Raw genomic sequence first — 55228 nt, forward strand, 5'->3', positions numbered from 1 at the left:
GCGAGGCCGTCGATCCGGTCGAAGCGCGCGTGCAGCGTCATTCCGGTGCTGGTGGTGGACCGGCCGGAATTCGTGGCGGCATAGGCGAGAAACACCACGGCGACGACCAGCACGATAGCGCCGGCCGCGAGCTCGGCGAGGCTGCGTCCCTTCAAATCACGATCCTTATCCGACGGGGCGGAACGGGTGCCCGGAAATCCCGGAAGGCCAGGGCCCGGCCATCCGGCATGCCATCACGCGCCGGGCGTCCAGGCCTCGTAGTCGCCCGCGGTGTTCGGACGCTCCCCGCCCTTGTAGTCATGGCCGGGCGGCCGATAGGCGAGCGCGGTGCCGGTCATGTTCGGCTGGTGGTCGAGCTGCCAGGGATAGCGGCGGCTCTCGTCCAGCCGCGGCGTGGCATGGTGCAGCCAGCCGTGCCATTCCGGCGGCACGTTGGTGGCCTCCGCCTTGCCCGCATACACCACCCAGCGGCGGGTGTGGTTGAAGCCGGGCACGACGTTGCGGCTCTCGAAATACAGGTTCCCGTGGCGGTCGGTGCCGACCTTCCGGCCCTTGAAGCCGGAGCACAGGCGCATGAGCATGGACATGGGCTTTGGGGCCTCCTGGCACCGCCATATGGCATGCGGGCGCCGCGCGTGAAAGGCCGCGCTTTTCCTACCGTATCTGGTGGCGGTTGACTCCGGGCGTCACCACATGTTGCTTCACCGGCGGGAATTTCCTTTCGGGGGCAGGACAGTCATGCAGAGGCTCGCAGGCACCGTGTGGTCCGACGTGACGCTGCGCCGCACCCGCGGCCGGGCGGATCCGGATGCGCCGTCCCGCGCCGTGGCCCTGCCCGCGGCCTGGGAGGACGGCGCCGCTGACGCCCTGGCCGCCCTGGTGCCGGAGGCGGGTTCCGGCGCCCGCTCCCTTTCCCTGGTCTCCCTGGCGGAGGCCTGGATCCGCCGCGCCGCCGCAGGCGCCGCCGCGCTCGGCCTCCCGGAGGCCGGGTCGCTGGCCGAGGCGTTGCGGGCGCTGTTGCTGGCCCGGCGTGGCGCCCCCGGTGCCTCCATCTGGCGCGACTCGACCGAGGAGGAGCCGCGTTTCGTGCTGAACCTCCCCGCTTTCCTGGAAGCCCCGGCGGGCTTCGACTCGGCCGGCTATGCGCAGGCGGTCCGTCTCGCGGTGCTGGCGCTGGAGGGACTGTCCGCCGGACGTGCGCGCCGGCTGCGGATCGGCTTCGCCGATCTCGCGGGGCTGCTGGCCGGGCTGGGACTCGACTATGAGAGCCGCGAGGCGCGCGAGGTGGCCCAGGCCATCTCTGCCCTGACCCGGGGCGCCGCCGAGGCGGCCAGCGGTGAATGCGCCGCCATGCTGGGAGAGCGTGCGCCGGTGACGCTCTTCGCGCCGCCGCCGCCCGCCGCCTGCGTGGTGCCCGGGCTGGCGGAAGCCGCGCGCGAGGCGCTGGACGCCGCCGCCGGCGCGCCTGGGCTGCGGCATGAATCGCTCTTCGCCCTTTGCCCTGCCGATGCGGTGGAGGCTCTGCTCGGCGCCGAGTCGGCCGGCCTCGCCCCCGCCGCTGGGCCCAGCCGACTGACCGATGCGGGCGGGGAGGAGCCCACCGCCGCTGCGCGCCGCGCCGGATCGCGGGCCGAGGCGCTGCTGGCGCCGCGTGGCCCGGAGGCCCGGGCGGCGATGCAGGCTGCGGTGGAGCCTTTCCTCCATGCCGGGGCTCCGGCGCCGGTCGCCGCCTCGGAACGGCCCCGCCCGGCCCCGATGCCCGCCCCGACCCGCGCTGCGGCGCGCGGGCAGGTCTGGAAGGTGTCCATCGCCGGGCACAAGGTCACGCTGCGGACCGCCGAGCATCCGGACGGCACGCTGTCCGAGGTCTCGCTGACGCTGGCCAAGGACAGCGCGGCCTTCCGGGGCGTGCTGGACGCGCTGTGCCAGTCCGTCTCGCTGGGCCTCGCCCGGGGCGTGCCGCTGGCGGAATTCGTGCAGGCCCATGCCTATACGCGCTTCGGCCCGGCTGGGGTGGTGGAGGGCGACCCGCGGATTGCCCGGGCCACCTCGATCCTGGACTGGGGGTTCCGGCGCCTGGCGCTGGAATACCTGGAAGGGCCGGCCCTGGCGGACCCGACCGAGGAGGAATGCGGCGCCGAGCTGGGCGCGGCGGCGGGCGAGCAGCCGCTGCTGCCGCTGGAGGCTCCCGCCGGGCCCAAGGCGCGGCGGCGCAGCCTGCGGTTGGTGGGCTGAGGAAACCCGGGTTGGGGGTTTCCCAGGCTGGCGGTTTCCCGGGCCGCGTGGCCCGGTCTATGACGGCCCCCGGTTCTCTTCCGAGGAGCATGTCCATGTCCGGCCCGATCGACGCCCGCCTGCGGGAACTCGGCATCACCCTGCCCGAGCCTGCCACGCCCATCGCCAACTATGTGCCCGCGGTGATCACCGGGTCGCTGCTGGTGGTGTCCGGCCAGATCCCGATGCAGGAGGGGAAGATCGCCGTCACCGGCAAGCTGGGCCAGGGCGTCAGCCCCGAGGCCGGGCGCGAGGCGGCGCGGACCTGTTTCCTCAACGTGCTGGCCCAGGCCCGGGCGGCGCTGGGCGGCGATCTCGGCCGGGTGAAGCGCGTGGTGCGGCTGGGCGGCTTCATCGCCTGCACGCCGGATTTCACCCAGCATGCGGTGGTGATGAACGGCGCCTCCGACCTGGCGGTGGAGGTCTTCGGCGAGGCCGGCCGCCATGCGCGCTCGACCATCGGCGTGCCCTCGCTGCCCGGCGACGCGGCGGTCGAGGTCGAGGCGATGATCGAGATCGCCTGATCCGGAAGCCCCGGCTCCGCCCTCTGCCGCATCGCAGCGGCGGGAACTTGCGCTGGCCGGGGGAGGGCGCACATTGGGCCCATGCCTGATGGCGCGCCCGAACTGACGCTGACCCTGCATCCGCGCATCGCAGAGATTCCCGCCGCCGAGTGGGATGCCTGCGCGGGGGACGAGAATCCCTTCGTCTCCCATGCCTTCCTCTCGGCGCTGGAGGATAGCGGCTCGGCCGGCGGCAGGACGGGCTGGCTGCCGCAGCACGCGGCGCTGCGCGATGCGGGCGGCACGCTGCTCGCGGTGGCGCCCGCCTATGCCAAGAGCCATTCCTATGGCGAGTACGTCTTCGACTGGGGCTGGGCGCGCGGCTTCGAGCAGGCGGGCGGGCGCTACTATCCCAAGCTCCAGGTGGCGGTGCCCTTCTCCCCCGTGCCGGGCCCGCGCCTGCTGACCCGCCCCGGTGGCGGCGTGCCGGTGGCGGCGCTGGCCCAGGGGTTGCGGCAGGCGGTGGCCGATCTGGGGCTTTCCTCCTGCCACGTCACCTTCTGCACCGGCGCGGAGTGGGAGGCGCTGGGCGAGGCGGGCTGGCTGCGGCGTCTGGGCACGCAGTTCCACTGGGCCAACCCGGGTTATGCCAGCTTCGACGACTTCCTGGGTGCCCTGTCCTCGCGTAAGCGCAAGACGCTGCGGCGGGAAAGGCGGGACGCGCAGGCGGCCGGGCTGCGCTTCCGCGCGCTGCGGGGCGCCGAGATCACGCCGGAGCACTGGCGCGTCTTCCACCGGTGCTATCGCCACACCGTGGACCGCAAGTGGGGCGATGCCTACCTGAAGCCGCGCTTCTGGCCGCTGCTCTCCGAGCGGCTCGGCGACCGCGTGGTGCTGATGGTGGCGGAGCGCGATGGCGAGCCGGTGGCGGGGGCGCTGAACCTGATCGGGCGGGACGCCCTCTACGGGCGCAACTGGGGCTCGCTGGTCGAGGCGCCCTTCCTGCACTTCGAGCTCTGCTACTACCAGGCCATGGACTTCGCCATCGCGCATGGCATCCCGCGCGTGGAGGCCGGGGCGCAGGGCGAGCATAAGATCCAGCGCGGCTACCTGCCGGTGCCGACCTATTCCGCGCACTGGATCGAGCATGCCGGGCTGCGTCGTGCCGTGGCGGGCTTCCTGAATCAGGAGCGTCCGGCCATGCTGGCGGAGATGGAGGCGCTGGCCCTGGCCTCGCCCTTCCGCCGGGATGGACAAGAGGACTGACGCCACCACCGATGCCGGCTTCACCAGTGCCGCGGGGCGAGCGCCCGGCGCCGCGATGCTGACCGCCTATGCCCAGCTCGCCGGGTCGATGATCCTCACCGGGGTCAATGTCGGCGTCGCTAAGACCCTGGCCGGCGCGCTGCCCATCGCCATGATCCTCGGCCTGCGCTGCCTGCTGGCCGTCGCGGTGCTGCTGCCGCTGTCGCTCTGGCGGGACGGGCTGCGCCCGCCGCCGCGCGGCGCCCTGCTGAACCTGTTCTGGCAGGCGCTGCTGGGCACGGTGCTCTACAACGCCGCGCTGCTGCTCGGCCTGCGCCTGACCACGGCGCTGGAGGGCGGGCTGATGCTGGCGGCCATCCCTGCGGTGGTGGCGCTGGGCGCGGCGCTGCTGCTGCGGGAACGGCTGACGCCGCGCGGCTGGGCGGCGGCCCTGCTGGCGGCGGGCGGGATCGGTGCCGTCACCCTGGCCCGGAGCGGGGGCGGCGGTTCCGGGGGCGGCAGCCTCGCGGGCAATGCGCTGGTGCTGCTGGCCGTCTGTGGCGAGGCCGCCTATGCGCTGCTGTCCAAGCGCCTCGCCGGGCGCATGCCGGTGCTGACCGCGAGCCTGTGGATGCAGATCTTCTCCGCCATGCTGCTCCTGCCCGCCTGGCTGCCCCTGGCCATCCCCTGGCCGGGCGCGGCCGGCGTGCTGGCCGATCCGCTCCTGGCCGGCCTGCTGGTCTTCCACGGGCTGACGGCGAGCGTGTTCAGCCTGCTGCTCTGGTATTCCGGCCTGCGCCGCGCCCCGGCGGGCCTGGCGGGCGTCTTCATGGCCTTCCTGCCTGCCTCGGCGGCGGTGACGGCGGTGCTGTTCCTGGGGGAACCGATGACCACGGCGCATCTCGCCGGCTTCGCCCTGATGCTGGCCAGCCTGCTGCTGGCGACCTGGCCGGCGCGGCGGCGCGCATGAGGGCCTGGTTCGCCTGCACCGGCGCGGAACTGTTGCGGACCGAAGCCGCCGATGTCGCCGGACGCCTCGCGGCGGCACAGACCCGGCGCGGCTTCGACGCCACCTATGCCCAGCTCGCCGCCTGGGAAGCCTCGGCGGCCCTGCTGCGCGAGGCGGTGGCACAGGCGGGTGGCGAGGACTGGACCCTGGCCTTCGAATACGAGCTGCTGCGCCTGGAGAAGCGCATCGACGCCGTGGTGCTGACCGACCGCGCGATCCTGGTGCTGGAGTTCAAGGGGGAGGGCTTCTCCCCCGCCGACCTGCGGCAGGTGGAGGACTACGCGCTGGACTTGCGCGACTTCCATGCCGGCAGCCGGGCGCATCCGATCGTGCCCGTGCTGGTGCCGCTGCTGGCGCTGGACCAGGGGGCGCAGCAGCTCAGCCTGCTCTGGCACGCGGTGGTGCCGCCGCTGCGTGCCAATGCGCGCGGCCTGCCCGCCTTGCTGTCCGCCGTGCAGGCTTCCGTCCCGGCCCCGGCCATGCCGCTGGATGGGGCATCCTGGCTCGCCGCCCCCTATCGCCCGGTGCCGACGATCGTGGAGGCCGCCACCATGCTCTATGCCCGGCACGGGGTGGCGGAGATCGCGGCGGCCCGTTCGGACGCCGCCAACCTGACCCGCACCACGGAGGCCATCGCGCGGGCGCTGGACGAGGCCCGGCGCGATGCGGCGCGGGTGGTGATCTTCGTCACCGGCATCCCCGGCGCGGGCAAGACGCTGTGCGGGCTGAACGCGGTCTTCGGCGCGGCACGGCTGGACGGCGCGGCCTTCCTGACCGGCAACGTGCCGCTGGTCGGCGTGCTGCGCGCCGCGCTGGCCCAGGATGCGGTGGCGCGCGGTGCCTGTGGCCGGGAGGAGGCGGAGCGGCGGGTGAAGTCGGCGCTGCAGAACGTCCATGCCTTCCTGGCCGAACATGCGGGTGACCCGCGGCATGGACCGCCGCCGGAACGGCTGATCGTCTTCGACGAGGCGCAGCGTGCCTGGGACGCGAGGCAGGCGAGCCGCGACACGCAGCGGCGCAAGGCCGTGCTGACCATGAGCGAACCCGCCCATACGCTGGAGATCATGGCGCGGGCCGAGGGCTGGTCGGCCATCGTCGCGCTGATCGGCCAGGGGCAGGAGATCAACACGGGCGAGGCCGGGCTGGCGGAATGGGGCCGTTGCATCGCCGCCGACGGGCGCTGGCGTGCGGTGGCCGCGCCGCATGTGCTGGGGGCCGCCGATCCGGTGCAGCGCCTCGCCCCCGGGCCGGTGCCCTGGCTGCGGCTCGATCCGGCGCTCGACCTGACCGTGCCGATCCGCGGCATCCGCAGCGCCGCCGTCGCGCCCTGGGTGGAGGCCGTGCTGGACGGGCGCGGCGCCGAGGCCGCGCACATCGCGGCGGAGGCCGAGGGCGGGCTGCCGGTCTTCCTCACCCGCGACCTGGGTGCCCTGCGGTGGGCCCTGCGCGACTTCGCGCGGGGCGAGAGGCGGGCCGGTATCCTGCGCAGTTCCGGCGCGCGCCGCCTGCGTGGCGACGGCTTCGGCGAGGAGGTGCCGGCGCCGGCGGTGGCGGACTGGTTCCTGCGCCGCTGGCCGGATGTGCGCGCCTCCGACGCGCTGGAGACCGGCGCGACGGAATATGCCTGTCAGGGGCTGGAGCTGGATGTGGCGGGGCTGGCCTGGGGTGGCGACTTCCTGCCCGCCGGTGCATCGGGGTGGCAGGCACGCCGCTTCCTCGGCAGCGCCTGGCAACTGGTGCGCCAGGCGCAGGAGCGCGACTTCATCCGCAACACCTATCGCGTGCTGCTGACGCGGGCGCGCTACGAGACGGTGATCTGGGTGCCCCGCGGCGACGCGGCGGACCGGACGCGCGACCCGGCGGCGCTGGACCTGCTGGCGGCCCGGCTGTTCCGCTGCGGCGCGCGGAGCCTGGACGAGACCCTGGTGGAGCCGCCGGAACCGGAGATGGAAGATGCGCCGTCTCTTCTCTAGCCTCGCCGTTCTCCTCCTCCTCGCGGCGCCGGCCCGGGCCGGGGAGATCAAGCTGGCGACATGGAACCTGAACTGGCTCACCACGCGCGGGCCGGGCGATCCGCTGCTGCCGCCCGAACTGCCCGGCCGCGGCGCGGAGGATTTCGCGCGCCTGCGCCTTTATGCCCAGCGGCTGGCGGCGGATGTGCTGGCGCTGGAGGAAGTGGATGGGCCGGAAGCGGCGGCGCGGCTGCTGGACCCGGCGGAATGGCGCTTCTTCTTCGCCGACGAGCATGATGTGCAGCGTGTCGGCATCGCCGTGCGCCGCCGCCTGCGGGCGCGGCAGAATCCCGATCTCGCCGCGCTGGACCGGGCGCCGGAGGCGCGGTTCAGCCTGCGGCGGGGCGTGGATGTGACGGTCGAGGGGCCGGGTGGCGCCCCGCTGCGGCTGCTGGCGGTGCATCTCAAGGCCGGCTGTCGCCAGGGGGCCTTCCTGGAAGGCGACCGGGAATGCACGATCCTGGGCGAGCAGGCGGGCATCCTCGCGGACTGGATCGCGGCGCGGCAGGCGGAGGGCGGCGGCTTCGCCGTGCTGGGCGACTTCAACCGGCGCTTCCAGGGGCCGCGCGATGCCTTCCTGCGCCGGATCGCGAAGCGCGGCACGCTGCTCCGCACCACGGAGGGGCGTTCCGATCCCTGCTGGGGCGGGCGGGACTTCATCGACCACATCCTGCTCGGCGGCGCGGCGCGGGACTGGCTGGTGCCGGACAGCCTGCGCGTGCTGGTCTATGCGGAGCGCGAGCCGGGCTGGAAGGAACGCCTGTCGGATCACTGCCCCGTCTCGGTCCGCCTGGACCTGCCGTGAACGAGGAAGCGCCCGCCCGGACGCGGCGGTCAACGGTGCCGTCGCTGGCGCGTTGCTTGCTGCACCGGACGGAACGGAGGCCAACCCATGTCGAATCCTATTCGCCAGCTCGTGGAACGACGGCGCATCACCTCGGGTGAGGGATTCGCGCTGAAGGACTATGCCACCGACGACAAGGGCAGCATCCCGCTGACCAAGGTCGAAAGCGAGGCGGCGCTGCAGGAGCGGATCGAGGCCATCGCCGAGTTGCAGGGCCGGCTCTATGCCAGCCGCCGCTGGTCCGTGCTCTGCATCTTCCAGGCGCAGGACGCCGCGGGCAAGGACAGTGCCATCAAGCATGTCTTCTCCGGCATCAACCCGCAGGGCTGCCAGGTCGTCTCCTTCTCCGCGCCGGTCGGGCTGGAGCGCGAGCACGACTTCCTCTGGCGCCATGTGGTGGCGCTGCCGGCCCGTGGCCGGATCGGCATCCACAATCGCTCCTGGTACGAGGAGGTCCTGGTGGCCCGCGTGCATCCGGAGATCCTGGCCGGCGAGGCGCTTCCGAAGGTCCTGGTGGATGACACGATCTGGGACGAACGGCTGGAGGACATCGCCTGCTTCGAGCGCTACCTCTCCCGGCAGGGGACGGTGCTGCTGAAGTTCTTCCTGCATCTCGGCGAGGAGGAGCAGCGCAAGCGCTTCCTGGCCCGGATCGACGAGCCGGACAAGAACTGGAAGCTGCAGCCTTCCGACATCGTGGACCGGCGCCGCTGGCACGATTACGAGACCGCCTACGAGACGGCGATCCGCGCCACGGCCGCGCCCTATGCGCCCTGGTACGTCCTGCCGGCGGACCGGAAGTGGCTGACCCGGTTGCTGGTGGCGGAGATCCTGCTCGGAACGATGCGGAAGCTGGACCTGCATTATCCCGAGGTCAGCGAAACCCAGCGGGACAGCTTGCAGAAGGCGCGCAAGGCCCTGAGCTGACAGGTTTGCCGCCAGGGCTGGCCCGGTCTGCCGGACCGGTGAACTTCCGTTCATGAAGTTCAAGACAAGACGATAAGCGCCCCGGGACTCGCGCGCCTCGCTTTCCTCCTGCGCCAGCCTGCCTAGCATCGCCCGCAAAGCCGGGGCCGCAGGGCTGCGGGAAGAAAGTGGAGTTTCCGATGCGGGGTGGTTTGACGCGGCGGCGGGCCTTGCTGTCGGCCAGTGCTCTCGTGGCGCTGGGCGCAACCGGACAGGCGCGCGAGATCCGCGGCCTGCTGCCGTGGCAGCCGGGCGAGGTCTGGCCGCCGGAGACCATGGCCCAGCCGGGATCCTGGCTCTTCCTGACGGCGGATGAGGCCGCGGTGATCGAGGTGATCGCCGAGCGGATGATCCCGACCGATTCCCTGGGACCCGGCGGGCGCGACGCGGGCTGCGCCATCTTCATCGACCGCCAGCTCGCCGGCCCCTATGGCCGCCGCGACGGCTGGTACATGCAGGGGCCCTTTCCCGCCGACCCCTTGCCGACCCAGGGCTACCAGTTGCCCTTCACCCCGCGGCAGATCTACCGCCAGGGCCTTGCGGCCCTCGCGCGGCATGTCGCCGCCAGTTTCAGCAACCGCCGCTTCCAGGACCTCGGCGGCGAGGACCAGGACAAGTTGCTGACCGGGCTGGAGAAGGGCGAGGTCAAGCTCGACGGCTTCGACGGCAAGGTGCTGTTCGAGCAGATCTACGGCAATGTCATGGAAGGCTACTTCGCCGATCCGATCTATGGCGGCAACAAGGGCATGGTCGGCTGGCGCATGATCGGCTTCCCCGGGGCGCGCTACGACTTCCGTGACGTGATCGCGCATCCGAACCAGCGCTACACCATCCCGCCCGTGGGTCTCATGGGGCGCCCGGAATGGGGCGGCCCCGGCGGCCCGCCGATCACCGCCGGATCGGGAGGGCGCATCTGATGCAGCGCCTGCCACGCAAGGATGCGGTGATCGTCGGCCTCGGCTGGACCGGGGCCATCATGGGCTACGAGCTCTGCCAGGCGGGGCTGGAGGTGGTAGCGCTGGAGCGCGGCCCCTGGCGCGACACCTCCACCGACTTCAACATCGGCACGGCGCCGGACGAGCTGCGCTATGCCATCCGCAACGAGCTCTTCTCGCAGCCGGCGCAGGACACGGTGACGGCGCGCAACAACCCGTCGCAGCGGGCGCTGCCGATCCGCAACTGGGGCAGCTTCCTGCCGGGCAACGGCGTCGGCGGCGCGGGTATCCACTGGAACGGGCACACCTGGCGCTTCATGCCGAGCGACTTCCGCCTGCGCTCGCACCTGACGGAACGCTACGGTGCGTCGATGATCCCGGAGGGCATGACCATCGCCGACTGGGGCCTGACCTATGAGGAGCTGGAGCCGCACTACGACAGGTTCGAGTATCTCTGCGGCATCGCGGGGCAGGCGGGGAACCTGAAGGGGCAGATCCAGCCGGGCGGCAATCCCTTCGAGGGCGAGCGCTCGCGCCCCTATCCGACGCCGCCGATGAAGATGTCGCACGCGCAGAACCTCTTCACCCGTGCGGCGACGGAAGTCGGGATGCATCCCTTCCCGCTGCCCTCGGCGAACATGTCGCAGCCCTATACCAACCCGCTCGGCATCACGATGGGGCCCTGCACCTATTGCGGCTTCTGCGAGCGCTTCGGCTGCGCCAACTATTCCAAGGCCAGCGCCCAGACCACGATCCTGCCGCTGCTGATGCGCCATCCCGGCTTCGAGGCCCGTACGCAGTGCGAGGTCTCGCATATCCTGATGTCGGCGGACGGCAAGACGGCGACCGGCGTCGTCTATGTCGATCCGCAGGGGCAGGAATGGGAGCAGCCCGCCGACATGGTGCTCCTCTGCGCCTACCAGCTCTGGAACGTGCGGCTGCTGCTGCATTCGAGGATCGGCCGCCCCTATGACCCGAACACGGGGGAGGGGGTGATCGGCAAGAACTACGCCTACCAGTGCAATTCCTCGGTGAACGGCTTCTTCGACGACCAGCTCTTCAATGCCTGGGCGGGGGCGGGCGCGCTGGGCATGACCTGTGACGACTACCAGGGCGATGTCTTCGACCACACCGGCCTGGGCTTCGTCGGCGGTGCCAACATCAATTGCACCACCACCAATGCGCGGCCGATCTCCGCCCGCCCCACCCCGCCCGGCACGCCGCGCTGGGGCAGCGCCTGGAAGAAGGCGACGGCCGAGAACTACCTGAAGGTCGCCAATGTCGGCAGCCAGGGGAGCGTCATGTCCTATCGCGACGCCTACCTGGACCTGGACCCGACCTACAAGGACCGGCTCGGGCGGCCGCTGCTGCGCATGACCTTCGACTACCACGACAACGAAGTGAAGATGTCCGCCTATGTGACGCAGAAGATGGAGCCGATCATGCGGGCCATGGGCGCGAAGCAGATCCGCTCCACGCCCAAGAAGGCGGGCTGGGACGTCGTTCCCTACCAGACCACGCACAACACCGGCGGCGCGATCATGGGGGCCGATCCGCGCAGCAGCGCGATCAACAAGTATTCCCAGATGTGGGACGTGCCGAACCTGTTCGTCTTCGGGGCCTCCGCCTTCCCGCAGAACCCGGGCTACAACCCCACCGGCACGGTCGGGGCGCTGGCCTACATGGCCGCGGACGCCATCACCACGCAGTACCTGAAGAACCCCGGCCAGCCGCTGGTGCAGGCCTGATGCGCCCGCTGTTCCTCGCCCTGGCGGGCTTCGCCGCGACCGCCATGGCCGCCGGTTCGCCCGCCCGCGCCGAACCCGACCGCTACGACCAGATCGAGCGCGGCCGCTACCTCGCCACACTGGGCGACTGCACCGCCTGCCATGCCGGTTCCGGCATCGCGCCCGGCATGCCCGGCTACAGCTCCCGAGGCTTCGCGGGCGGCCGGCCGATCGAGACGCCCTTCGGCCAGATCCGCGCGGCCAACATCACGCCGGACCGCGAAACCGGCATCGGCACCTGGACGGCGGATCATTTCTACCGTGCCCTGCACGAAGGCCGTGCGGCGGATGGAACGCATCTCTACCCGGCCTTTCCCTACACCTATTACACCCGGGTGACGCGCGAGGATTCCGACGCGATCTTCGCCTTCCTGCAATCGCTGGAGCCGGTGCAGAACCCGGTGGACCGGAACACGCTGCCCTTTCCCTTCAACATCCGCCTGCTGATGAAGGGCTGGAACCTGCTCTTCTTCCGCCCCGGCGAGTTCGAGCCGGTGATCGGCCGTTCGGCCGAATGGAATCGTGGCGCCTATATCGTGGAAGGACTGGGCCATTGCGGCGCCTGCCACACCCCCAAGAACATGCTGGGCGGCGACAGGACCTCCCAGACCCTGGGCGGCGGCGAACTGCAGGGCTGGTTCGCGCCTGCCCTGACCACGGACAACCGCGCCGGCATTGGCGGCTGGTCGATCGAGGAGATCGTGGAATACCTGCGCACCGGCCATAACGCGCACAGCGCCGCCTCCGGCCCCATGGCGGAGGTCGTGGAATACTCCACCAAGCTGATGACCGAGGCCGATCTCCGTGCCATCGCCACCTATCTGAAGCAGCCGCGCGAGGAGCCCGCCGTCGCTTCCGCCCCCGCGCCCCTGCCGGCCGGCAATGTCCAGATGCAGGCGGGCGCCGCGATCTACATGGATGGGTGCCAGGCCTGCCATGGCGCGGATGGCAAGGGCGTGGCCGGCCTCTTCCCCAGGCTGGCGGGCAGTCCCACGCTGCAGCAGTCCGGGCCGGAGACACTGCTGCGGGTGGTGATGCAGGGTTCCAAGCCGGCCACCACCGATGCGGTGCCCACCGCCGCATCGATGCCGGCCTTCGGCTGGCGCCTGACCGACGACCAGGCGGCGGCGGTGACCACCTATATCCGCAACAGCTGGGGCAATGCCGCTCCGGCGGTCACGGCCTCCCAGGCGCAGTCCATGCGAAGCCGGCTGGCGCAGAACCCGAACTAGGCCCCGTCCGCGGCCATCCTCCACCGGCATGCCGCTTGCAGGCGGAAGGGCAGCATGTCGGGATGGAGTGCTGTCATGATGCTGAAGCGACGCGCCGTACTGGGCGCGGCCGGCGCCCTGCTCGCCGCGCCACGGGTCGGTCGGGCACAGGATGCCCGCGTCCTGAAATTCATCCCCTATGCCGATGCGGCGGTGCTGGACCCGGTCTGGACCACCTCCTACGCCACGCGGAACCATGCGCTGCTGGTCTTCGACACGCTCTACGGCCTGAACGACCGCTTCGAGCCACAGCCGCAGATGGTCGCCGGCCATGTCACCGAGGATGACGGAAAGCTCTGGCGCCTGACACTGCGCCCCGGGCTGACGTTCCATGATGGGCAGCCGGTGCTGGCACGCGACTGCGTCGCCTCGATCCGGCGCTGGGCCCGGCGCGATGCCTTCGGGCAGGCGCTGATGGCCGCCACGGACGAGCTCTCGGCGCCCGATGACAGGACCATCCGGTTCCGCCTCAAGCGGCCTTTCCCGCTGCTGCCGGCGGCCCTGGGCAAGCCGGGTTCCAATGTTCCGGTCATCATGCCGGAGCGGCTGGCGAGCACCGATGCCTATACGCAGGTGAAGGAGATGGTGGGCAGCGGGCCCTTCCGCTTCCTGGCCGGGGAGCATGTGCCGGGCGCCCGCCTCTCCTATGCCCGTTTCGAGGGCTATGTGCCGCGCGAAGGCGGCGAGGCCAGCTTCACCGCCGGGCCCAGGGTGGCGCATTTCGACCGAGTGGAATGGCATGTGGTGCCGGACCCCGCGACCGCGGCGGCGGCGGTGCAGTCGGGCTCGGTGGACTGGCTCGACCATGCGCTGATCGACCTCGTGCCCGTGCTGAAGCGCGATGCGGGGCTGGAGGTCCGGGTGAACGACCCGACCGGGCTGATCGGCAACCTGCGCTTCAACCATCTGCTGCCGCCCTTCGACAATCCGGCGGTCCGCCGCGTGGTGCTGGCGGCGGTGAGCCAAGCGGACTGCATGTCCGCGGCGGCGGGTGCCGATCCCGCGTTGAGCCAGACCGGGGTGGGCTTCTTCGACCCGGCCTCCCCCATGGCTTCCGAGGTCGGGATGGAGGCGCTCGGCTCGCTCAGCGATCCGGCGAAGGCGAAGAAGGCCCTGGCCGAGGCGGGCTACAAGGGCGAGCGGGTGGTGATCCTGGCCGGGACGGATGTGCCGCGCATCAACGCCGTGTCCGAGGTCGTGGCCGAGACGATGCGGCAGATGGGCGTGAATCTGGACTATGTCGCCGCCGACTGGGGCAGCGTCGTTTCGCGCGCCACGGTCCGCAAGCCGATCGAGGAAGGTGGCTACAACTGCTACTGCACCTACTGGGCCGGGATCGATCAGTGGTCGCCCGCCGTGCACAACTTCCTGCGCGGCAATGGGGAGAAGGCGCCGAATGGCTGGCCGACCAGCCCGGAACTGGAGCATCTGCGCGACGCCTGGTTCACGGCGCCGGATGAGGCGAGCCAGAAGGATCTGGCGGCGCGGTTGCAGAAGCAGGCCTTCCTCGACGTACCCTATGTGCCGCTGGGCAAGATCCGGCAGCCGACCGCCTATCGGAAGGGGCTGGTGGGGATGCTGAGCGGCCCGCCGCAGTTCACCAACATCCGGCGCGCATGAAAAAGGGCGCGGCGGGTTTTCCCGCCGCGCCCTGATGTTTCCCGGTGGCCGGACGGATCAGTCCGCCGTCTCGGGCTCGCGCTCCGCCTCGCCATCGCCCGGGCCTTCCTCGGGCTTGGGCAGGGCAGGGGGCGGGGCCTCGGTGATGTCGAAGGTCAGGATGCCGTCCTTCATGCCGACCTTCACCGAGCCGCCCTTCACCAGCTTGCCGAAGAGCAGTTCCTCGGCCAGAGGCTTCTTGACGTATTCCTGGATGACACGGGCCAGCGGGCGCGCGCCGTAGAGGGGGTCGTAGCCCCGCTCCGCCAGCCACTCCTTGGCCGCCGAGGACAGCTCGATCGTGACGTTGCGGTCCGCGAGCTGGGCCTCCAGCTGCATCACGAACTTCTCGACGATGTTGCCCACGATCTCCGGCGACAGCCCGCTGAAGGGCACCACCGCATCCAGGCGGTTGCGGAACTCGGGGGTGAAGAGGCGCTTGATCGCCTCCTCGTCCTCGCCCGTCCGGACCTCACGCCCGAAGCCGATGCCGGCCTTGGCCATGTCGGAGGCCCCCGCATTGGTCGTCATGATCAGGATGACGTTGCGGAAGTCCACGATCTTGCCGTTGTGGTCGGTCAGCTTCCCGTGGTCCATCACCTGCAACAGGATGTTGTAGAGATCCTGGTGCGCCTTCTCGATCTCGTCGAGCAGGAGCACGCAATGCGGGTGCTGGTCCACGGCATCCGTCAGCAGGCCACCCTGGTCGAAGCCGACATAGCCCGGCGGCGCGCCGATCAGGCGGGAGACCGAGTGCCGCTCCATGTACTCGGACATGTCGAAGCGGGTCAGCTCGATGCCCAGCGTCTTGGCGAGCTGCTTGGCCACCTCGGTCTTGCCGACGCCGGTCGGGCCGCTGAACAGGTAGTTGCCGATCGGCTTCTCCGGGTCGCGCAGCCCGGCGCGGGACAGCTTGATCGCAGCGGACAGTGCCTCGATCGCCTTGTCCTGGCCGAAGACCATGGACTTCAGGTCGCGCTCCAGGTTCTTGAGCGTCTCCTTGTCGTCCGTGCTGACGGATTTCGGCGGGATGCGCGCGATCTTCGCGACGATGTCCTCGACATCCTTCAGCGTCACGGTCTTCCGGCGCTTGTTCTCCGGCAGCAGCATGCGGGAGGCGCCGACCTCGTCGATCACGTCGATCGCCTTGTCCGGCAGCTTCCGGTCATTGATGTACTTGGCCGAAAGCTCCACCGCCGCCCGGATGGCCTCCGGCGTGTAGCGGACCTTGTGGTGCTTCTCGTAGTTGGTCTTCAGCCCCTGGAGGATCTTCACCGCATCCTCGACCGACGGCTCGTTCACGTCGATCTTCTGGAAGCGGCGGACCAGCGCCCGGTCCTTCTCGAAGTGCTGGCGGTATTCCTTGTAGGTCGTGGAGCCCACGCAGCGCAGCGTGCCCTGGGCCAGGGCCGGCTTGAGCAGGTTGGAGGCGTCCATCGCCCCGCCGGAGGTGGCGCCGGCGCCGATCACCGTATGGATCTCGTCGATGAAGAGGATGGAGCCCGGATGCTGCTCCAGCTCCGTCACCACGGCCTTCAGCCGCTCCTCGAAATCGCCGCGGTAGCGGGTGCCGGCCAGAAGCGCGCCCATGTCGAGCGCGAAGATGGTGGACTTCAGCAGCACCTCGGGCACGTCGCCCTCGATGATCCGCTTGGCCAGGCCCTCCGCGATCGCAGTCTTGCCCACGCCCGGGTCGCCCACATAGAGCGGGTTGTTCTTGGTGCGGCGGCAGAGGATCTGGATGGTCCGCTCGATCTCGCTGTCGCGGCCGATAAGCGGGTCGATCTTGCCCTGCTGCGCCTTCTTGTTGAGGTTGACGCAGTAGTTGGAAAGGGCGTCCTGGCCCCGCTTGGCGCCGGTCTCGCCGCGGCGCTCCTCCTCCTTGCCCCGGGGCTCGCCACCTTCCTCGGCATTGCCCTGGACCGGGCGGTTCTGTGACCGGCCGGGGGCCTTGGCGATGCCATGGGAGATGAAGTTCACGGCGTCGAGCCGCGTCATGTCCTGCAGCTGCAGGAAGTAGACGGCATGGCTTTCGCGCTCGCTGAACAGGGCGACCAGGACATTGGCGCCCGTCACCTCGTCGCGGCCGGAGGACTGGACGTGGATCGCGGCGCGCTGGACGACCCGCTGGAAGCCGGCCGTGGGCTTGGGATCGCCGCCGCGGTCGCTGATCAGGCCGGCGAGGTCCTTGTCCAGGAACTCGGCGAGGTCCCGCTTGAGCTTCTCCAGCTCGACACCACAGGCGCGAAGCACCGTGGTGGCGTCCGTATCGTCACAGAGGGAAAGAAGAAGGTGCTCCAGCGTCGCATACTCGTGCCGGCGGTCATTCGCGAGCGCCAGGGCGCGATGGAGCGTCTGTTCGAGGTTGCGGGACAGCATACTGAGGCGACGCTCCCCTGATGGTCTGCCCCGGAGCGGGATGCGCCGGGGACAGGGTGGTTAGAAGGCTAATGTGGGGCCTTTCCTTACAGGACGGGAGAGGCGTTACACGATTGTTTCACGTCTAGTCTTTCTCAATCGTGCATTGAAGTGGGTGCTGGTTCTGCCGGGCCAGGTCCATGACCTGGGTCACCTTGGTCTCCGCCACCTCATAGGTGAAGACACCGCAGACCCCGACCCCGCGCCGGTGCACGTGGAGCATGATGCGAGTCGCCTCCTCCCGGTTCTTCTGGAAGAAGCGCTCAAGGACATGCACGACGAACTCCATCGGCGTGTAGTCGTCGTTGAGCATCAGGACCTTGTACATGGCGGGCTTGCGCGTCTTCGGACGCGCCTTGACGACCACGCCGCTCGCCGGTCCCTGATCCCCTTGTCCGCCGCCGGGGGTGTTCCCGTCGGGCCTCTTATCCTGTTCGCTCATCGGTCGCCCGCTCAACCGGGCCGTCCCGCCGGAAGGGGCGGGGCGGCGGAATGCTCTCTGGAATGGAAGGCGATTGGCGCGGGAATATCAAGATGAAGCCGCACCGTCCGCCGGGGCGACGCGCCGGAAATGGCGCGCGCCGGACCGCTGCCGAGATGGCGCTCGCTGTCCGGGAATGCAAGGCACCGGTCCCGCGGCCCACGCGGCCCGGATCGCGGCTGCGGGAATGCGTGCCGCCCCGCCGGGCCAGGGCCAAAGCCGGAAACGGCAAAAGCCCGGCCACTCTCGCGGCCAGGCTGTGCCTGGGGGCCGGATATCCTCCGGCCCCGCCATGGATCCGTGACGGGGATCAGACGTTCAGCGGCTTGGTGGCGCGCTCCATCACCAGCGTCATGCGCTGGGCGAGCGGGGCGCCGGCCTGCTCGGCGAGGCGGAAGCCGGCCTCCTGCAGCTTGGCGGTCTCGCCCATCACCCGCTCCAGCGTCTGGCGAGCGAAGTTGGCCTGCAGCTCCGCCGCGTCCTTCACGCTGCGCACGGTGGCGAAGGCGCGGGCGTTCTCCATGGCCTGGTCGGACAGGGACTGGAACAGGGCGAAGGTCTGGCGGCTCAGATCCTGCGTGCCGGCCACGTAGGTCTGCGTCGCCTGGGTCAGCGCCTCGACATTGCCGCGGCCGAAATCCATCGCTTCCTGAGCGGACTTGAAGATGCCCTCGGCGAGCTTGGTGGCCTGGGTCATGCTTTCCTCCATCATGCGACGAGCCTGGGTCGCGCCGGTCTCCAGGGCGGCCTTGCTCTGCTGCGCTGCCTCGTTGGCGGCCGCAGCGACGTTCTGGGTGGTGTCGGACGCGAGCCGCGCAACCTTCGGTTCGGTAGCCATGTCTTCTATATCTCCCAAGTCTTGCGGCCAGTGTTGTAGCTCTTTGCTGCGCCGCAGCAAAGGGGTTTTCGCCTCAAATCGGTTTGGGTTCCACAACAAAATTGATGCGGGACACAAAAATTTGTGCCCAGCCGGGGACAGAGGACCGCAGCTTTCCGAAAATTCGAGCAAATTCCGCATGATGGCCGTGGACACGGACATGGGGTGATGATTATCGTCGGTTGTCCGGCACGCTGGGGGGTGTGCCTGGGCCTGGACATCGAGTCCGCGAGGGGGAACTACGGATATGTCACTTGGCTGGCGCACGCCCCGTCGCGTGCGATGCTTGGCCTTGGCATTCGCCTTGGTATCGGGCTGGGGGGCAACCGTTCTGGGGATCGCCCCGGCGGCGGCACAGATCGGCTCCGATCGCTATGCCTCGATCGTCATCGACGCACGGAGCGGTCAGGCCCTGTCCGCCGCGAATGCCGACGAGCCGCGCTATCCCGCCTCGCTGACCAAGATGATGACGCTCTACCTGCTGTTCGAGGCGCTGCGGGATGGCCGCATGACGCTGGACAGCCGCATGGTGATGAGCTCCGAGGCAGCCTCGCAGGCCCCGTCGAAGCTGGGCATCCCGCCCGGCAGCTCGATCTCGGTGGAACAGGCCATCCTGGCCCTGGTCACCCTCTCGGCCAACGACGTGGCCTGGATGATCGGCGAGACGCTGGGTGGCAGCAACGACCGCTTCGCCCAGATGATGACGCAGAAGGCGCGCCAGATCGGGATGACGAACACGGTCTTCCGCAACGCCAACGGGCTGCCGGATTTCCAGCAGATCACCACGGCGCGGGACATGGCGACGCTGGGGCGGCGCCTCTACATCGATTTCCCGAATCGCTACCACTATTTCTCCACGCCGGAATTCCGCTACGGCGGCCGGCGCGTGCGGTCGCACAACCGGATGATCGGCACCTATGACGGTGTGGACGGCATCAAGACCGGCTTCATCTCGGCCTCCGGCTTCAACATCGTCACCTCGGCGCAGCGCCAGGGGCAGAGGCTGATGGTGGCGGTCTTCGGCGGCTCCACCTGGGTGGAACGCGACCGCCACGCCGCCGCGCTGCTGGATGACGGCTTCGCCAAGATGGGCGTCGAGCCCTCCGCGCCCTCCTCGCTGCTGATGGCCTCCGCCGGCGCGGGTGCCGCGCGCGCCGCCGGCGGGCTGATCACCGGCCGGGCCCATGCGGCCACGGTGAGCGCTGGTGGCGGCACGCGGGTGGCCCGCCTCGCCGCGGCCCGGCAGGCCCGGCTGGCCGCCGCCGAGCTGGCACGCCGCGATCCCCCGGCGAAGCTGGTGCGGACCGCGGCGCAGATCCGCCCGCTGCGTCCGATCACCCGCAATGCCAAGGTCCTGGAGCAGGGCGATGGCGGGGCCTTCATCCGCACGGCGAAGCCCCAGGCCGCGCGCGGCCGCGCCGCCACCCCGGTCGCCGTGCGCGCCCCGGCGAAGCCCGCCCCCGCGCCCGCCCGCGCCGCCCATGCCGGCACCAAGCAGCGCGAGGCGCGCCGCTGACGCGCCAGGCGAAGGGCCGCCCCCTTCGCCGCCATTCCGGGGAGCGCCTTCCGCCCGCGTGAGCCGGCGAAAGGCGCTCTTTTCCGTTCAGGGGACGGAAATCAGGCCATCGCGCCGCGCGCCGCAACCGGCCAGACGCATTCCACGCGCCCGTCCCGCACGCCGACATACCAGTCGAAGCGGTCCACCGTCGGGTCGCAATGGCCGGGCACCAGGCGGAGCTTCTCGCCGATCGCGGGGAGGGCGGTGCCTTCGGCCGTGATGGTGCCGTGCTCGTCCGAGGGGCGCCCGTAGATCAGGCCGGGGCGCCCATGGACGAGCGGCATGCCGCTGTCGGTGGGCAGCGCCTTGTGGCCCGCATCGACCACCGCGCGGCCGCTTTCCCTGGGCGCGCTCATCACCTGCGCCAGCACGAAGAGCGACTGCCGGAAGGGCGGCGGCGTCCCGTTGCGGGCGTAATCCGCATCCATGAAGGCATAGGAACCCGCCTGGATCTCCGTCCAGAGCCCGCTTTCCAGCTCCAGCGGGAAGCTGCCGGTGCCGGCGCCGCCCACGATGGGGCAGTCGAGTCCCTGCTGCCGGAGCTGTTCCAGCGTATGCCGGGTGTCATCGGCGGCGTGGCGGATGGCGGCGGCGCGCTCCTCCGGGGTGCGGAGGTGCTGTGCCTTGCCGTGATAGGCCTGCAACCCGCCGAAGCGGAGGTGCGGCGAGGCGGCGATGCGACCGGCCAGGGCCACCGCCTCCGGCCCCGGCGCGATGCCGCAGCGCCCGGGGCCGACATCGATCTCCACCAGCACGGACAGGCGCCACCCCGCCGCCTCGGCGGCCTCCTCGATCACCGGGATCATGGCCGGGTCATCGGCGCAGAGTGCCACCCGGGCGATGCCCGACAGCGCCGCCAGCCGCGCCAGCTTGCGCGGCGAGACCACCTCGTTGCTGACCAGGATGTCGTCCACCCCGCCCCAGGCGAGGATCTCCGCCTCGGCCACCTTCTGCACGCACTGGCCCACGGCGCCGCGGGCCATCTGCAGGCGCGCGATGACGGGCGACTTGTGGGTCTTGGCATGGGCGCGCAGCTTCGAGCCGGTGGGGGCCAGCCGGGCCGCCATGGCATCCAGATTGGCCTCGAAGGCATCGAGGTCGAGGATCAGGGCCGGGGTATCGACCTCCTCCTCGCGCATCCCCGGCTCCGCCGGCAGCCGCTGCAACATTCCAACCATCCCCTGGATTCGTCCGGGACACGGTAGCGCGGGGCGCCGCCCCTGTTCAGGCCGCCGGCTTCACCAGAGCTCTGCCCCCGCGAGATGGCGCGGCACGACGAAGGCCCGGGCGCGGCGCGGGCCATGGCGGGTCAGCACGCGAAAGGGATGGAGGCGGTAGCAGGCGCCCTCATAGGCGCGGAGGCGGCACATCGCCCTGGCGGCGGGACGGACCAGCAGCCCCGCCACGGTCCCGCCCGGCGCGGAGCGAAGGGTGGGGTAGGGAGTGCCGCGGAAGACCACCCGGCGGTGGCCTTCCAGGCTGGCGGGCCAGGCCCGCCATGGCAGCCGGGGGTCTCCCGACTGCCGGGCCAGCACGCGGCGGTCGAGCAGCGTGCCGTAGAGGAAGAGCGGAAGCGTCAGTGCCCCGCGTTCTCGCCCGAGAAATCCGGCGCGGCGAGGCCGGAGGCCTGGAGCTGCTCGGACAGGCTGGCCTTCAGCCGCTCCAGCCCTTCCTCGCTCTTGGCCTCGCAGCGCGCGACCAGCACCGCCTGGGTGTTGGAGGCGCGCAGCAGCCACCAGCCGTCCTCGGTCAGCACCCGCACGCCGTCCACGTCCTGCACATTCGCGCCGGCCTTGGCGAGGCGGTCCTTCACCTCGGACACCACGACGAACTTCTTCTCCTCGGGGCAGTCGAAGCGCAGCTCCGGGGTGTTGATCACCTGCGGCAGCGCCTTGCGCACGTCGGAGAGCTTCTCCGACATCCGCGCCACGATGCCGAGCAGGCGCACGGCGGAGTAGGGGGCGTCGTCGAAGCCGTACCACTTGTCCGCGTAGAAGGTGTGGCCCGACATCTCGCCGGCCAGCGGCGCCTTGGTCTCGGCCATCTTCTGCTTGATCAGCGAGTGGCCGGTCTTCCACATCAGCGGCTTGCCGCCGGCCTTCTCGACCTCGTCAAACAGGACCTGGGAGGCCTTCACGTCGGCGATGATGGTAGCGCCCGGCATGGACTTCAGCACGTCGCGCGCTAGCACCACCAGGAGCTGGTCGCCGAACAGCATGTGGCCCTCGTCATCCACCACGCCCAGCCGGTCCGCGTCGCCGTCGAAGGCGATGCCGAGGTCGGCCTTCTGCTTCTTCACCTCGGCGATGATCTGCTCAAGGTTCTTCGGCACGGTCGGGTCGGGATGGTGGTTCGGGAAGCGCCCGTCGATCTCGGCATTGATCACGATGTGCTTGCCCGGCAGCACCTTGGCCAGCTTCTCGGTGATCTCGCCGCCGGAGCCGTTGCCCGGGTCCCAGACCACGGTCAGCTCGCGGTCGCCGCCGTCATAGTCCTGCATCATGCGGGCGACGTACTTGTCGGCGATGTCCACGGTCTCGGAGGAGCCCTGGGCCTCCTCCACCACGTCGCCGGCCGCCGCCATCGTGCCGATCTGCTGGATCTGCGCGCCGAAGAAGGGCTTGTTCTTCAGCACCATCTTGAAGCCGTTGTAGTCGGGCGGGTTGTGGCTGCCCGTCACCATCACGCCGCCATCGGCCTTCAGCTCATAGGCGCCGTAATAGAGCATCGGGGTCGGGCAGCAGCCGACGCGCAGGACCTTCAGGCCGCAGGCGGTGAGGCCCTTCACCAGCGCCTCCTCCAGCATGGTGGAGGACAGGCGGCCGTCATAGCCGACCGCGACCACCGAGCCGCCCTCGCGCTTCACGACGGAGCCGAAGCAGCGGCCGATCGCGAAGGCATCCTCACCGGACAGGGTCTTACCGACGATGCCGCGGATGTCGTACTCGCGCAGGCTGGTCGGGTCGAATTTATGCTGGAACGTCATGCGGGTTCCTCAGGATCGTCCGATGGAGTGGTAGCGGAAGCCGGCCTGGCGCATGGCCTCCGGCTCCCAGGCATTGCGCAGGTCCAGAACGAGGTCGCCGCGCATGGCCTGGCGCAGCTTCTCCGGCGCCAGGGCGCGGAACTCGTTCCACTCCGTCAATAGCACGGTCGCGTCCGCGCCGCGCGCCGCATCCAGCGCGTTCTCGGCGAAGACCACGCTCCCGGGCAGGATCTGGCGGGCATGGCCGGAGCCCTGCGGGTCATAGGCGCGGATGCTGGCCCCGGCTTCCACCAGCCGGGGGATCACCGCGAGCGAGGCGGCCTCGCGCATGTCGTCCGTCTCGGGCTTGAAGGTCAGGCCCAGGATGGCGACGGTCTTGCCACGGGCATCGCCGCCGAAGGCCGCGATGACGCGCTCGGCCATCTCCAGCTTGCGCGCGTCGTTATAGGCCACGGTCGCATCCACGATGGACATGGGCGCGCCATGGTCCTGCGCGGTGCGGGACAGGGCGAGCGTGTCCTTGGGGAAGCAGGAGCCGCCGAAGCCCGGGCCGGGATGGAGGAACTTGCGGCCGATGCGGCCGTCCAGCCCCATGCCCTTGGCCACGGCATGGACGTCGCCACCCACCTTCTCGCAGAGGTCGGCCATCTGGTTGATGAAGGAGATCTTCACCGCCAGGAAGGCGTTGGCGGCGTATTTGATCAGCTCCGCCGTTTCCAGCCCGGTGGCCAGGATCGGCGTCTCGATCAGGTTCAGCGGGCGGTAGAGCCGGCGCAGCACCGCCTCGGCACGCTCGTTCTCCACCCCGATCACCACCCGGTCCGGACGCATGAAGTCGCCGATGGCGCTGCCTTCGCGCAGGAATTCCGGGTTGGAGGCGACCTGGATGTCCAGGTCCGGGCGGGCCCGGCGGACGATCTTCTGCACCTCCCGCCCCGTGCCGACCGGGACGGTGGACTTGGTGACCAGCACCAGCGGCCCTTCCGCCGCCCGCGCCACCTGCTCGGCGGCGGCATAGACATAGGTCAGGTCCGCATGGCCGTCGCCGCGCCGGGTGGGCGTGCCGACGGCCAGGAAGACCGCATCGGCCCGCCGGACCGCCTCGGTGAGATCGGTGGTGAAGTGCAGCCGCTCGTCGCGGACATTATCCTCCACGAGCCGGTCCAGGCCCGGCTCGTAGATCGGGATGTGCCCTTCCCGCAGGGCCCGGATCTTCTCCGCGTCGCTGTCCACGACGTGGACGTCCACGCCGAACTCCGCGAAGCAGGCTCCGGAAACGAGGCCGACATAGCCGGCCCCGATCATGGCGATACGCAAGTGGCGGCCCTTCTCAGTCGCAGTACTTGGGCAGGAACTCGCGCACCTTGTCCGCCAGGTCCGGCCGCTTCAGGGCGAAGGCGATCTGCGCTTCCAGGAAGCCGCCCTTGTCGCCGCAGTCGAAGCGGCGGCCCTCGTAGCGCAGCCCGTGGAAGGGCTGGTCGGGGATCAGCTTGGCCATGGCGTCGGTGAGCTGCACCTCCCCGCCCGCGCCGCGCTCCATGCGGGAGAGGTACTGCACCACCTCCGGCATCAGCACGTAGCGGCCGATGATGGTGAGGTTCGAGGGCGCCTCCTCCGGAGCGGGCTTCTCCACCAGCCCCTTCACGGAGACCAGCTTGCCCTTGTCCTCCGCCACGTCGAGCACGCCGTAGTTCTTGACGCGCGACATGGGGACCTCCTCGATCGCCACCACGTTGCCGCCGGTCTCCTGATAGGCATCGGCGAGCTGCCTGGTGCAGGAGGTCTCGCAGAGCATCAGGTCGTCGGGCAGCAGGATGGCGAAGGGCTCGTCGCCGATGAAGGCACGGGCACACCAGATGGCATGGCCCAGGCCCATCGGGATCTGCTGGCGCACCGTGGTGATGCTGCCCGGCGGCAGGGACTGGTGCCGCAGCATCTCCAGCAGCTCGGTCTTGGAACGCTCCTCCAGGGTGCGCTCCAGCTCGTAGGCGACATCGAAATGCTCGACGATGGCCGTCTTGCCGCGGCCCGTGACGAAGCAGAACTGCTCGATACCCGCTTCCCGGGCTTCCTCCACCGCATACTGGATCAGGGGCTTGTCGACGACGGGCAGCATCTCCTTGGCCAGCGCCTTGGTGGCGGGCAGGAAGCGCGTGCCCAGGCCCGCGACGGGCAGGACAGCCTTGCGAAGAGGCTTGTTCACAACATCGGGTCCTTTCGAAACGCAGGGCTAGGATTGCCATGAGGCTTGGCCGCTGTCAGCCCGCGGGTAAAGCCACTTGTGGTTGTAGGTTAATATTTCAACGAAGCAACGTATCGCGTGCCTCGTTGAGCCGTGCCGCCAGCCAGTCCGAGCCTCCCCGGTCGGGATGGGCCACCCGCATCAGGCGCAGATAGGCGGCCCTGACCTGATCGGGGCTGGCATCCTCGTGCAGGCCGAGCACCGCCAGGGCCTCCTCCCGACCCATCGGAGGCGCGCCGGGACGGGGCGGCTCCGCCTCGTCTCCCGGTTGCATCCGGGCAATCCATGCTTCCAGGAGAGGCACGCTATCCGGATCATTCTCCAGGCAATCAGCAAAAATTTCTTCGATTTGTGATCGCCGGAGCATGGCGAGGTCGCATCCGGCGTGGCGGCCGCGCAGCACCGTTCCCGACATGGTGCCCGTGGCGGGGTCGATCCGCAGCGAGAGGGTCGCCGTCTCCACCACATCCTCCGCCGCTCCCTGCGGCGGCGGGGTGGCGCCGAAGCTCGCCGCCAGGCGCCGGGCCTGCCACCGGCGCCAGGCCAGCGGCGCCAGGGTGAAGAGCAGGAAGAGCGCCATCGGCCCTCGCCCGCTGACGACCAGCAGGCCGCCGACAGCCAGGGCCAGGAAGGCGCCGAACCAGAGCAAGGCTGCCCGGACCTGCGTCACCGAGGCGCTGGCGAAGCCGCGCAGCGCCAACAGCGCCAGGAGCAGCACGAGGCTGCCGAGTGCGATCCACACCATGGGGCTTCAGCGCCCCTCCCGGCGCGCCGTCGCCGGTGGCGCGGAGCAGCGAGGCGCCACGGAGGGGAGTGCCGGGATCATGCGCCGGCGGGCGCCGGGAGCTGCCGGGCAAGGGCCCGGGCCGCCGTGCCGGGCAGCCGCGACAGGGCGGCGTGACCCCCCGCCGCATAGACCGCCACGGCCCGCAGCAGATCCGCCAGGGCGCTCGGGGAGGCCGAATCGAAGGGGGCCCAGGCGCCGCCGGAAAGCCGGGCGACTTGCCGGAACACGTTCTCCACAGCCGGGTCGCGGCCTTCCTGGAACAGGAAGACTGGCGTCCGCCTGCTTCCGAGCAGCCCGGCGGCATGGCAGATCGGGTCCGCCGGCTCCTCCAGCGCATCGCCGACGAAGACCAGCGCGGCGAGGCGGTCCCGCCCGGTTTCCGCTAGGGCATGATCCAGCAGCCGCAGCAACTGGGTGCGGCCGCCGAGGCACGACAAGCCGGACATGCGCCGCGCCAGCTCTGTGCCATCGTTCAGGTAGGGCGTGGCGGCGAATTCCCCGAAGCCCCGGTAATAGGCCAGCGAGACCGCGATGCCGCCCAGGCCGCGCACCGCCAGGAACATCTCCCCCTGCACGGCGCAGGCACGGTCCCAGGCCGGCTGGCGGCTGGCGGTGGCGTCGATGCCGAAGAGCAGGCGCGCCGGGCGCGGACGCGGCGCGAGGCGGAGGCCGGGCAGGGTCTCCGCCCGCCGCAGGAAACCGGCCACCGCCCGGCTCGGGGTGGCGGGACCGGAAGGGGGAAGGACGGGCGGCTTCGCCATGCAGGAAGAATGGGGGCGCGGGCCGCCCGGCGCCAGGGTCCATCGCCCCCGGCCGCCCCCCTTCCGGGAGGGGCGGGGGAGAGGCGCGAGTGTCAGGCGTGCTCCTGCGCCTGGACCTCCTTGGCTACCACCAGCGCCGTCAGGTTGACGATGCCGCGGGCGGTGACGGAGGGCACCAGCACATGCACCGGCTTGCGCATGCCCAGCAGCATGGGCCCGATCTGCAGCCCGTCGGTTGCCGCCTTCACCAGGTTGTAGGCGATGTTGGCGGAATCGAGGTTCGGGAAGACCAGCAGGTTCGCCGCACCCTCCAGCCGGCTGTCGCAGACCGCGCGGTCGCGGATCGCGGGGATCAGCGCGGCATCGGCATGCATTTCGCCATCCACCATCAGGTCCGGCGCCTTGGCGCGGATCAGCTTCAGCGCGTCCCGCATCTTCTTGGCCGAAGGGGCCTGCGAGGCGCCGAAGGAGGAATGCGACAGCAGCGCCGCGCGCGGCCGGCGGCCGAAGGCGTGCACCTGTTGCGCGGCGAGCAGCGTCATCTCTGCCACCTGCTCCGCCGTGGGCTCCACCAGCAGATGCGTGTCCACGAAGAACAGGTTGCCCGCCGGGGTGATGACGCCGGTCAGCGCATAGGCCCGGCCCACCTGCGGGTCCTTGCCGATGATGTCGTTCACCTGGTGCCAGTGGCGCATCCACTCGCCGGTGCCGCCGACGATGGCCGCGTCCACCTTGCCCGCCTCCAGCAGCAGCGCCGCCGCCACGGTGGGGCGGGTGCGGACGTTCAGCGCGGCGGCGTCCGGGGGCACGCCCCGGCGCCCCGCCCGGCGGGTGTAGACATCGGTGAGCGGCCCGAAGACCTCCGCATCCGCCACAGGGTCCAGGATGGTGACGCTTTTCTCCAGGTCCATGCGCAGACCCATGGCCTGGACCTTGGCGGCGATCACCTCGCGCCGGCCGACCAGCACCGGCTCGGCGATCCCCTCGTCCAGCACGGTCTGCACCGCGCGCAGGGTGCGCTCGTCCTCGCCCTCGGCATAGGCGACGCGCTGCGGCGACTTGCGCGCGGCCTCGAAGACCGGGCGCATCAGGTCGCCGGAGCGGAAGACATGGCGCTCCAGCTTGCGGCGATAATCGGCGAGGTCGGCGATCGGGCGGGTGGCGACGCCGCTCTCGGCGGCGGCCTTGGCCACGGCCGGGGCGATCTCCAGGATCAGGCGCGGGTCGAAGGGCTTGGGGATGATGTAGTCCGGCCCGAAGACCGGCGCCTGCCCGCCATAGGCGGCCGCCACCACCTCGCTGGCCTCGATGCGGGCGAGGCGGGCGATGGCCTCCACCGCCGCGACCTTCATCTCCTCGTTGATCGTGGTGGCGCCGGCATCCAGCGCGCCGCGGAAGATGAACGGGAAGCAGAGGACGTTGTTGACCTGGTTCGGGTAGTCCGAACGGCCGGTGGCCACGATCGCGTCCGGCCGCACGGCGCGGGCGGCCTCGGGCAGGATCTCGGGTTCCGGATTGGCGAGCGCCAGGATCAGCGGCTTCTCGCCCATGCTCGGCAGCCATTCGGCCTTCAGCACCCGCGGGGCGGAGAGGCCCAGGAAGACGTCGGCCCCGGCCAGCACGTCCGGCAGCTTGCGGGCGTTGGTCTGGCGGGCATAGCGCGCCTTGTAGGGGTCCATCAGGGTCGTGCGGCCCTCATAGACCACGCCCTCGATGTCGCAGACGGTGATGTTCTCGCGCTTCGCGCCCATCTCCACCAGCAGGTTGAGGCAGGCGAGCGCCGCCGCGCCGGCGCCCGAGGCCACGATCTTGGCCTGGGAGATGTCCTTGCCCTGCAGCAGCAGCCCGTTGCGCACGGCGGCGGCGACGATGATGGCGGTGCCGTGCTGATCGTCGTGGAAGACCGGGATCTTCATCCGGGCGCGCAGCTCGCGCTCGATCTCGAAGCACTCGGGCGCCTTGATGTCTTCCAGGTTGATGGCGCCGAAGGAGGGCTCCAGCACCGAGACCGCATCGATGAACTTCTGCGGGTCGCGCTCCTCGACCTCGATATCGACGCTGTCGATGCCGGCGAACTTCTTGAAGAGGACCGCCTTGCCTTCCATCACCGGCTTGGAGGCCAGCGCCCCGATGGCGCCGAGGCCGAGCACGGCCGTGCCATTGGTGATCACGGCCACCATGTTGCCGCGCGTGGTGTAGTCGTAGGCCGTTTCGGGATTCGCCGCGATCTCCTCGCAGGCGGCGGCGACGCCGGGCGAATAGGCCAGTCCGAGATCGCGCTGCGTGGCCATTCGCTTGGTCGGCTCGATGCTCAGCTTTCCCGGACGCGGGAGCCGGTGGTAATCGAGCGCGGCTTTGCGGAAATCCTCGTCCATGATGCCCTCTTCGCAGCAGCCGGATCGGGCTGCGCCCCAACGTCAACAGTCAGCACTGACTGTTCAGACTTACCAGCGGGGGGCGTTCGGGGAGAGATGCCTGGATGAAGAAAATCTGGTGCGGTCGAGAAGATTCGAACTTCCACGGGGTTTCCCCCACCAGCACCTCAAGCTGGCGCGTCTACCATTCCGCCACGACCGCGTGCAGACGAGGCGCCTATAACCGATGAACACGAACCTAGCAACGGCCCCCATGACAGTGATTTCGCCTGAACGTCTCTCCCTCCTCCCTGAAGCCGGGCCGGAAGATGGGCAGGGAGGCGGGGAGGGACCCCTCTGGACGGTGGTAGAAGGGCGCACGCCCTATCCCGAGGCGCTGGCCGCCATGGAGGCACGCGCCGCCGCCATCCGCGCCGGCACGGCCGGGGAGGCCGTCTGGCTGGTGGAGCATCCGCCCACCTATACCGCCGGAACCTCCGCCACGGCGGAGGGGCTGGTGGATGCGCGATTCCCCGTCTTCAAGGCCGGGCGCGGCGGGCAATGGACCTATCACGGCCCCGGCCAGCGCACCGCCTATGTCATGCTCGACCTGACCAGGCCGCATGGCGGCATCGTGGCGCGGGACGTCCGGGCCTATGTCCACGGGCTGGAGGAATGGATCATCCGCGCCCTGGACCGTTTCAACGTGAAGGGCGAGCGGCGCGAGGGGCGGGTCGGCATCTGGGTCGCCGATCCGGTGACGCGGCGGGAGAGCAAGATCGCCGCCATCGGCGTGCGGGTGACGCGCTGGGTGAGCTGGCACGGAATCGCGCTGAACGTGGAGCCGGACCTATCGCATTTCGGCGGCATCGTCCCCTGCGGCATCAGCGAGCACGGCGTCACCAGCCTGCACGCGCTGGGCATCCCCGCGACCATGGAGGAGGCCGATTCGGCCCTGCGCGGCGCCTGGGCCGAGGTCTTCGGCTGAGGCGGCGCCCGGTTCTCCCGATGAGGGAACGGGTCAGTGCAGCATGGTCGAGGCCGCCGGCCGGGCCTTGAACGGCACCACGATGCCGCTTCCGCCCCCGGCCGGCAGCGGCAGGTCGTGCCCGGCCCGGCGCAACTGCCGGGCCAGGGGCAGGATGGCCCGGGCGCATTCCTCCAGCGTATGGGGCATGGCCAGTCCGGCCAGCCGCCGGGCCGCCTCGGCCGGCCGGTCCTTCTGCGCCAGGGCGAGGCATTCCAGCAGGGCCGCCTCGTCCGGGCTCACCTCCTCGCAGCAGACGCAGTTCACCTCGATCAGCCGCAGCGCGCCGCCGTTGAGGGCACCCATCATGCCGTCGAGCGAGTGCAGCGCCTCCGGCGCGCCGATGGCTTCCATCGCCTCCTCGATCTCGTCCGCCAGGGCGATTCCGTGGAAGCGATCCAGCACCCAGGCGCGCATCGACCAGAGCATCAGGTTCTCGACCGGGGACAGAGACCAGACCTGTCGCCTCTCGCAGGTCCTCTGGCGGGCATCGTGCATGGGACATCTCCGGTTCCGGGCGGCGTCGCCCCATGGGCCAGCTTACCCTCTTTGCAAATGCAATTGCAATTCGTTTGCATTATCAGAACGCATGGCTATCCTGCCCGGGCCATGACCTTTCCCTGCGACCTGCTGCGCCTGACCTCCAGCGAGCACCTGCTGCTCTGGTGCCTCCGGACCGTCGTCCAAAGAGGGGAGGATGCCGAGATCCACGAGGGCATCGTCGGTGCCTTCGAGGGAGAGGGGGAGGAGACGGCACGCGCCGTGTACCGCTTCCTCTTCCTGCTGGGCCTCGGCGCCCGCCGTCCGATCGTGATGGAGGCGCCCGGCTGCCTCCGGGTGACCGGCGACGAGCGCCGGCTGCTCGCCATCCTCGCCCTGGCCCAAAGCGGGGCCGAGGCGCCGGCGGAGGAGATCCCGGACGAGGCCGCCCTGACAGCGCACCTCTCCTGGTTCGTGCGGGCAGCGGTGAATGGGACCGTGGCAGCGGCCACCCGCTCCCTCGCCCGGGCGATGCTGGCGCAGGACCACCGCCTTCCCCTCCCGGCGCCCGCTCCCACCCCGGGCCCGGAGGCCGCGGGCCGGCCGCGCCTGCGTCTCGTGGCGTCCTCCCCCGCCGCCCCTTCCGTCCCCCATCCCGAACCCCTGATGAGGTCCGCCATGCCCTGGCCGGAGATTGCCCGATGACGGCGCCGCTGCTCGATGTCCGTGACCTGACGGTCCGTTTCGACACCTGGGAGGGCACGGTCCATGCCGTGACCGGCGTGAGCTATGCCCTGCAGCCGGGCGAGACGCTGGGCATCGTGGGCGAGAGCGGCTCGGGCAAGAGCGTGCACGTCCTGTCCATGCTGGGGCTGATCCCCAAGCCGCCGGGGCGCATCGCCGCCGGCAGCGCGCTCTTCGAGGGGCGCGACCTGCTGCGGATGAGCGAGGCGGAGCTGCAGGAGCTGCGCGGCGGCAAGATCGGCATGATCTTCCAGGACCCGATGACCTCGCTGAACCCGGTCCTCACCGTCGGCTACCAGATCTGCGAATCGCTGCGTCGCCACCTGAAGCTCTCGCGCGGCGCGGCACTGAAGCGGGCGGTGGAGCTGCTGGACCTGGTCGGCATCCCCGATCCGCAGAAGCGCGTGGAGCAGTACCCGCACCAGTTCTCCGGCGGCATGCGGCAGCGCGCGATGATCGCCATCGGCATCGCCTGCGAGCCCAAGCTGCTGATCGCCGACGAGGCCACCACCGCGCTCGACGTGACGGTGCAGGCGCAGGTGCTGGACCTGATGCGCGACCTCAAGCGCAAGCTGGGCATGGCGATGATCTGGATCACCCACGACATGGGCGTGGTCGCCGGCCTCGCCGACAATGTGCAGGTCATGTATGGCGGCCGCATCATGGAGCGCGGCCCCGCCCGCGCCGTCTTCCACGACACGCGCAGCGCCTATACCTGGGGCCTGCTGCGCTCCCTGCCGGAGGAGGAGGATGCCGTGCCTGTCCCAGACCCGACCCCGGCCGCGAAGCGCAAGCGCCTCTACCAGATCCCCGGATCGCCGCCCGACATGTACCGTCCGCCGGCGGGCGATCCCTTCGCCCCGCGCAACCCGCTGGCCACCGAGCGCTGCCTGACCGAGGTGCCGCCGCTGGTGCAGGCGGCGGAAGGCGAGCCCGGCCATCTCGTCGCCGCCTGGTACGACCTGCGCGCCGCCCGCGCGGCGGGGGTGGCGGCATGAGCGCCGGGATCATGACCAATGGGGCCACGACCGATGGGGCCGCGCGCGAGCCGCTGCTGCGCGTGGAGGGGCTGACCCGGCACTATGTGAGCAAGAGCCTCTTCGGCAAGGTGACGCATACGGTGCGCGCCGTGGACGGGATCTCCTTCGACCTCCAGCCGGGCGAGACGCTGGGCCTGGTCGGCGAGTCCGGCTCCGGCAAAAGCACCACCGGCCGGCTGGTGCTGCGGCTGGAGGAACCCACCGCCGGGCGCGTCTTCTTCGAGGGCGAGGAGATCACCCGCCTGCGCAAGCAGAGCCTGCGCCGCGTGCGCCAGCGTCTGCAGGTGGTGTTCCAGGATCCCTATGCCTCGCTGAACCCGCGCATGCGCGTGGGCGACAGCGTGGGCGAGCCGCTGACCAACCACGGCGCCGTCCACGGGCGCGCGGAGCAGCGCGAGAAGGTGGCCGAGCTGTTCCGCCTCGTCGGCCTCGACCCGCGCTTCATGGACCGCTTCCCGCACCAGTTCTCCGGCGGCCAGCGGCAGCGCATCGGCATCGCCCGCGCCATCGCCCTGCGCCCGAAGCTGATCGTGGCGGACGAGCCGATCACCGCGCTCGACGTCTCGATCCAGGCGCAGATCGTGAACCTGTTCATGGACCTGCAGGAAGAGATGGGCATGGCCTATCTCTTCATCGCGCACGACCTGGGGATGGTGCGCCACCTCTGCCACCGCGTCGCGGTGATGCTGCGCGGTCGCATCGTGGAGCTCGGCACCACGGCGCAGGTCTTCGGCGACCCGCAGCATCCCTATACGAAGGCGCTGCTGTCCGCCGCGCCGATCGCGGACCCGGACCGCGAGCGTGCCCGGCAGCGCCTCTTCTACGAGCCGAAGCCCGCCGCGCCCGACGCGGCGCTGCGGGAGGTCTCGCAGGGGCATTACGTGCTGGCCTGAGGGCGCCCCCTTGCGGGGGCCGGGGCTCAGCGCAGCGGGAAGCCCAGCCTTCCCAGTGCCTCCCGCAGCCGGTCCCGCCCCGCCATGGCGCGCAACGTGCCCCAGCGCGCCATGGCCCGCTGCGTCCAGGTATAGGGGCTGCGCTCCTGCGCCCGGCTGAACGCCTCCAGCGCCGCGTCATAGCCGGGCAGGGCGCGCATGTCCGCCTCCGGGTCGTAGCGCCCGTGGTGCAGGACCGCCGCCTGCGGCAGGCGCGGCTTCACCGCCCCACCATCCGGCGCAGCATGGCCGACGCAGAGGCCGAAGACCGCCGTGGCGCCGGGCGGCAGGCCGAGCTCCTCCGCCACCGCCTCCACATCGTTGCGCAGGGCGCCGATATAGACCGTGCCGAGCCCCAGCGATTCCGCCGCGATCACGGCGTTCTGCGCCGCGAGCCCGGCATCCAATGCGGCGACGAGGAAGGTCTCCAGGAAGGGCAGCCCTTCCAGGGGCTGGCCCGTCCGCTCCGACAGCCGGGCATGGCGCGACAGGTCGGCCAGGAAGACGAGGAGGAGCGGGCACTGCTCGATATGCCGCTGGCCGCCCGCCACCGCCGCGAGCCGCCGTTTGCTGCCCGGATCGGTGACGGCGACCACCGACCAGGCCTGCATGTTGGAGGAGGTGGCCGCCGACTGCGCCGCCGCGACCAGGGCCTCCAGCGTACCCTCCGGCAGCGGGTCGGGCCGGTAGGCCCGCACCGAGCGATGCGACAGCAGCAGGTCCAGCGCGGGATTCCAGGGGATGGCGGTGTCGGGCGCGGCCTCGCCATAGCGGGCATGCAGGGCGGCGGCGGATTCGGTCATGGGCATCCGGTCCAGAGGGGATTCTGTCGTCCGGCAGGTTCGGACGGAGCCTGCCGCAGGGCAACATGGCCGCCGCAGGCAACACCCGGCGCGCCGAGGCGTTGTCGCGGCGCACAGGACGCAAAAGGAGACCGCCATGCCCGCACGTCAGGTGAAGGGTCGCAAGGTACGCTATGCCGTGGTGGGCGGCGGCTGGATTTCGCAGGCCGCCTTCATGCCGGGTGTCGGCCAGACGACGAATTCCGAGATGACCGCGCTGGTGACCGGCGATCCCGTGAAGGCGGAGAAGCTGGCCGCGCTCTACGGGCTGAAGAGCTACCACTACGACGATTACGCGAAACTGCTGGCCTCGGACGAGATCGACGCGATCTACCTCGCCCTGCCCAACGACCAGCACGAGAAATTCGCCGTGCCCGCGCTGGAGGCCGGCATCCATGTGCTGCTGGAGAAACCGATGGCGGTGAGCGCTTCCCAGTGCGAGGCGATCAACACCGCCGCGAAGGCCTCGGGCGCCAAGCTGCTGATCGCCTACCGCCTGCATTTCGAGCCCGGCACGCTGGAGGCGATCCGGCGCGTCCGCTCCGGCGAGTTCGGCGAGATCCGCTCCTTCGTCTCGAATTTCAGCCAGTTTGTCAGCCCCTCCAACCACCGCGCCAAGCATGGCTACTGGGCCGGGCCGGTGACGGATATGGGGCCCTATCCGCTGAACGCCGTGCGCAACCTCTTCGGCGCGGAACCGGTCGAGGTCTCGGCCATGGGCATCCGCACGCCGGACTCGGGCATGGAGCTCGACGACACGGTGGCGGTGACGCTGCGCTTCCCGGATGAGCGTCTGGCGCAGTTCACCGTCAGCTACACGGGCGCCAGCACCGGCACCTACCGCGTCACCGGCACCAAGGGCGACCTCTATGTCGAGAGCGCCTATGGCTTCGGCCCCGGCGTTTCCCCGAAGCACATCGCCACCGTGGAGGGGGAGACCAGCACGCGGGAGTTCCCCGTGGTGGACCAGTTCGCCGGCGAGACGGACTACTTCTCCGACTGCATCCTGAACGACCGCGATCCGGAGCCCGGCGGCGAGGAGGGCCTCCTCGACGTGCGGGTGCTGGAGGCGATCGAGCGGGCACTGGAAACCGGCCAGCCGCAGACCCTGCCGCCGGCCCGGCGCAGCCGCCCGATCGACCCGGACCAGGGCCGCGAGTTCCCGCTGGCCAAGACGCCGGAACTGATCGACGCCAAGGAGCCGGGGGAGGGCTGAAACGGATGGGGGCGGGACAGCCTCCCGCCCCGCCTTCTCAGCCCCGCCAGATCGCCTCCGGCCCGATCGAGGCAAGGTCGCGACAGCCGGTCAGCGCCATCGCGGCCTCCAGCTCCGTGCGCAGGATCTTCAGCAGGTGCGCCACGCCCACGGGCCCGCCCACGGCCAGGGCGTGCAGCACCGGCCGCCCGACCAGCACCGCCTTCGCGCCCAGCGCCAGCGCCTTCACGACATCCGTGCCGCGCCGGATGCCGCCATCGAGCAGGATCGGCAGTTGCCCGCCGAGCCGCTCCGCCATCGGGGGCAGCAGGTCGATCGTGGCCGGCAGCGTGTCCAGCGCCCGCCCGCCATGGTTGCTCAGGATGATCCCGGCCATGCCTTCCCCGGCGGCGCGCAACGCGTCCTCCGGGTCGGTCACGCCCTTCAGCAGGATCGGCAGGCGCGTGGCGGCTCGCAGCCATTCCAGGTCCCGCCAGGTCGGCGCGGCATCGAGCATCCCCTGGAAGACCGCGCTTTCCGCCATGCCGGCCCGGTTCGGCGGGGCGGGGGGGAGCCCGCGTAAATGCACCGCCTCCATCCCCGGCGGCAGGGTAAAGCCAGCCCGGGCCTCGCGGTTGCGGATGCTGACCGGTGCATCCACCGTGAGCACCAGCGCGGTGCAGCCGGCGGCTTCCGCCCGCTGGATCAGGGCGCGGGTGAAGCCGCGGTCGTGCTGGAGATAGAGCTGGAACCAGAGCGGCGCGCGCCCGCCGCCCGCCGCGTATTGCGCGGCGATCTCCTCGACCGGGATGCTGGACTGGGTGCTGACCACCATGCCCGTGCCGACCGCCGCCGCGCCCAGCGCGGTCGCGGCCTCGCCGCCCGGATGCGCCAGCCGGTGGAAGGCCATCGGCGCCACCAGCATGGGGTGTTCCAGCGGGGCGCCGAGGAGATCCAGCCGCGTGTTGGCACCCGCCATGTCCGCGAGCACCCTGCCACGCAGCCGTAGACGGTCGAAGCCCTCGCGGTTCCAGCGGAGGGTCAGCTCGTCCGCGCTGCCACCCGAGAGATAGGCCCAGGCGGTGGCATCCATGCGCTGCCGCGCCTCGGCCTCGTAATCGGCGGCACAGACGATGCCGGGCGGGATGGGAGGGGCGACGAAGCTCAAGCGGGGGCCCTTTCGCGGGTTGTCCGGGGCGCGTCCATCCTACCCACCCGGCCCGGCGGCGACAGCCCGGCGGGAAGCGGGCGGGCATGAAAAAGCCCGGCCTCCCACAAGGGGAAGCCGGGCTCGATCAGGTCAGGCAGGCGGGCGCGGAACCCGCCCTCCGGAGTCGTTCAGCGCGTGCCGGAACGGTCCGTGTCGCGGAAATCGCTGTCCCGCCAGGAGCGGCTCTTGGCCTCGCCCTCGGGGCGCGCGTGATCGGCGCGACGGTCGCGGCTCTCGCCATGCGGGCGATGGCCGCCCGCCGGCTTACGGTCGCCCGCGAACTGCGGGCGGCGGGCATCGCCGCGGCCGCTGCCGCCGGCACCATGCCCACCCGCCGGGCGGGGCGCGCCGCCGGGGCGGCCCTGGCCGCCACGGCCGCGGTTCTGCTGGCGCCCGGGGGCACGCGGCACCGGGCCGGTCGGGATGTCGCCCTCGGCCGGCACCGCCTGGCGCGTCAGCTTCTCGACCGCGCGCAGCAGCGGCACGTCGTCCAGCGACACCAGGGCGATGGCCTCGCCCGAGGCGCCGGCGCGCGCGGTGCGGCCGATGCGGTGGACATAGGTCTCCGGCACTTCCGGCAGGTCGTACTGGATCACATGCGTCACGCCGGACACGTCGATGCCGCGCGCGGCGATGTCGGTCGCGACCAGGATCGGCGCCGTGCCGCGCTTGAAGGCGTCGAGCGCGCGCTCACGCTGGCCCTGGCTCTTGTTGCCATGGATCGCGTTGGCGGCGAGCCCGTCCTGCTCCAGCTGCTTCACGATGCGGTCGGCGCCGTGCTTGGTGCGGGAGAAGACCAGGGTGCGCCCGACCTCCGGCTTGCGGAGGATGTCGGCCAGCACCGTGCGCTTGCCGTCGCGGCTCACATGGATGGCGCGCTGGTTCACCCGCTCCGCCGTGGTGGCGACGGGCGTGACCTCGACCTTCACCGGCTCGCGCAGCAGGTCCTTGGCGAGCGAGGCGATGGCCTCCGGCATGGTGGCGGAGAAGAACATCGTGTGGCGCTGCTTCGGCAGCATCCCCGAGATGCGGCGGATCGCGGGCCAGAAGCCCCGGTCCAGCATCTGGTCGGCCTCATCCAGGATGAAGGCCTCCAGCGAATCCAGCCGGCAGTTGCGCGTGCCGATATGGTCCAGCAGGCGGCCCGGCGTGGCGACGATGATGTCCACGCCGCCCGACAGCGCGCGGCGCTGCGGGTTCTCCGGAACGCCGCCGAAGATCAGCGCGCTGCGCAGGCCCAGGTGGCGGCCATAGGCCTTGATGCTGTCATGGATCTGCGCCGCCAGCTCGCGCGTCGGCGACAGGATCAGCGCGCGGCAGCCGGTCGGCGGCGCGCGGCGCTTGTCCATGATCAGGCGGTGCAGCAGCGGCAGCGCGAAGGCCGCGGTCTTGCCGGTGCCGGTCTGGGCGATGCCCAGCACATCCCGCCCTTCCATGGCGGCCGGGATGGCCTGGGCCTGGATCGGGGTCGGGGTGGTGTAGCCCTCTTCGTCCAGCGCGCGCAGGATGGGCGACGCGAGGCCGAGGGTCAGGAAATCGGTCATCAGTGTTCGATCGGTCCGTGAAGCGCCCGGCCCATGGCTTCCCTGGGGCAAGAGCGTCTTCCAGTGGGCCGCGAACGACGCGGATGGCGGCCCGGGAGAAGGTTGCTCCGCCGCAGGGCCATGATGGAAGCGGCCCGCTCGCGTCAGGGAGCATGACCGGCGCGGATCGCCGGTGGGCGGCATATGGACTGTTGCAGTGCAGGATGCAAGCGCGCCCGTGAACGCACGGGTCGGCGCTGCGCCCGGCGCGGGGCGCAGCTCCACCTCGCCGCGCGATGCCGATGCCGCGAGCCGCCGGTCCGGAACCCCGCTGAATCCACCGCCCATGCGTTGTGCCGGTGTCGGAAAGGGAGGAACGCGATGGACGACGACCGGGTCTGGGATTTCGAAACGAGCCTCTGGACCGCCGATGCCGCGCATTACCGCGCCTCGATCGACGACGAATGCCTGATGGTCCTGCCCCAGCCGCCCTATGTGATGAGCGGGCAGCAGGCCATCGAGGCGGTGTCGGGCACGCCGCGCTGGACCAGCGTGGCGCTCAAAGAGCGCCAGGTCATGCGCCCGCAGGAAGGGCTGATCGTGGTGGCCTACAGGGCCGAGGCGGAGCGCGAGGGTTCGGAGCCCTATGTGGCGCATTGCACCTCCACCTATCGCCGTCTGGGGCATGAGGAATGGCGCGTGGTGCAGCACCAGCAGACCCCGCCGCTCACTGCCGGCGGCTGATTCGCCCCCTCGACACGCCTTCCGCCGCGTGGCTAGAGCAGATCGCGTCCGGATGGACCCATCCGGACGCGCGAAAATGCTGTCAAAACAGCAGATTGGGGCGGGCCGGGGCGAACGCAAGCCGCTCCGGGCACGGTGCGAGGTGAGGGGGACGGGGATGCACGCACGAAGCCATCGCTACCGGGTCACGGTCGTCTGGACGGGCGACCGCGGCAGGGGCACGGCGGATTACCGCGCCTATGGCCGCGACCACCGCATCGAGTCGCCCGGCAAGCCGCCGGTCGAAGGCTCCTCCGACCCGGCCTTCCGGGGCGATGCCACGCGCTGGAACCCGGAAGAACTGCTGCTCGCCTCGCTCTCGGCCTGCCACAAACTCCAGTACCTGCACCTCTGCGCCGAGGCGGGGGTGGTGGTGACCGCCTATCGTGACGAGGCGGAGGCGGAGATGGTGGAGGAAGGCGTGGGCGGACGCTTCGTCGGGGCGACCCTCCGCCCGCTGGTGACGATCTGCGCCGGCTGCGACTCGGAACTGGCCCGCGCCCTGCACCACGAGGCGCATGCGCGCTGCTTCATCGCCAGCTCGGTCAACTTCCCGGTGGCCTGCGAGCCGGCGATCCGGGAGGCGTAGTCCCCGCCTCAGGCCGTCGGCAGGCGGCGGAAGCCCGGTTCGTCCGGCGCCTCGGCGAAGGATTCCACCAGCTCGTCCACCCAGGCCAGAGGCGGGCCCCGGCGGCAGGCGGACAGCACGTCGCGCACGGCCGCCTCGTCGCCGGACAGGAGCGCCTCCACGGACCCGTCCTGCCGGTTGCGGACCCAGCCGGCGAGGCCGTGCGCCCGCGCCTCGCGCAGCAGCCAGTCGCGGAACCCCACGCCCTGCACGCGTCCCCGGATGCGGATCAGCCGCGCCGCCATCAGTGCGCCCTCGCCAGGAAGAGCAGCCGGGCCGAAAGCGCCACGTCGGCGGCCAGCCTTTCCCGCCGCGCCAGGGCCTCGGCATCCTCGCCCCAGAAGGCTTCCTGGTAGGTCTCGTCCACGATGGAGAGACGGTGCGCCGCGACCGGGTCCAGTGCCCCGGCGGAAAGCGCCAGGCCGAGCACGAGGCTGCCCAGCGCCGGAACGGCGAGGCCCAGGGCGGAAAGCTCCAGCGGCGAATGCGCCGCCACCGCGTCCCGCAGCCGTTCCAGCGCTTCCGGGTCCTGCATGCGGTAGCCAATGCCGCTGGTCGGGTGCAGGCGGGCGCCGTGGCAAGTCGCGCACCAGTCGAGGACAGGGTCCCATTCCGCCGATTCCAGCGCGGCGAGGCGGCGATCCTCGGCGCGGTAGCAGAGCAGGTCGGTCTCGGCATAGCGGGCAATGGCCTCCACCGTCGGGCCGGGGTCCGGCGCGATCCGGTCCAGCCCGGTGGCGGTGAGGCGGGTGAGCGGCACCTCGTCCAGGCTCATCTCGCCGCCCTTTCCGCCGCCCGCCTGCTGCCATTCTCCGGCCACGGCCTCGGCTAGCGGGCGGCTGGGCAGGACGAAGCCGGCGGCGCGGCCATCCACGCCGGGCAGGCGCAGGGGCTTTCCGTCGAGCGTGATGGCGAAGCCGCCAGGCACCTCGGCATAGTCGGCCCGGTCCCAGAATCGCTTCATCGCGGGTCCTCCGGAGCGGCTTCGTCCCATCCGGGCGGGGGCGAAGCACTCTCTCCCCTCTGCGGTTGGCGGCGGCGCCCCTCCCGGTGGGGCGCTCCGCGACACTTCGCTCCCATCCTTCGCCGGGCCTGCGGCCAGAAGCTTTTCCGAACGGGAACGGCAGGTTCCGCCCCGGTCTAGACCAGATCGGCGCCGGGGCAAATGCACCCGCGGCGTCGTCCGGCCCGGCCGCCTCAGCGCCGCAGCAGACCGCGCAGCAGGTCGCCGACGCCGCCCTGCCGGTTCTCCGGCGCGGCCGGGGCCGGCACCGGCCCCTCGCGCCCGCCCCGGGCGATCCGGAGCTGCGCGGCGCAGCCCGCCTCGCTGTCGCCTTCGCCGAGGATCTGTCCCAGGGCCTGTCCGACCGCGCCGCCGGGATCGCTCCGGCGATTCGAGAGCTCGTTCAGGATCGCGGCACCGGCACTGGCCGCGCCCTGCGGGTCGGCGCGCAGGCGTGGCTGCGCCAGGGCGCCGTCCACCACCACCGGGATGGCCAGGCCGATGCCGCCGAGGCGGGCACGGGGCAGCAGCCGCAGGTCCAGCCTTTCCTGCCGCAGATCCACCGAGCCGGAGCCGAGCACGCTGGCGATATCGGTTTCCAGCAGCATCGCCTGGGCAGCGGCCACGCCGTCCCGCGCCTGGAGGCGCAGGGCGAGACAGCGCACCGCCTCGCTGCCGTTGCGCGGGGCGTTGGGCAGCAGCAGGCGGCGCAGGTCGCCCGCCACCGCGTCCAGCAGGCTGATATCCACCCGTCCATCGGCCAGGGCGAGACCGAGCGAGCCGTTCAGCCCGGCCGCCATCTCGCGCAGCGTCGTGCCCCTGGCGGACAGTGCGGTTTCCGCGTCGAGCATGCCGCTGACGCCGCCGGGCAGGCCCAGGGCCGGAATCAGCGCCGCGAGGTCGAGCGAGGGCGCCCGGGCCGACACATCCAGGCTGGGTGGGCTGGTCGCGCCCTCCGCCGCCACGCGCAGGGCGATCCGGCCACCGGGGCCGTCGATGGCCAGCGGATCGGCCAGCAGCCGCCCGCCATGCAGGGCCACCACGGCCTCGCCGTCCCGCCAGTCCAGCCGGGCGGCACGCAACAGCCCGATCCGGAGGCGGAGATCGGCCTCCAGGGCGGCGAGGCGGTCCAGCGGCACCGGCAGGTCGGGGATGACCTTGCGGCCCCCGGCGGGCAGGACGGGCGGCGCGGGCGCGGCGGGGGCCGCGGGCGGGGTGCCGCCGGCGTCCTGGCTTGCCCCTTGGCCTGATCCTTGCGCATCCGCCTTCGCGGCCGGGGCGGGCGGCAGGGCTGGCGGGATGGCGTCCAGATCGAGCCGCGCGATGTCGATCCGCCCGTCCAGCGCCGGCACGCTGCCGGGCCGCAACCGCAGATCGCCCGTTGCCTCGGCCTGTTCCGAGCGCAGGGCGAGGTTCCGCAGCCCGATCCATCCTTCCGCCTCGCCCGCCAGATGCGTGCTGGCCTCCAGGCCTCGCAGGCCGGGCAGGGGGAGGCGCGCCCGCTGCCCGAGGGCGCGCAGGTCCTGCGTCCTCAGGGAAAGGTCCAGAGCCGCACCTTCGAGCCCGGGCCCCGCCAGCGTGCCGCCGAGGGAAAGGGCGAGATCCTCGCCGGTCACCGAGACCTGCATCGGCCAGGGGCCCCGGCCCGACTGCGCCGCCCGGGGCGGCGGCAGGTCGGCCTTCCAGCTCAGCGGCAGGTCGCCGATCTGGGCCTCGCCGGTGGCGGACAACGGGGCGTCGAGATCCGGCGCGGTGACCGTGATGGGGCCGAGCGAGATGTCCGGCCCGCTCTCGCGGCGGGGCAGGTCCACCTTCCCGGCGGCGAGGCGGATCGCCCTCGGCCCTTCGGGAGCGAGGTCCATGTCGAGGGCAAGGTCCTCGGCCGGCGGCAGCGCCAGTGCCGGCACCAGTATCGCCAGGCGCGCGCTGTTGTCGGCGGAGACCCTCAGCCGGCCGGACCAGGTGTTTCCGGAAAAGGTGCCTGAAAGCTGCGCCTGTATCCCTTCGCCGGACAGGGAGGCATCGATGGGCCAGTCCTGGGCCGGGCGCTCCGTCGCCGGGGACGCGGATGCCTGCCCCGACCGGATTCCCGGTTGCGCGGAAAGCAGGCCGGAGAGGGTGCCGCCGCGGGCATCCAGCGACAGGGGGAGGCCCCGGAAGCCGACATCGCCCGCCATGCGGAGGGTGCCGTCCCCCTCGGTGTGCAGGGTCAGCCTGGGCAGGGCCAGCCGCTCCGTGCGGCCGGACCGCATGTCATGCCAAACCGCGCTGCCGTCGCGCAGCTCCACCTGACGCAGCTCCACCGCATAGCCCTGGGCTGGGCGGCTGCCCCGGGGCGCGCCGCCCTGTGCCGGGGCGGCGTGGGAATCGGGGGTCTGCGCCGGGGCGGCGGCCGGGTGGAAGCGCCAGTTGGGCTGCCCTGCGGCATCCGTCTCCAGCAGCAGTTCCGGCGCCACCACCGTCAGGTGCCGGATCTCCAGCCGCTGCGACAGAAGCGGCAGCAGCGCCACCTCCGCCTCCACGCGGCGGGCGGTGAACATCTCCGGTTGCGTGCCGCCCGGGGCATTGGCGAAGCGCGGGCCTTCCAGCACCACGGTCGGCACCAGCGCCAGCTTCAGCCCCACCGGCCCGGACAGGGTGAACCTGCGGCCCGTGGCGGCGGTGACCGCGCCTTCCACCCGCTGGCGCAGGTTCTCGCCATCCAGCAGCACCGAAAGGGTGGCATAGCTCAGCAGGGGCAGCACCAGGACCACCCCTCCGGCGATCCACCACCCCCGGCGGCGGCGGCGCCGCGGCGCGGCCGGTTCGGGGCCCGAGGGATCGCGCGGGGGCAGCCCGCCATCCATCGGCGCCTCGGGCGGGGCCATTATCCTCGTATCCAGCGGGGACGGGGGGTCTTCGGGCGGTCGAAGCCGAGGAAGACGAAGGTCTCGTTCATGTGCGGCGGCAGCGGCGCCGTGACCTCCAGCCGTCCGCCCTCGGGATGCGGCACGGCGATGGCGCGGGCATGCAGGTGCAACTGGCCGGACAGGTCCTCCAGATGCGCCGCCGATCCGCCATACTTGCCGTCGCCCACGATCGGGCATTTCAGCGCCGAGGCGGCATGCACGCGGAGCTGGTGCGTGCGGCCGGTAAGCGGGTTCATCTCCAGCCAGGCCGCATGGCCGCGCGCCGCGTCCACGGTGCGGAAGTCCGTGATCGCGCGGGTGCCGTCCCCGTCCTCGGCCGGGGCGGTGCGCTCGCCCCGGGCACCGGCCAGCTTGGCGAGCGGCATGTTGATCCGCCCTTCGCGCGGCGTGGGCACCCCGGCGACCACGGCCCAGTAGGTCTTCTCCGCGTCGCGCCCCCGGAAGGCGGCGGCCAGCTTCGCGGCGGCGGCGGCGGTGCGGGCCAGCAGCAGCACGCCGGAGGTGTCGCGGTCCAGCCGGTGGACGAGGCGCGGCCGCTCCTCCGCGCCGAAGCGCAACGCGTCCAGCATGGCATCGAGGTTGCGGGTGATGCCCGGCCCGCCCTGGACCGCCAGCCCGTGCGGCTTGTCGAGGGCGATCACGCTGTCGTCGCGGTAGATCACCATGCGCTCCAGCATCGCCGCGTCGCGTTCCGAGACCTCGCGGACCGGCTTCGGCGCCGGGGCGCTGGGCATGGGCGGGATGCGGATCTCCTGCCCGGGCGCGAGGCGCGTGCCGGTCTCGGCCCGCTTGCCGTCGACGCGGATCTGCCCGGTGCGCAGCATCTTCTGCAGGGCGCCCTGGGTCAGGGCGGGATAATGCCGGCGGAACCAGCGGTCGAGGCGCAGGTCGGCCTCGTCCGGTGCGACGGAGCGGGTGGAAACGGTCATGACCGGGCGGGTTTAGCATCGCCCGGGGCCGGGCACATCCCGCCGTGACGCGGAGGGATGCCGGGAAGCGGGCCTGCCTCGCCACAAGGGCCGAACCGGGGCAGGTTCGGCCCCCAGCACGCCACCGGAGCAAGGCCCAGCATGACCCAGCAGGACGACATCCACTTCTACGAGCCGGCCAAGGGCCATGGCCTGCCGCATGACCCGTTCAACGCGATCGTCGGGCCGCGCCCCATCGGCTGGGTCTCCACCCAGGGCCAGGACGGCAGCATCAACCTCGCGCCCTACAGCTTCTTCAACGCCTTCTGCTACACGCCGCCGATCATCGGCTTCTCCTCCACCGGGGCGAAGGACAGCCTGCGCAACGCGCGGGAGACGGGGGAATTCGTCTGGAACCTCGCGACGCGGGAGCTGGCCGAGGCGATGAATGCGAGCTGCGCCCCGGTGCCCTACGGCACCGACGAGTTCGCCCTGGCCGGGCTGGAGAAGGCGCCCTCCCGCCTCGTCGCGCCGCCGCGCGTGGCGGCCAGCCCGGTGCAGTTCGAATGCAAGGTCTCCGAGATCGTCCAGCTCAAGGGATATCGCGGCAACCCTGCCCAGGCCTGGCTGGTGCTGGGCGAGGTGATCGCGGTGCATATCCGCCGCAGCCTGCTGAAGGACGGCATCTTCGACACCTTCGGCGCCGGCGTGATCCTGCGCGCCGGGGGGCCGAGCGCCTATGCCGCGATCGCGCCGGAGAACCGCTTCGACATGCGGCGGCCAGGCTGAAGGGCGGCGGCGCGGTCAGCCCTCGGGCTCTCCTTCGCCGCGCCGCGCCGCCCGCAGCTCCTCCCACTGCTCCAGCCGCGCCGCCACCCGGGCCTCCGCGCCCCGGTCGGTGGGGCGGTAGAAGCGGCGGCGCGCCATCCCCTCGGGGAAGTAGTCCTGGCCGGAGAAGGCGTCCTCCTGGTCGTGGTCATAGGCATAGCCATGGCCGTAGCCGAGCTGCTTCATCAGCTTCGTGGGCGCGTTCAGGATATGGGCGGGCGGCATCAGGCTGCCCGTCTCCGCCGCCGCGGCCTGGGCTTCCTTCCAGGCGACATAGGCGGCGTTGGACTTGGGCGCCGCGCCCAGATGCAGCACGAGCTGCGCCAGCGCCAGTTCCCCCTCCGGCGAGCCGAGCCGCTCATAGGCCTGCCAGGCCGCCAGGGCGAGGTGCAGCGAGGCGGGATCGGCGGCGCCGATATCCTCGGAGGCGAAGCGCAACAGGCGGCGGGCGATGTAGCGCGGGTCCTCCCCGCCCCGGACCATGCGGGCGAACCAGTAGAGCGCGGCATCCGGGTCCGAGCCCCGCAGCGACTTGTGCAGGGCGGAGATGAGGTTGAAATGCTCCTCCCGGTCCTTGTCGTACAGCGCGGCGCGCTTCGCCAGCAGCTCCGACAGCCCCCGCGCATCCAGCGGCGCCGTGTCTTCCGGCAGGGCGAGAAGCTGTTCCGCCATGTTCAGCAGGTAGCGCCCGTCGCCATCGGCCATGGCGCGCAGCGCGGCCCGCGCCGCCTCGTCCAGCGGCAGGGGGCGCCCGGCCTCCTCCGCGGCGCGGTCCAGCAGCAGGTCCAGCGCCGCATCGTCCAGCCGCCGCAGCACCAGCACCTGGCAGCGCGAGAGCAGGGCGCCGTTCAGCGCGAAGGACGGGTTCTCCGTGGTGGCACCGACCAGCACCACCGTGCCGTTCTCCACCACCGGCAGGAAGCCGTCCTGCTGCGCCCGGTTGAAGCGGTGGATCTCGTCCACGAAGAGCAGTGTGCCCTGGCCGTTCTGGCGCCGGGCGCGGGCCTCGTCGAAGGCCCGCTTGAGATCGGCGACGCCGGAGAAGACCGCCGAGAGCGGCGCGAAGCGGAGCCCGGCCTCGTCGGCCAGCAGGCGCGCGATGGTGGTCTTGCCCACCCCGGGCGGCCCCCAGAGGATCAGCGAGGCCAGGGCGTTGCGGTCGAGCATCCGGCGCAGGCTGCCCTGCGGGCCGAGCAGGTGGTCCTGCCCCACCACCTCCGCGAGGCGGCGCGGACGCAAGCGGTCGGCCAAGGGAGCGGAGGCGGGGGCGTTCCCGGTGGCGTCCGGTCCGGATGCGGGGCCGGCGCCGGGTTCCGGCGTCCCGCCGAACAGGTCCGGTGCGGCGTGGGAGGTCTCTGGGGCACGCTTGGGCGGCATGGGGCGCAACCTAGAGCAGATCGCTCCGGAACGGCATCGCCCGGAAGCGTGAATCCGCGCCCCGGACGAGAATCCGGGGCCTGCGCGATGCGGGCGGGCGGGGCGCGAACGCCCTGGCGCCGGGAGGCCGGCGCGGGTCCGGCCGCGCCCTCAGCGCAGCCGCGGCTCCTGCCGGTAGCCGTGGGCGCCCGGCACTTCCGGCGGCGGCGGCACGGGCGGCGTGGTGCGGATCGGCCGGATGTCACGCTGTGCGGTGGCCCGCATCGAGGGCGGGCTTTCCCAGCCTTCCTCGGGCGTGAGGCGGCGCGCGGAGGGCAGTTCCGGCAGGCGCATGGCCAGGGCGCGGATATCGTCCTGGATCTCGTCAAGCTGCGCTTCCAGCGATTCCAGGCGGCCCTTCACGCCGAAGACGCTGAAGGGCATCAGCAGGAAGGCGATCGCCGCCATGAGCAGCAGCAGGGCCACCACGAGGCCCGACCATTCGGGCAGCCCCGGTATCGCAAGGGAATGGATCAGTTCGGACGGCACGTTCAGCCCCCGGTGACGGACATGTGACGATGCAGTGCAGGACGAGCCTGCCTCCGGTCAATCACGAAGTCATGTCCCTTCGGCTTGCGGGCGATGGCGTCGCGGATCGCATCCTGCAAACCGGCCTCTCCGAGCGCCGGGTCGCGCAGCGGGTGGCGCAGGTCCGCCGCATCCTCCTGCCCCAGGCACATGTAAAGCGTGCCCGTGCAGGTAAGGCGGACGCGGTTGCATCTCTCGCAGAAATTGTGGGTCATCGGCGTGATGAAGCCGAGGCGGCCGCCGGTCTCCGCCACGCGGTAGTAGCGGGCCGGGCCGCCCGTGCGGTGGTCGCTCTCCTCCAGCGTCCAGTTCCGCCGCAGCCGGGACCGCACCAGCGAGAGCGGCAGGTACTGGTCCGTGCGGTCGCCGCTGATCTCGCCCAGCGGCATGGTCTCGATCAGGGTGAGGTCGAAGCCATGCTCGCCGCACCATTCGACCATCCGGTCGAACTCGGCCTCGTTCACGTCCTTCAGCGCCACGGCATTGATCTTCACGGCGAGGCCGGCGGCCTTGGCGGCGAAGATCCCGTCCAGCGTCTGGTCCAGCTTTCCCCAGCGCGTGACCGCGCGGAATCTGTCGGGGTCCAGCGTGTCGAGCGAGACGTTCACCCGCCGTACCCCGGCAGCGTAGAGATCGTCCGCCAGCTTCGTGAGCTGCGTGCCGTTGGTGGTGACCGTCAGCTCCCGCAGCCCGCCGCCATGCAGCCGGGCGCCCAGGGCGCGGAACAGGGTGATCACGTTGCGCCGGACCAGGGGTTCGCCGCCGGTCAGCCGGATGCGTTCCACCCCCAGGTCGATGAAGGCGCCACAGAGCCGCTCCAGCTCCTCCAGCCCGAGGACCTCCGCCTTCGGCAGAAAGGTCATGTCCTCCGCCATGCAATAAACGCAGCGCAGGTCGCAGCGATCCGTGACCGAGACACGCAGGTAGCTGATGCGCCGTCCGAACGGGTCTTCCATCGGCAAGGGCGCCACCCCGGCGAGGGCGGTGTCGGCGGGGAAGGGCAGGGTCAGGTCGGACACGATGGCCTTGGCATCTGTGGATGGGCCCGGCGAAACGACGGCGGCTGGCACTCCGATGTGGCGGGACGCGGCGGTCACCGCAAGGCCCCGCCGGCACGGCGCAGCCCTGCCTCCGCCTCGCCCTCAGCGATCCGGCACGATTTCCAGTGTCACATGCACCGTATTGATCAGCAGCTTGCCCGCATGTTCGAAATTGACCGTCACACGCTCTCCGGTCACGGACTGCACCTGCCCGATGCCCCAGTCCGGGCGCGACGGATGGCGCACGCGCATTCCAGGCTCGATCAGGTCGCTGTTGCCGACGGACATGCCGGCAGGATGGCACCGGCCCGCACCCGGTGTCCATGAGGGGGCCGGGAGGGCGAGGCCGTCACGGCGGCGGAAGGAAGGGCAGGCATTCATCTTGCGGCAACCCCCGATCCGCCAGAGAGCATGCTTTCCCACGGAACCGACACCGGATGCGATTCGACCTTTCCCTGACCCAGGATCTCTGCGCCCGCCTCTGCCACGACCTGGGCGGCCCCCTGGGCAGCGTGTCCGGTGCGCTCGACCTGATCGGGCCGGTGGACGAGGCCGCGCTGGTGGCCCGCGAAAGCGCCGAGGTGCTGGAGGGCCGGCTGCGGCTCTGGCGGGCGCTCGCCGGCGCCGGCGCCGGCCCGCTGGACCGGGAGGGTCTCGCCACGCTGCTGGCCGGCGGCTTCGGCGGCGGTCGCGTTTCCGCCGACCTGTCCAGCATGGAGGACGGGGAACTGCCCGCGACCATGGCCCGCGCGGCCCTGGCCGCCGCCATGCTGGGCGGCGAGGCCCTGCCGCGCGGCGGCACGGTGCGCCTTTCCGGCGGTGCCGGCGCCCTCCTGGTGCTGCCGGAGGGGCGCAACGCCCACTGGCCGCCCGGCCTGGCCCTGGCGCTGGCCGGAGAGGCGGTGAGCGGCCCGCGCGAGGTGCTCGCGCCGCTGCTGGTGACGCTGGCGGAAACGGCGGAATGCCGGCTGGACATGGTGCCGTCCGGGAACGACGGGATCGAGGGACTGAGCCTGCTGCCGCTCTGACGGCAGAGGGAGCGGGCCACGCGGCGGACCGTTTCAGCGCGTCCTGCCGCGCAGCCCCGCCGCGTCGAGCGCCTGCCGCTCCGCCTTCGCGGCGTGGCGTTCGGCCTCGTCCTCCCACCGCTCCTGCAACCGTTCCACCGCCCGTTCCGAGGCGCGGGCAGCGGCCAGCGCCGCCCGCGCCTGCTCCGCCGCCGCCTCCGCCCGCCGGGCGGCCTGCATCGCGTCGTCCCGCTGCCGCAGCCCGAGGGGAAGCCAGGCGGTGTGGTCGCGCGGCTCGGCGGCCAGCGCCGCCTCACGCCGCAAGGCCTCCTCCGCCGCCTGGGCGGATCGCTCCGCCGTGGCGAGCCGCGACAGGCGGTCGCCGAAGACGCGCTTCGCCTGCTCCATCTCGGTCGCCCGCAGCCGCCGCAGCACGGCCAGGGGATCGCGCCCGCCCGGCCGGCTCATGCGCCCTCCAGGGCCTGCGCCAGGCGGTGGAAGGCATCCTCCACCGTGCCGCGCTCCTCCCGGCCCTGGGCCAGCACGGCCTCGATCCCCGGTGCCAGGCGGATGGCCTCGTCCACCGCCGGGTCGCTGCCGGCGCGATAGGCCCCCAGACGCACGAGGTCCGCCATGTCCCGTTGCAGCGACAGGATCTTCCGCGCCCGCACCAGCAGGGGCCTTTCCTCGGGCCTCAGGCAGCCCGGTGAGGTGCGCGACAGCGAGCGCAGCACGTCCACCGCCGGATAGCGCCCCGCCTCCCCGATGGCGCGGTCGAGCACGACATGGCCATCGAGGATGCCGCGCACGGCATCGGCCACCGGCTCGTCATGGTCGTCACCCTCCACCAGCACGGTGAAGAGGCCCGTGATGCTGCCGCCGCCCGCGCCCTCCGCCGCCATGCCGGCGCGTTCGAGCAGGCGCGGCAGTTCCGCGAAGACGGAAGGGGGATAGCCCTTCGTGGCGGGCGGCTCGCCGGCCGCGAGCCCGATCTCCCGCAGTGCCATGGCGAAGCGGGTGACACTGTCCATCAGCAGCAGCACGCGCCGCCCCTCGTCGCGGAAATGCTCGGCGACGCTCATCGCGGCCAGGGCCGCGTCGCGTCGTTCCAGCGGCGAGGCATCGGAGGTGGCGCAGACCACCACGCTGCGCGCCCGGCCCTCCGGCCCGAGATCGTCCTCCAGGAACTCCCGCAACTCGCGCCCCCGCTCCCCCACCAGGCAGATCACGGCCACGTCGCAGTCGGCGCCCCTGGCCAGCATCGACATCAGCGTGGACTTGCCGACGCCCGAGGCCGCGAAAAGGCCCAGGCGCTGACCACGCCGGCAGGTGGCGAAAAGATCGAGCGCCCGGACGCCCAGGTCGATCCGCTCTCCCAGGCGCGCGCGCAGCCCGGCCGGGGGAGGGGAGGCATGGAGACGGCGCCGCCGGGACCCCGGCGGCGGAGTCGCCGCGCCATCCATGGAACGCCCATAGGCATCGACCACCCGCCCCAGCCAGCCGTCCGAAGGGGCGATTCCAGTCTCTCCGGCAAGCCGGACCGTGTCTCCGACGGCCACACCGTCCGGCCTGCGGTCCAGCGCTGCCTGGACGATTCCATTATTCGCTCCAACAACCTCTAATCTGATAATATTCTCATAATTACAGACAAATTGGAGTTGGGCGCCGAGAGCGGGTGCGGGGTGGAAGCCAGACAGCGTCAAGCCCTGTCCGAGCACCGATTCCACAGATCCATATCTGGCAATAGGTTGTTTTTGGATGAATAAATTCGAAAGCGCCAGCAGGCGAGGCGTCAGGGAGCCAAGGCTGTCCATATCTTTTATGATTTCCGTCTCATGTCTTCACTCGCTCAATCTCTAAAATGACCCTTTTCAGTTTCCGAATTATGAGGCCAAATGCACGCATAAGGTGTGGAGCAAAAAAGATGCGAGTTCTTCTGGTTGAGGATGATCTCACGACCGCCCGCGGCATCTCCTTGATGCTGAAATCCGCTTCGATGATCGTGGACACGGCCGATACGGGCGAGGAAGCGCTGGAGCTGGCCCGCCTCTACGACTACGACATCGTCATCCAGGACCTGATGCTGCCGGACATGGAGGGCTACGAGGTCGTTCGCCGGCTGCGGGCGGCGCGCATCGAGACGCCGGTGCTGATCCTCTCGGGCCTCTCGCGGCCGCAGGCGAAGGTGAAGGGCTTCGGCATGGGGGCCGACGACTTCATCGTGAAGCCCTTTGACCAGCAGGAGCTCATCGCACGCATCCAGGCGATCGTGCGCCGCGCCAAGGGCTTCGCTCAGCCCAGCCTGACGGTGGGCGACATGACGCTCGACCTCGCCTCCCGCGAGGTGACGGTCAACGGCCGGCCTGTCCACCTGACCAGCAAGGAATATGCAACGCTGGAACTCCTGACGCTGCGCAAGGGTGCGGTGCTGACGAAGGAAGCCTTCCTCAACCACCTCTATGGCGGCATGGATGAACCGGAGGTGAAGATCATCGACGTCTTCATCTGCAAGCTGCGCAAGAAGCTGGCCCAGGCGGGCTGCTCCGACCTGATCGGCACGGTCTGGGGCCGCGGCTATGTGCTGCGGGAACCGGTGGGAAACATCCGGGCCGCGAAGGCGCAGAAGACCGAGGAAACCCCTAAGATCCCCCTCGTCGCCGCCTGAAGGGGGCGGATCAGGCAAGGGGGCTGTTTTTGTCGCGCGATGGCGCCGCCCTACCGTGACGGCACGGTAGCGGCGCCGCGCAGCCGGTGCGGCCCGCGTTCGCCGGGCAGGGGCACCAGGCCGTCGGTCACGCCGAGCACCGTCTCGGCTCCACCCAGATAGAGCAGGCCATCCGGCGCCAGACGCCCGGACAGCGCCTCCAGCACGCGCCGCTTGGTCGGCGTGTCGAAATAGATCAGCACGTTCCGGCAGAAGATCACGTCGAAGCGGCCCAGGCCCCGCAGATCCTCCAGCAGATTGCCTTCCGCGAAGCGCACGCGGGCGCGCAGTTCGGGCGAGGCACGCCAGCGCGAGCCCTCCTGGCGGAAATGCTTCACCAGCATCTGGATCGGCAGGCCGCGCTGCACCTCGAACTGGCTGAAGCTGCCTTCCTGCGCGCGGGCCACCACCTCACGGCTCAGGTCGGTGCCGAGGATCTCGCAATCCCGCCCGCCCAGCCGGCCCCGCAACTCGTCCAGGATCATGGCGATCGAATAGGCTTCCTGCCCCGTGGAGCAGGCGGCGGACCAGATGCGCAGCTTCTGCCCCGGCGGCCGCGCGGCGGCCAGTTCAGGCAGGATGCGGCGCAGATGGTCGAAGGGCTTGACGTCGCGGAAGAACGAGGACTCGTTGGTGGTCAGCGCCTCCGTGACCTCGCGCGCCAGCACCTGGGCACCGGGGGCCTGCAGGCGGCTGGCCAGGAGTTGCAGGTCGCGCAGCCCGTGGCGGCGGAGCAGGGGGGCCAGCCGGGTTTCCAGCATGTAGCCCTTGTCCTCCCCCAGCACGATTCCGGAACGCGCCTGCACCAGTGCGGAGATGGCCGACAATGCGGTGGCGGTCATGCCTCCACCCCCACCGGGGCGCGTCGTGCTGGTGCCCAGCGCTGCTGCCGCAGCCGTTCCGCCAGCCCCTCCGGCGGCAGCACCGCTTCCGCGAGCCCGGCCCTGGCCACGGCACCGGGCATGCCCCAGACCACCGAGGAGGCCTCGTCCTGTGCCAGCACGGTGCCACCCGCCGCCGCCACCGCCCGGCTGCCGGCCAGGCCATCGGAGCCCATGCCGGTCAGGATCACCGCCAGGACTCGGCCGCCGCAGGTGGCGACCAGACTGCGCAGCATCGGGTCCACCGCCGGGCGGCAGAAATTCTCGGGCGGTGCGTCGCTCAGCCGGGAGACGAGCACCCCGCCCTCGCGCACCGCCAGCAGGTGGCGATCGCCGGGCGCGAGATAGAGCCGCCCCGGATGCAGGACCTCCCCATCCCCGGCCTCCCGTACCGGCATGACCCCCAGGCGGGTCAGGTGGTCCGCCAGCATCGAGGGAAAGCCCGCCGGCATGTGCTGCACGGCCAGGACGGGCACCGGCGGCGCGGTGCCCAGGCCGCGCAGCAGCGCCGCCAGGGCCTGCGGCCCGCCGGTGGAGCTGCCGATCGCCAGCACCTGCGCCTCCTGCCGGGTGCGTCGCGGCGGCGGGGCCGGTGCGGCAGAGGGCCGGGGCATGTTCCGGCGCATGCGGGCCCAGCCCTTGACCTTCTCCACCAGCTCCGCGCCGAAGGCCTGGCCGGCGACGCCGCCAGCGGCGGCCATGGGCTTGGGCATGTAGTCCACGGCACCGGCCCGCAGCGCCGCCATGGCCATCGCGGCGCCGCGCTGCGTCAGCGAGGACGCGACGATGACGCTCGGCCGCGGTTCGCAGCGCAGGAGATGGGGCAGGGCGGTCATGCCGTCCATCACGGGCATCTCCAGGTCGAGCAGCACCACCTCCGGCTTTTCGGCGGCTGGCAGGGCAGCGAAGGCAGCAAGGGCAGCGCGCCCGTCGCCCGCCCGGGCGACGATGCGCAGGCCGGGGTCCGCCTCCAGGATGCGGCCGAAGGCAGCGCGGACGGTCAGGCTGTCATCGCAGAGCATGACCCGCACGGGCGCAGGGGTCATGCCGCTCCGCCGCCCGGGGCGAAGCCCATCACCGCCAGCTTGTCGGCCAGGATCGCCTCGTCGAAGGGCTTCATGATGTATTCCCGCGCCCCGGCTTCCAGCGCCTCCATGATCCGGGGCAGGGCGGCCTCCGTGGTGCAGAACATCACCGGCGGGCAGGCCTCGCCGAAGTCCTGCCGCAGCGCGTGCAGGCATTCGAGGCCGTCCATCACAGGCATGTTGCGGTCGAGCAGGATCAGGTCGGGCCGTGCCTCCCGGCAGGCGCGCAGGGCGGCGGCCCCGTCCTCGGCCTCGCGCACCGTGAAGCCGAGACGCTCCAGCATCCCGCGGGCGACGCGGCGCACCACGCGGCTGTCATCCACCACCAGGCAATCGGGCATGTCCCGCCTCCTCATCCGATCGCGAGAAGGCGATCGACATCCAGCAGGATCAGGAGTTGCCCCTCCTCGCCCGCCATGCCGCGGAAGACGCCCCGCGAGATCTCCCGCCAGACCGGCTCCAGCGTGGGCGGATTGGGCGCCGCTTCCCCCAGGGCCAGCGGCACGACATCGCCGACGCCATCCACCAGCAGCGCGTAGAGCTCGCTGCCCTGTTCCACGACCACGGCCATGGGGCCGGGCGCTCCGGCGGGGCGGGGCGGCAGGCGCAGCCGCCGCCGCAGGTCCATCGCCGTGACGATGCGCCCGCGCAGGTTCAGGCTGCCGGCGATTTCGGGCGGCGCCAGCGGGATCGGCGTGGTGGCCTGCGGCAGGAGGACATCCCGCACGCGCTGGACAGGCACGCAGCAGAGCTGCCCGCCCACGGTCAGCGTCAGGAAGACCTCGGTTTCCCCGGAAGGCATTTCCCGGAAAGCGCGCGGACGATCCGCCTCGGTCATGCTCATGGCCGTCTCCTCATTCCGTCGCCATGGCGGGCCATTGTGTCGGGGTGCCGAGGCACTGCCGCAGGGAGGCGAGCAGGCCCTCCCGGTCGAGCTTGCCGACATAGTCGGTGAAGCCCGCCTCGCGCGCCTGGCGGATCGCCTCAGGCGTGGTGCGCGAGCTGAGCGCGATCATCGGCAGGCTGGCCCAGGCGCCACCCTGGCGCAGCGTGCGGGCCAGCTCGATGCCGCCCAGCTCCGGCATCTCGATGTCGGAGACGATGGCGTCGAAGCCCTCCTCCGCCTCCCGCAGCCGCAGTGCCTCCGCCCCGTTCGCCACCGCCGTGACCTGGTAGCCGGCGGCGGACAGCATGGGCGCCACGACGCCCCGGAAGAAGGCGCTGTCCTCGACCAGCAGGAGGCGCGTCCGGACGGCGGCGGCCTCGAACCAGCCTTCCCCGCCCTGCTCCAGCCACCAGGCGCAGTCCAGCACCTCCGTGGCGCGGCCGGCGATGACCGCCGTGCCGAGATAGCCGAGGCAGGTCGAGGCCTGCTCGATCCGCAGGCTGTCCTCGACGACATCCAGGATGCTGTCCACCATCAGCCCCATGGCGCGGTCGCGCTCGGTGAAGACCAGCACCGCCTGGCGCGTCCCGGCCGGGCCCGGACTCCATCCCGGCGAGAGCGGCACGAGCGGCATCAGCCGGCCGCGGTACTGGGTCATCC

Annotated in this window: 54 protein-coding genes and 1 tRNA gene (2 of these 55 cut by a window edge); 22 read left to right on the plus strand and 33 right to left on the minus strand. The window is 71.4% G+C overall.

The window, feature by feature from the left end; all coding sequences use genetic code 11:
* Positions 1-155 carry the start of an outer membrane lipid asymmetry maintenance protein MlaD gene (gene mlaD, locus RGI145_RS05495; protein ID WP_075797568.1) on the minus strand. It extends 382 nt beyond the left edge of the window, so 155 of the gene's 537 nt are visible here — the first part of the coding sequence; it begins with the start codon at positions 153-155; the stop codon falls past the left edge of the window.
* Between the two features lie 78 nt (positions 156-233).
* Positions 234-587: an NADH:ubiquinone oxidoreductase subunit NDUFA12 gene (locus RGI145_RS05500; RefSeq protein ID WP_027279955.1), complete on the minus strand. Its 354-nt coding sequence runs from the start codon at positions 585-587 to the stop codon at positions 234-236.
* Positions 588-738: 151 nt separating this feature from the next.
* Between RGI145_RS05500 and RGI145_RS05505 the strand changes: the two genes are divergently transcribed.
* The 11 genes from RGI145_RS05505 to RGI145_RS05555 all read left to right on the plus strand — a co-directional run bounded on the left by RGI145_RS05505 (position 739) and on the right by RGI145_RS05555 (position 14466).
* Positions 739-2235 (plus strand): TSCPD domain-containing protein, encoded by a 1497-nt coding sequence (locus tag RGI145_RS05505; RefSeq protein ID WP_075797569.1) that lies wholly within the window; start codon positions 739-741, stop codon positions 2233-2235.
* A gap of 95 nt (positions 2236-2330) precedes the next feature.
* Positions 2331-2798 carry a RidA family protein gene (locus tag RGI145_RS05510; RefSeq protein ID WP_075797570.1) on the plus strand — a complete coding sequence of 156 codons (468 nt, stop codon included), beginning with the start codon at positions 2331-2333 and terminating at the stop codon, positions 2796-2798.
* Between the two features lie 81 nt (positions 2799-2879).
* Positions 2880-4043: a GNAT family N-acetyltransferase gene (locus RGI145_RS05515; RefSeq protein WP_075797571.1), complete on the plus strand. Its 1164-nt coding sequence runs from the start codon at positions 2880-2882 to the stop codon at positions 4041-4043.
* The gene (locus RGI145_RS05520) at positions 4027-4992 is read left to right on the plus strand and encodes a DMT family transporter (RefSeq protein ID WP_083670449.1); all 966 of its coding nucleotides are present in this window, start codon (positions 4027-4029) and stop codon (positions 4990-4992) included. Before RGI145_RS05515 ends, RGI145_RS05520 begins: the two co-directional genes overlap by 17 nt.
* Positions 4989-7004 carry a DNA/RNA helicase domain-containing protein gene (locus RGI145_RS05525; RefSeq protein WP_075797572.1) on the plus strand — a complete coding sequence of 672 codons (2016 nt, stop codon included), beginning with the start codon at positions 4989-4991 and terminating at the stop codon, positions 7002-7004. Before RGI145_RS05520 ends, RGI145_RS05525 begins: the two co-directional genes overlap by 4 nt.
* Positions 6985-7848: an endonuclease/exonuclease/phosphatase family protein gene (locus RGI145_RS05530; RefSeq protein ID WP_075797573.1), complete on the plus strand. Its 864-nt coding sequence runs from the start codon at positions 6985-6987 to the stop codon at positions 7846-7848. The genes RGI145_RS05525 and RGI145_RS05530 overlap by 20 nt, the downstream gene beginning before the upstream one ends.
* 87 nt (positions 7849-7935) lie before the next feature.
* Positions 7936-8814, plus strand: coding sequence for a PPK2 family polyphosphate kinase (locus RGI145_RS05535; RefSeq protein WP_075797574.1), 879 nt, complete (start codon positions 7936-7938; stop codon positions 8812-8814).
* A 179-nt stretch (positions 8815-8993) separates the two neighbouring features.
* Positions 8994-9770 carry a gluconate 2-dehydrogenase subunit 3 family protein gene (locus RGI145_RS05540; RefSeq protein ID WP_075797575.1) on the plus strand — a complete coding sequence of 259 codons (777 nt, stop codon included), beginning with the start codon at positions 8994-8996 and terminating at the stop codon, positions 9768-9770.
* Entirely contained in the window at positions 9770-11536 is a 1767-nt protein-coding gene (locus RGI145_RS05545; RefSeq protein WP_075799864.1) for a GMC family oxidoreductase, read from the plus strand. The genes RGI145_RS05540 and RGI145_RS05545 overlap by 1 nt, the downstream gene beginning before the upstream one ends.
* Positions 11536-12807: a c-type cytochrome gene (locus tag RGI145_RS05550; RefSeq protein ID WP_075797576.1), complete on the plus strand. Its 1272-nt coding sequence runs from the start codon at positions 11536-11538 to the stop codon at positions 12805-12807. The genes RGI145_RS05545 and RGI145_RS05550 overlap by 1 nt, the downstream gene beginning before the upstream one ends.
* A 78-nt stretch (positions 12808-12885) precedes the next feature.
* Positions 12886-14466 (plus strand): ABC transporter substrate-binding protein, encoded by a 1581-nt coding sequence (locus RGI145_RS05555; RefSeq protein ID WP_390889851.1) that lies wholly within the window; start codon positions 12886-12888, stop codon positions 14464-14466.
* A gap of 57 nt (positions 14467-14523) precedes the next feature.
* Here the strand turns inward: RGI145_RS05555 and clpA are convergent, their stop codons facing one another.
* The 3 genes from clpA to RGI145_RS05570 form a co-directional block, all read right to left on the minus strand.
* Positions 14524-16884 (minus strand): ATP-dependent Clp protease ATP-binding subunit ClpA, encoded by a 2361-nt coding sequence (gene clpA, locus RGI145_RS05560; protein WP_075797577.1) that lies wholly within the window; start codon positions 16882-16884, stop codon positions 14524-14526.
* Between the two features lie 124 nt (positions 16885-17008).
* On the minus strand, positions 17009-17365 hold the full coding sequence (gene clpS, locus RGI145_RS05565) for an ATP-dependent Clp protease adapter ClpS (RefSeq protein ID WP_027279944.1): 357 nt from the start codon (positions 17363-17365) through the stop codon (positions 17009-17011).
* A gap of 349 nt (positions 17366-17714) precedes the next feature.
* On the minus strand, positions 17715-18242 hold the full coding sequence (locus RGI145_RS05570; protein ID WP_075797578.1) for a phasin family protein: 528 nt from the start codon (positions 18240-18242) through the stop codon (positions 17715-17717).
* A 331-nt stretch (positions 18243-18573) separates the two neighbouring features.
* Here RGI145_RS05570 and RGI145_RS05575 point away from each other — a divergent pair, with 331 nt between their 5' ends.
* Entirely contained in the window at positions 18574-19797 is a 1224-nt protein-coding gene (locus RGI145_RS05575; RefSeq protein ID WP_237183214.1) for a D-alanyl-D-alanine carboxypeptidase family protein, read from the plus strand.
* Between the two features lie 101 nt (positions 19798-19898).
* Here RGI145_RS05575 and RGI145_RS05580 read toward each other — a convergent pair whose 3' ends face one another.
* From RGI145_RS05580 to RGI145_RS05620, 9 genes are all read right to left on the minus strand, one after another.
* Positions 19899-21008, minus strand: coding sequence for a DSD1 family PLP-dependent enzyme (locus RGI145_RS05580; protein ID WP_075797579.1), 1110 nt, complete (start codon positions 21006-21008; stop codon positions 19899-19901).
* A 69-nt stretch (positions 21009-21077) separates the two neighbouring features.
* Entirely contained in the window at positions 21078-21374 is a 297-nt protein-coding gene (locus RGI145_RS25395; protein ID WP_167668236.1) for a gamma-glutamylcyclotransferase family protein, read from the minus strand.
* Positions 21375-21415: 41 nt separating this feature from the next.
* Entirely contained in the window at positions 21416-22825 is a 1410-nt protein-coding gene (pgmG, locus tag RGI145_RS05590; protein WP_075797581.1) for a phosphoglucomutase/phosphomannomutase PgmG, read from the minus strand.
* Positions 22826-22834: 9 nt separating this feature from the next.
* Positions 22835-24142 carry a UDP-glucose dehydrogenase family protein gene (locus RGI145_RS05595; protein ID WP_075797582.1) on the minus strand — a complete coding sequence of 436 codons (1308 nt, stop codon included), beginning with the start codon at positions 24140-24142 and terminating at the stop codon, positions 22835-22837.
* 13 nt (positions 24143-24155) lie between these two features.
* On the minus strand, positions 24156-25028 hold the full coding sequence (gene galU / locus RGI145_RS05600; RefSeq protein ID WP_075797583.1) for a UTP--glucose-1-phosphate uridylyltransferase GalU: 873 nt from the start codon (positions 25026-25028) through the stop codon (positions 24156-24158).
* Positions 25029-25125: 97 nt separating this feature from the next.
* Positions 25126-25812, minus strand: coding sequence for a J domain-containing protein (locus tag RGI145_RS05605; RefSeq protein WP_075797584.1), 687 nt, complete (start codon positions 25810-25812; stop codon positions 25126-25128).
* A gap of 77 nt (positions 25813-25889) precedes the next feature.
* The gene (locus tag RGI145_RS05610; RefSeq protein WP_083670455.1) at positions 25890-26561 is read right to left on the minus strand and encodes a hypothetical protein; all 672 of its coding nucleotides are present in this window, start codon (positions 26559-26561) and stop codon (positions 25890-25892) included.
* A gap of 146 nt (positions 26562-26707) precedes the next feature.
* Complete coding sequence (locus tag RGI145_RS05615; protein ID WP_075797586.1) at positions 26708-28990, minus strand: NADP-dependent malic enzyme; 2283 nt, start codon at positions 28988-28990, stop codon at positions 26708-26710.
* A 116-nt stretch (positions 28991-29106) separates the two neighbouring features.
* Positions 29107-29192, minus strand: a tRNA-Leu gene (locus tag RGI145_RS05620).
* A gap of 141 nt (positions 29193-29333) precedes the next feature.
* Here RGI145_RS05620 and lipB point away from each other — a divergent pair.
* Positions 29334-29957: a lipoyl(octanoyl) transferase LipB gene (gene lipB / locus RGI145_RS05625; protein WP_027279935.1), complete on the plus strand. Its 624-nt coding sequence runs from the start codon at positions 29334-29336 to the stop codon at positions 29955-29957.
* A gap of 33 nt (positions 29958-29990) precedes the next feature.
* Here lipB and RGI145_RS05630 read toward each other — a convergent pair whose 3' ends face one another.
* Entirely contained in the window at positions 29991-30494 is a 504-nt protein-coding gene (locus RGI145_RS05630; RefSeq protein ID WP_027279934.1) for a hypothetical protein, read from the minus strand.
* A 111-nt stretch (positions 30495-30605) separates the two neighbouring features.
* Between RGI145_RS05630 and RGI145_RS05635 the strand changes: the two genes are divergently transcribed.
* Genes RGI145_RS05635 through RGI145_RS05645 form a run of 3 tightly spaced genes read left to right on the plus strand, consistent with a single transcriptional unit; the run spans position 30606 to position 33153 of the window.
* On the plus strand, positions 30606-31181 hold the full coding sequence (locus tag RGI145_RS05635; RefSeq protein ID WP_075797587.1) for a hypothetical protein: 576 nt from the start codon (positions 30606-30608) through the stop codon (positions 31179-31181).
* On the plus strand, positions 31178-32218 hold the full coding sequence (locus tag RGI145_RS05640) for an ABC transporter ATP-binding protein (RefSeq protein ID WP_075797588.1): 1041 nt from the start codon (positions 31178-31180) through the stop codon (positions 32216-32218). The genes RGI145_RS05635 and RGI145_RS05640 overlap by 4 nt, the downstream gene beginning before the upstream one ends.
* A complete protein-coding gene (locus RGI145_RS05645) occupies positions 32215-33153 on the plus strand; it encodes an ABC transporter ATP-binding protein (protein ID WP_083670457.1) in 939 nt (312 codons plus the stop codon). The genes RGI145_RS05640 and RGI145_RS05645 overlap by 4 nt, the downstream gene beginning before the upstream one ends.
* Positions 33154-33179: 26 nt before the next feature.
* Here the strand turns inward: RGI145_RS05645 and RGI145_RS05650 are convergent, their stop codons facing one another.
* On the minus strand, positions 33180-33995 hold the full coding sequence (locus RGI145_RS05650) for an NADPH-dependent oxidoreductase (RefSeq protein ID WP_208863933.1): 816 nt from the start codon (positions 33993-33995) through the stop codon (positions 33180-33182).
* Between the two features lie 136 nt (positions 33996-34131).
* Between RGI145_RS05650 and RGI145_RS05655 the strand changes: the two genes are divergently transcribed.
* Positions 34132-35250, plus strand: coding sequence for a Gfo/Idh/MocA family protein (locus tag RGI145_RS05655; protein ID WP_075797591.1), 1119 nt, complete (start codon positions 34132-34134; stop codon positions 35248-35250).
* 37 nt (positions 35251-35287) lie between these two features.
* Here the strand turns inward: RGI145_RS05655 and RGI145_RS05660 are convergent, their stop codons facing one another.
* Positions 35288-36397 carry an alpha-hydroxy acid oxidase gene (locus tag RGI145_RS05660; protein ID WP_075797592.1) on the minus strand — a complete coding sequence of 370 codons (1110 nt, stop codon included), beginning with the start codon at positions 36395-36397 and terminating at the stop codon, positions 35288-35290.
* A 170-nt stretch (positions 36398-36567) separates the two neighbouring features.
* Positions 36568-37983 carry a DEAD/DEAH box helicase gene (locus tag RGI145_RS05665; protein ID WP_075797593.1) on the minus strand — a complete coding sequence of 472 codons (1416 nt, stop codon included), beginning with the start codon at positions 37981-37983 and terminating at the stop codon, positions 36568-36570.
* A 360-nt stretch (positions 37984-38343) separates the two neighbouring features.
* Between RGI145_RS05665 and RGI145_RS05670 the strand changes: the two genes are divergently transcribed.
* Together RGI145_RS05670 and RGI145_RS05675 are read left to right on the plus strand one after the other, a co-directional pair.
* Positions 38344-38706 (plus strand): DUF4440 domain-containing protein, encoded by a 363-nt coding sequence (locus RGI145_RS05670; protein WP_075797594.1) that lies wholly within the window; start codon positions 38344-38346, stop codon positions 38704-38706.
* A 157-nt stretch (positions 38707-38863) separates the two neighbouring features.
* Positions 38864-39334, plus strand: coding sequence for an OsmC family protein (locus RGI145_RS05675; RefSeq protein WP_075797595.1), 471 nt, complete (start codon positions 38864-38866; stop codon positions 39332-39334).
* Positions 39335-39342: 8 nt separating this feature from the next.
* On the opposite strand, the gene RGI145_RS05680 is transcribed toward RGI145_RS05675, so the two are convergent.
* The 4 genes from RGI145_RS05680 to RGI145_RS05695 form a co-directional block, all read right to left on the minus strand.
* Complete coding sequence (locus RGI145_RS05680; RefSeq protein WP_075797596.1) at positions 39343-39618, minus strand: acylphosphatase; 276 nt, start codon at positions 39616-39618, stop codon at positions 39343-39345.
* A complete protein-coding gene (locus RGI145_RS05685) occupies positions 39618-40337 on the minus strand; it encodes an ATP12 family chaperone protein (protein WP_075797597.1) in 720 nt (239 codons plus the stop codon). Before RGI145_RS05685 ends, RGI145_RS05680 begins: the two co-directional genes overlap by 1 nt.
* 233 nt (positions 40338-40570) lie before the next feature.
* Positions 40571-43243 (minus strand): AsmA family protein, encoded by a 2673-nt coding sequence (locus RGI145_RS05690; protein ID WP_075797598.1) that lies wholly within the window; start codon positions 43241-43243, stop codon positions 40571-40573.
* Positions 43243-44214 carry an RluA family pseudouridine synthase gene (locus RGI145_RS05695; RefSeq protein WP_075797599.1) on the minus strand — a complete coding sequence of 324 codons (972 nt, stop codon included), beginning with the start codon at positions 44212-44214 and terminating at the stop codon, positions 43243-43245. The genes RGI145_RS05690 and RGI145_RS05695 overlap by 1 nt, the downstream gene beginning before the upstream one ends.
* A 141-nt stretch (positions 44215-44355) precedes the next feature.
* On the opposite strand from RGI145_RS05695, the gene RGI145_RS05700 reads away from it, so the two are divergent.
* The gene (locus tag RGI145_RS05700) at positions 44356-44982 is read left to right on the plus strand and encodes a flavin reductase family protein (protein ID WP_075797600.1); all 627 of its coding nucleotides are present in this window, start codon (positions 44356-44358) and stop codon (positions 44980-44982) included.
* A gap of 15 nt (positions 44983-44997) precedes the next feature.
* Here the strand turns inward: RGI145_RS05700 and RGI145_RS05705 are convergent, their stop codons facing one another.
* From RGI145_RS05705 to RGI145_RS05720, 4 genes are all read right to left on the minus strand, one after another.
* Positions 44998-46398 carry a replication-associated recombination protein A gene (locus tag RGI145_RS05705; RefSeq protein ID WP_075797601.1) on the minus strand — a complete coding sequence of 467 codons (1401 nt, stop codon included), beginning with the start codon at positions 46396-46398 and terminating at the stop codon, positions 44998-45000.
* A gap of 150 nt (positions 46399-46548) precedes the next feature.
* Positions 46549-46926: a hypothetical protein gene (locus tag RGI145_RS05710; RefSeq protein WP_075797602.1), complete on the minus strand. Its 378-nt coding sequence runs from the start codon at positions 46924-46926 to the stop codon at positions 46549-46551.
* Positions 46927-46928: 2 nt separating this feature from the next.
* The gene (moaA, locus tag RGI145_RS05715; RefSeq protein ID WP_075799867.1) at positions 46929-47921 is read right to left on the minus strand and encodes a GTP 3',8-cyclase MoaA; all 993 of its coding nucleotides are present in this window, start codon (positions 47919-47921) and stop codon (positions 46929-46931) included.
* A gap of 186 nt (positions 47922-48107) precedes the next feature.
* On the minus strand, positions 48108-48293 hold the full coding sequence (locus tag RGI145_RS05720; RefSeq protein WP_075797603.1) for a DUF3553 domain-containing protein: 186 nt from the start codon (positions 48291-48293) through the stop codon (positions 48108-48110).
* Between the two features lie 149 nt (positions 48294-48442).
* On the opposite strand from RGI145_RS05720, the gene RGI145_RS05725 reads away from it, so the two are divergent.
* Positions 48443-49033 (plus strand): histidine phosphotransferase family protein, encoded by a 591-nt coding sequence (locus RGI145_RS05725; protein WP_075797604.1) that lies wholly within the window; start codon positions 48443-48445, stop codon positions 49031-49033.
* Between the two features lie 33 nt (positions 49034-49066).
* On the opposite strand, the gene RGI145_RS05730 is transcribed toward RGI145_RS05725, so the two are convergent.
* Together RGI145_RS05730 and RGI145_RS05735 are read right to left on the minus strand one after the other, a co-directional pair.
* The gene (locus RGI145_RS05730) at positions 49067-49480 is read right to left on the minus strand and encodes a hypothetical protein (RefSeq protein WP_075797605.1); all 414 of its coding nucleotides are present in this window, start codon (positions 49478-49480) and stop codon (positions 49067-49069) included.
* A complete protein-coding gene (locus RGI145_RS05735; protein WP_075797606.1) occupies positions 49477-50826 on the minus strand; it encodes a FliI/YscN family ATPase in 1350 nt (449 codons plus the stop codon). The genes RGI145_RS05730 and RGI145_RS05735 overlap by 4 nt, the downstream gene beginning before the upstream one ends.
* A gap of 110 nt (positions 50827-50936) precedes the next feature.
* Between RGI145_RS05735 and ctrA the strand changes: the two genes are divergently transcribed.
* Positions 50937-51677: a response regulator transcription factor CtrA gene (gene ctrA / locus RGI145_RS05740; RefSeq protein ID WP_075797607.1), complete on the plus strand. Its 741-nt coding sequence runs from the start codon at positions 50937-50939 to the stop codon at positions 51675-51677.
* Positions 51678-51727: 50 nt separating this feature from the next.
* On the opposite strand, the gene RGI145_RS05745 is transcribed toward ctrA, so the two are convergent.
* The 5 genes in view from RGI145_RS05745 to RGI145_RS05765 are tightly spaced (at most 11 nt apart) and all read right to left on the minus strand, a layout consistent with a single transcriptional unit that may run on beyond the window.
* Positions 51728-52558, minus strand: coding sequence for a CheR family methyltransferase (locus RGI145_RS05745; protein WP_075797608.1), 831 nt, complete (start codon positions 52556-52558; stop codon positions 51728-51730).
* Positions 52555-53643, minus strand: a complete 1089-nt coding sequence (gene cheB, locus RGI145_RS05750) for a chemotaxis-specific protein-glutamate methyltransferase CheB (protein ID WP_237183215.1) — start codon at positions 53641-53643, stop codon at positions 52555-52557. The genes RGI145_RS05745 and cheB overlap by 4 nt, the downstream gene beginning before the upstream one ends.
* Positions 53640-54023, minus strand: a complete 384-nt coding sequence (locus RGI145_RS05755; RefSeq protein ID WP_075797610.1) for a response regulator — start codon at positions 54021-54023, stop codon at positions 53640-53642. The genes cheB and RGI145_RS05755 overlap by 4 nt, the downstream gene beginning before the upstream one ends.
* 11 nt (positions 54024-54034) lie before the next feature.
* A complete protein-coding gene (locus RGI145_RS05760; protein WP_075797611.1) occupies positions 54035-54526 on the minus strand; it encodes a chemotaxis protein CheW in 492 nt (163 codons plus the stop codon).
* A 10-nt stretch (positions 54527-54536) separates the two neighbouring features.
* Positions 54537-55228, minus strand: partial view of a hybrid sensor histidine kinase/response regulator gene (locus RGI145_RS05765; protein WP_075797612.1) — the 3' end only. The gene runs 1846 nt beyond the window's last position; the window shows 692 of its 2538 coding nt (coding positions 1847-2538); its start codon lies beyond the right edge, outside the window; its stop codon occupies positions 54537-54539.

Source organism: Roseomonas gilardii (genome assembly GCF_001941945.1).
Classification (GTDB): Bacteria; Pseudomonadota; Alphaproteobacteria; order Acetobacterales; family Acetobacteraceae; genus Roseomonas.

Bases quoted from the DNA above. Each gene is read 5' to 3' on its own strand.
- RGI145_RS05500 (WP_027279955.1), bottom strand. From the start codon at position 587: ATGTCCATGCTCATGCGCCTGTGCTCCGGCTTCAAGGGCCGGAAGGTC.
- RGI145_RS05505 (WP_075797569.1), top strand. From the start codon at position 739: ATGCAGAGGCTCGCAGGCACCGTGTGGTCCGACGTGACGCTGCGCCGC.
- RGI145_RS05510 (WP_075797570.1), top strand. From the start codon at position 2,331: ATGTCCGGCCCGATCGACGCCCGCCTGCGGGAACTCGGCATCACCCTG.
- RGI145_RS05515 (WP_075797571.1), top strand. From the start codon at position 2,880: ATGCCTGATGGCGCGCCCGAACTGACGCTGACCCTGCATCCGCGCATC.
- RGI145_RS05520 (WP_083670449.1), top strand. From the start codon at position 4,027: ATGGACAAGAGGACTGACGCCACCACCGATGCCGGCTTCACCAGTGCC.
- RGI145_RS05525 (WP_075797572.1), top strand. From the start codon at position 4,989: ATGAGGGCCTGGTTCGCCTGCACCGGCGCGGAACTGTTGCGGACCGAA.
- RGI145_RS05530 (WP_075797573.1), top strand. From the start codon at position 6,985: ATGCGCCGTCTCTTCTCTAGCCTCGCCGTTCTCCTCCTCCTCGCGGCG.
- RGI145_RS05535 (WP_075797574.1), top strand. From the start codon at position 7,936: ATGTCGAATCCTATTCGCCAGCTCGTGGAACGACGGCGCATCACCTCG.
- RGI145_RS05540 (WP_075797575.1), top strand. From the start codon at position 8,994: ATGCGGGGTGGTTTGACGCGGCGGCGGGCCTTGCTGTCGGCCAGTGCT.
- RGI145_RS05545 (WP_075799864.1), top strand. From the start codon at position 9,770: ATGCAGCGCCTGCCACGCAAGGATGCGGTGATCGTCGGCCTCGGCTGG.
- RGI145_RS05550 (WP_075797576.1), top strand. From the start codon at position 11,536: ATGCGCCCGCTGTTCCTCGCCCTGGCGGGCTTCGCCGCGACCGCCATG.
- RGI145_RS05555 (WP_390889851.1), top strand. From the start codon at position 12,886: ATGCTGAAGCGACGCGCCGTACTGGGCGCGGCCGGCGCCCTGCTCGCC.
- clpA (WP_075797577.1), bottom strand. From the start codon at position 16,884: ATGCTGTCCCGCAACCTCGAACAGACGCTCCATCGCGCCCTGGCGCTC.
- clpS (WP_027279944.1), bottom strand. From the start codon at position 17,365: ATGAGCGAACAGGATAAGAGGCCCGACGGGAACACCCCCGGCGGCGGA.
- RGI145_RS05570 (WP_075797578.1), bottom strand. From the start codon at position 18,242: ATGGCTACCGAACCGAAGGTTGCGCGGCTCGCGTCCGACACCACCCAG.
- RGI145_RS05580 (WP_075797579.1), bottom strand. From the start codon at position 21,008: ATGTTGCAGCGGCTGCCGGCGGAGCCGGGGATGCGCGAGGAGGAGGTC.
- pgmG (WP_075797581.1), bottom strand. From the start codon at position 22,825: ATGACGTTCCAGCATAAATTCGACCCGACCAGCCTGCGCGAGTACGAC.
- RGI145_RS05605 (WP_075797584.1), bottom strand. From the start codon at position 25,812: ATGGTGTGGATCGCACTCGGCAGCCTCGTGCTGCTCCTGGCGCTGTTG.
- RGI145_RS05615 (WP_075797586.1), bottom strand. From the start codon at position 28,990: ATGGACGAGGATTTCCGCAAAGCCGCGCTCGATTACCACCGGCTCCCG.
- RGI145_RS05630 (WP_027279934.1), bottom strand. From the start codon at position 30,494: ATGCACGATGCCCGCCAGAGGACCTGCGAGAGGCGACAGGTCTGGTCT.
- RGI145_RS05635 (WP_075797587.1), top strand. From the start codon at position 30,606: ATGACCTTTCCCTGCGACCTGCTGCGCCTGACCTCCAGCGAGCACCTG.
- RGI145_RS05640 (WP_075797588.1), top strand. From the start codon at position 31,178: ATGACGGCGCCGCTGCTCGATGTCCGTGACCTGACGGTCCGTTTCGAC.
- RGI145_RS05645 (WP_083670457.1), top strand. From the start codon at position 32,215: ATGAGCGCCGGGATCATGACCAATGGGGCCACGACCGATGGGGCCGCG.
- RGI145_RS05650 (WP_208863933.1), bottom strand. From the start codon at position 33,995: ATGACCGAATCCGCCGCCGCCCTGCATGCCCGCTATGGCGAGGCCGCG.
- RGI145_RS05655 (WP_075797591.1), top strand. From the start codon at position 34,132: ATGCCCGCACGTCAGGTGAAGGGTCGCAAGGTACGCTATGCCGTGGTG.
- RGI145_RS05665 (WP_075797593.1), bottom strand. From the start codon at position 37,983: ATGACCGATTTCCTGACCCTCGGCCTCGCGTCGCCCATCCTGCGCGCG.
- RGI145_RS05670 (WP_075797594.1), top strand. From the start codon at position 38,344: ATGGACGACGACCGGGTCTGGGATTTCGAAACGAGCCTCTGGACCGCC.
- RGI145_RS05675 (WP_075797595.1), top strand. From the start codon at position 38,864: ATGCACGCACGAAGCCATCGCTACCGGGTCACGGTCGTCTGGACGGGC.
- RGI145_RS05680 (WP_075797596.1), bottom strand. From the start codon at position 39,618: ATGGCGGCGCGGCTGATCCGCATCCGGGGACGCGTGCAGGGCGTGGGG.
- RGI145_RS05685 (WP_075797597.1), bottom strand. From the start codon at position 40,337: ATGAAGCGATTCTGGGACCGGGCCGACTATGCCGAGGTGCCTGGCGGC.
- RGI145_RS05690 (WP_075797598.1), bottom strand. From the start codon at position 43,243: ATGGCCCCGCCCGAGGCGCCGATGGATGGCGGGCTGCCCCCGCGCGAT.
- RGI145_RS05695 (WP_075797599.1), bottom strand. From the start codon at position 44,214: ATGACCGTTTCCACCCGCTCCGTCGCACCGGACGAGGCCGACCTGCGC.
- RGI145_RS05700 (WP_075797600.1), top strand. From the start codon at position 44,356: ATGACCCAGCAGGACGACATCCACTTCTACGAGCCGGCCAAGGGCCAT.
- RGI145_RS05705 (WP_075797601.1), bottom strand. From the start codon at position 46,398: ATGCCGCCCAAGCGTGCCCCAGAGACCTCCCACGCCGCACCGGACCTG.
- moaA (WP_075799867.1), bottom strand. From the start codon at position 47,921: ATGGAAGACCCGTTCGGACGGCGCATCAGCTACCTGCGTGTCTCGGTC.
- RGI145_RS05720 (WP_075797603.1), bottom strand. From the start codon at position 48,293: ATGTCCGTCGGCAACAGCGACCTGATCGAGCCTGGAATGCGCGTGCGC.
- RGI145_RS05725 (WP_075797604.1), top strand. From the start codon at position 48,443: ATGCGATTCGACCTTTCCCTGACCCAGGATCTCTGCGCCCGCCTCTGC.
- RGI145_RS05730 (WP_075797605.1), bottom strand. From the start codon at position 49,480: ATGAGCCGGCCGGGCGGGCGCGATCCCCTGGCCGTGCTGCGGCGGCTG.
- RGI145_RS05735 (WP_075797606.1), bottom strand. From the start codon at position 50,826: ATGGACAGCCTTGGCTCCCTGACGCCTCGCCTGCTGGCGCTTTCGAAT.
- ctrA (WP_075797607.1), top strand. From the start codon at position 50,937: ATGCGAGTTCTTCTGGTTGAGGATGATCTCACGACCGCCCGCGGCATC.
- RGI145_RS05745 (WP_075797608.1), bottom strand. From the start codon at position 52,558: ATGACCGCCACCGCATTGTCGGCCATCTCCGCACTGGTGCAGGCGCGT.
- cheB (WP_237183215.1), bottom strand. From the start codon at position 53,643: ATGACCCCTGCGCCCGTGCGGGTCATGCTCTGCGATGACAGCCTGACC.
- RGI145_RS05755 (WP_075797610.1), bottom strand. From the start codon at position 54,023: ATGCCCGATTGCCTGGTGGTGGATGACAGCCGCGTGGTGCGCCGCGTC.
- RGI145_RS05760 (WP_075797611.1), bottom strand. From the start codon at position 54,526: ATGAGCATGACCGAGGCGGATCGTCCGCGCGCTTTCCGGGAAATGCCT.